The 56,811-nt window shown below is 72.3% G+C and carries 47 protein-coding genes and 2 pseudogenes (1 of these 49 only partly in view); 26 read left to right on the top strand and 23 right to left on the bottom strand.

Translation table 11 applies throughout. The annotated features are described in order from the left end of the window. The 4 genes in view from ABZ860_RS29290 to ABZ860_RS29275 are tightly spaced (each overlapping or abutting the next) and all read right to left on the bottom strand, a layout consistent with a single transcriptional unit that may run on beyond the window. Positions 1 to 313, bottom strand: partial view of an ABC transporter ATP-binding protein gene (locus ABZ860_RS29290; RefSeq protein WP_357226029.1) — the start only. It extends 752 nt beyond the left edge of the window; 313 of the gene's 1,065 nt are visible here — the first part of the coding sequence; the start codon lies at positions 311 to 313; its stop codon lies beyond the left edge, outside the window. Further along, positions 310 to 1,083, bottom strand: a complete 774-nt coding sequence (locus ABZ860_RS29285) for an ABC transporter permease (RefSeq protein WP_357226026.1) — start codon at positions 1,081 to 1,083, stop codon at positions 310 to 312. Before ABZ860_RS29285 ends, ABZ860_RS29290 begins: the two co-directional genes overlap by 4 nt. Next, positions 1,076 to 1,942 carry an ABC transporter permease gene (locus tag ABZ860_RS29280; protein ID WP_357226024.1) on the bottom strand — a complete coding sequence of 289 codons (867 nt, stop codon included), beginning with the start codon at positions 1,940 to 1,942 and terminating at the stop codon, positions 1,076 to 1,078. Before ABZ860_RS29280 ends, ABZ860_RS29285 begins: the two co-directional genes overlap by 8 nt. Then, on the bottom strand, positions 1,939 to 3,036 hold the full coding sequence (locus ABZ860_RS29275) for a spermidine/putrescine ABC transporter substrate-binding protein (protein ID WP_357226022.1): 1,098 nt from the start codon (positions 3,034 to 3,036) through the stop codon (positions 1,939 to 1,941). The genes ABZ860_RS29280 and ABZ860_RS29275 overlap by 4 nt, the downstream gene beginning before the upstream one ends. Positions 3,037 to 3,160: 124 nt before the next feature. On the opposite strand from ABZ860_RS29275, the gene ABZ860_RS29270 reads away from it, so the two are divergent. Together ABZ860_RS29270 and ABZ860_RS29265 are read left to right on the top strand one after the other, a co-directional pair. Then, the gene (locus ABZ860_RS29270) at positions 3,161 to 4,249 is read left to right on the top strand and encodes a hypothetical protein (RefSeq protein WP_357226021.1); all 1,089 of its coding nucleotides are present in this window, start codon (positions 3,161 to 3,163) and stop codon (positions 4,247 to 4,249) included. Positions 4,250 to 4,272: 23 nt separating this feature from the next. Next, positions 4,273 to 5,229: an SIS domain-containing protein gene (locus tag ABZ860_RS29265; RefSeq protein WP_357226018.1), complete on the top strand. Its 957-nt coding sequence runs from the start codon at positions 4,273 to 4,275 to the stop codon at positions 5,227 to 5,229. An 11-nt stretch (positions 5,230 to 5,240) separates the two neighbouring features. Here ABZ860_RS29265 and ABZ860_RS29260 read toward each other — a convergent pair whose 3' ends face one another. Together ABZ860_RS29260 and ABZ860_RS29255 are read right to left on the bottom strand one after the other, a co-directional pair. Then, a complete protein-coding gene (locus tag ABZ860_RS29260; protein WP_357226017.1) occupies positions 5,241 to 5,897 on the bottom strand; it encodes a ThuA domain-containing protein in 657 nt (218 codons plus the stop codon). Positions 5,898 to 5,957: 60 nt separating this feature from the next. Next, a complete protein-coding gene (locus tag ABZ860_RS29255; RefSeq protein WP_357226015.1) occupies positions 5,958 to 6,464 on the bottom strand; it encodes a MarR family transcriptional regulator in 507 nt (168 codons plus the stop codon). Between the two features lie 75 nt (positions 6,465 to 6,539). Here ABZ860_RS29255 and ABZ860_RS29250 point away from each other — a divergent pair, with 75 nt between their 5' ends. Both ABZ860_RS29250 and ABZ860_RS29245 read left to right on the top strand, forming a co-directional pair. After that, positions 6,540 to 7,838 (top strand): amidohydrolase family protein, encoded by a 1,299-nt coding sequence (locus ABZ860_RS29250; protein ID WP_357226012.1) that lies wholly within the window; start codon positions 6,540 to 6,542, stop codon positions 7,836 to 7,838. 71 nt (positions 7,839 to 7,909) lie between these two features. Continuing rightward, a complete protein-coding gene (locus tag ABZ860_RS29245) occupies positions 7,910 to 10,117 on the top strand; it encodes a protein kinase (RefSeq protein WP_357226010.1) in 2,208 nt (735 codons plus the stop codon). 33 nt (positions 10,118 to 10,150) lie between these two features. Here ABZ860_RS29245 and ABZ860_RS29240 read toward each other — a convergent pair whose 3' ends face one another. After that, positions 10,151 to 12,400 carry an MMPL family transporter gene (locus ABZ860_RS29240; RefSeq protein ID WP_357226009.1) on the bottom strand — a complete coding sequence of 750 codons (2,250 nt, stop codon included), beginning with the start codon at positions 12,398 to 12,400 and terminating at the stop codon, positions 10,151 to 10,153. A 106-nt stretch (positions 12,401 to 12,506) separates the two neighbouring features. Between ABZ860_RS29240 and ABZ860_RS29235 the strand changes: the two genes are divergently transcribed. From ABZ860_RS29235 to ABZ860_RS29210, 6 genes are all read left to right on the top strand, one after another. Beyond that, entirely contained in the window at positions 12,507 to 13,046 is a 540-nt protein-coding gene (locus ABZ860_RS29235; protein ID WP_357226006.1) for a TetR family transcriptional regulator, read from the top strand. Positions 13,047 to 13,165: 119 nt separating this feature from the next. Next, a complete protein-coding gene (locus tag ABZ860_RS29230) occupies positions 13,166 to 15,772 on the top strand; it encodes an AAA family ATPase (RefSeq protein ID WP_357226004.1) in 2,607 nt (868 codons plus the stop codon). A 233-nt stretch (positions 15,773 to 16,005) separates the two neighbouring features. Further along, a complete protein-coding gene (locus ABZ860_RS29225) occupies positions 16,006 to 18,123 on the top strand; it encodes a DUF222 domain-containing protein (RefSeq protein ID WP_357226002.1) in 2,118 nt (705 codons plus the stop codon). Positions 18,124 to 18,170: 47 nt separating this feature from the next. Continuing rightward, positions 18,171 to 19,493, top strand: a complete 1,323-nt coding sequence (locus tag ABZ860_RS29220; protein WP_357226000.1) for an alkyl sulfatase dimerization domain-containing protein — start codon at positions 18,171 to 18,173, stop codon at positions 19,491 to 19,493. Between the two features lie 112 nt (positions 19,494 to 19,605). Continuing rightward, positions 19,606 to 20,439, top strand: coding sequence for a HipA family kinase (locus tag ABZ860_RS29215; protein ID WP_357225998.1), 834 nt, complete (start codon positions 19,606 to 19,608; stop codon positions 20,437 to 20,439). Further along, positions 20,436 to 20,843, top strand: coding sequence for a DUF3037 domain-containing protein (locus ABZ860_RS29210; protein ID WP_357225996.1), 408 nt, complete (start codon positions 20,436 to 20,438; stop codon positions 20,841 to 20,843). The genes ABZ860_RS29215 and ABZ860_RS29210 overlap by 4 nt, the downstream gene beginning before the upstream one ends. 6 nt (positions 20,844 to 20,849) lie before the next feature. Here the strand turns inward: ABZ860_RS29210 and ABZ860_RS29205 are convergent, their stop codons facing one another. From ABZ860_RS29205 to ispG, 3 genes are all read right to left on the bottom strand, one after another. Next, a complete protein-coding gene (locus ABZ860_RS29205; RefSeq protein ID WP_357226230.1) occupies positions 20,850 to 21,692 on the bottom strand; it encodes a GNAT family N-acetyltransferase in 843 nt (280 codons plus the stop codon). A 56-nt stretch (positions 21,693 to 21,748) separates the two neighbouring features. Next, on the bottom strand, positions 21,749 to 23,425 hold the full coding sequence (locus ABZ860_RS29200; RefSeq protein WP_357225993.1) for an alpha/beta hydrolase: 1,677 nt from the start codon (positions 23,423 to 23,425) through the stop codon (positions 21,749 to 21,751). Between the two features lie 124 nt (positions 23,426 to 23,549). Then, positions 23,550 to 24,713 carry a flavodoxin-dependent (E)-4-hydroxy-3-methylbut-2-enyl-diphosphate synthase gene (gene ispG, locus ABZ860_RS29195; RefSeq protein WP_357225992.1) on the bottom strand — a complete coding sequence of 388 codons (1,164 nt, stop codon included), beginning with the start codon at positions 24,711 to 24,713 and terminating at the stop codon, positions 23,550 to 23,552. 361 nt (positions 24,714 to 25,074) lie between these two features. Here ispG and ABZ860_RS29190 point away from each other — a divergent pair, with 361 nt between their 5' ends. Continuing rightward, on the top strand, positions 25,075 to 26,178 hold the full coding sequence (locus ABZ860_RS29190; protein WP_357225989.1) for a lytic polysaccharide monooxygenase: 1,104 nt from the start codon (positions 25,075 to 25,077) through the stop codon (positions 26,176 to 26,178). 49 nt (positions 26,179 to 26,227) lie between these two features. Here ABZ860_RS29190 and dxr read toward each other — a convergent pair whose 3' ends face one another. After that, positions 26,228 to 27,415, bottom strand: coding sequence for a 1-deoxy-D-xylulose-5-phosphate reductoisomerase (gene dxr / locus ABZ860_RS29185; protein ID WP_357225986.1), 1,188 nt, complete (start codon positions 27,413 to 27,415; stop codon positions 26,228 to 26,230). 243 nt (positions 27,416 to 27,658) lie between these two features. On the opposite strand from dxr, the gene ABZ860_RS29180 reads away from it, so the two are divergent. Both ABZ860_RS29180 and ABZ860_RS29175 read left to right on the top strand, forming a co-directional pair. Continuing rightward, the gene (locus tag ABZ860_RS29180; protein ID WP_357225983.1) at positions 27,659 to 28,765 is read left to right on the top strand and encodes a peptidase; all 1,107 of its coding nucleotides are present in this window, start codon (positions 27,659 to 27,661) and stop codon (positions 28,763 to 28,765) included. 51 nt (positions 28,766 to 28,816) lie between these two features. Then, positions 28,817 to 29,917 carry a hypothetical protein gene (locus ABZ860_RS29175; protein ID WP_357225981.1) on the top strand — a complete coding sequence of 367 codons (1,101 nt, stop codon included), beginning with the start codon at positions 28,817 to 28,819 and terminating at the stop codon, positions 29,915 to 29,917. Between the two features lie 7 nt (positions 29,918 to 29,924). Here the strand turns inward: ABZ860_RS29175 and ppk2 are convergent, their stop codons facing one another. Both ppk2 and ABZ860_RS29165 read right to left on the bottom strand, forming a co-directional pair. After that, positions 29,925 to 30,863, bottom strand: a complete 939-nt coding sequence (gene ppk2 / locus ABZ860_RS29170; RefSeq protein WP_357225979.1) for a polyphosphate kinase 2 — start codon at positions 30,861 to 30,863, stop codon at positions 29,925 to 29,927. 103 nt (positions 30,864 to 30,966) lie between these two features. Then, positions 30,967 to 31,971: an aldo/keto reductase gene (locus ABZ860_RS29165; protein WP_357225977.1), complete on the bottom strand. Its 1,005-nt coding sequence runs from the start codon at positions 31,969 to 31,971 to the stop codon at positions 30,967 to 30,969. Positions 31,972 to 32,064: 93 nt separating this feature from the next. On the opposite strand from ABZ860_RS29165, the gene ABZ860_RS29160 reads away from it, so the two are divergent. Further along, complete coding sequence (locus tag ABZ860_RS29160; RefSeq protein ID WP_357225974.1) at positions 32,065 to 32,631, top strand: helix-turn-helix domain-containing protein; 567 nt, start codon at positions 32,065 to 32,067, stop codon at positions 32,629 to 32,631. A 30-nt stretch (positions 32,632 to 32,661) separates the two neighbouring features. Here the strand turns inward: ABZ860_RS29160 and ABZ860_RS29155 are convergent. After that, positions 32,662 to 32,949: pseudogene (locus ABZ860_RS29155) on the bottom strand (histidine kinase dimerization/phospho-acceptor domain-containing protein); the annotation flags it as partial. A gap of 95 nt (positions 32,950 to 33,044) precedes the next feature. Further along, positions 33,045 to 33,688 (bottom strand): annotated as a pseudogene (locus ABZ860_RS29150) (response regulator transcription factor). Positions 33,689 to 33,775: 87 nt separating this feature from the next. Between ABZ860_RS29150 and ABZ860_RS29145 the strand changes: the two are divergent. Then, positions 33,776 to 35,170, top strand: coding sequence for a S41 family peptidase (locus ABZ860_RS29145; RefSeq protein ID WP_357225973.1), 1,395 nt, complete (start codon positions 33,776 to 33,778; stop codon positions 35,168 to 35,170). Between the two features lie 109 nt (positions 35,171 to 35,279). Here the strand turns inward: ABZ860_RS29145 and ABZ860_RS29140 are convergent, their stop codons facing one another. After that, the gene (locus ABZ860_RS29140) at positions 35,280 to 36,725 is read right to left on the bottom strand and encodes an aldehyde dehydrogenase family protein (RefSeq protein ID WP_357225970.1); all 1,446 of its coding nucleotides are present in this window, start codon (positions 36,723 to 36,725) and stop codon (positions 35,280 to 35,282) included. 218 nt (positions 36,726 to 36,943) lie between these two features. On the opposite strand from ABZ860_RS29140, the gene ABZ860_RS29135 reads away from it, so the two are divergent. Then, positions 36,944 to 37,573 (top strand): TetR/AcrR family transcriptional regulator, encoded by a 630-nt coding sequence (locus ABZ860_RS29135; RefSeq protein ID WP_357225968.1) that lies wholly within the window; start codon positions 36,944 to 36,946, stop codon positions 37,571 to 37,573. A gap of 6 nt (positions 37,574 to 37,579) precedes the next feature. On the opposite strand, the gene ABZ860_RS29130 is transcribed toward ABZ860_RS29135, so the two are convergent. Further along, positions 37,580 to 39,340: a PucR family transcriptional regulator gene (locus ABZ860_RS29130; RefSeq protein ID WP_357225966.1), complete on the bottom strand. Its 1,761-nt coding sequence runs from the start codon at positions 39,338 to 39,340 to the stop codon at positions 37,580 to 37,582. A gap of 108 nt (positions 39,341 to 39,448) precedes the next feature. Between ABZ860_RS29130 and gabT the strand changes: the two genes are divergently transcribed. The 3 genes from gabT to ABZ860_RS29115 all read left to right on the top strand — a co-directional run bounded on the left by gabT (position 39,449) and on the right by ABZ860_RS29115 (position 42,539). Further along, the gene (gene gabT / locus ABZ860_RS29125; protein WP_357225963.1) at positions 39,449 to 40,798 is read left to right on the top strand and encodes a 4-aminobutyrate--2-oxoglutarate transaminase; all 1,350 of its coding nucleotides are present in this window, start codon (positions 39,449 to 39,451) and stop codon (positions 40,796 to 40,798) included. Positions 40,799 to 40,968: 170 nt separating this feature from the next. Next, positions 40,969 to 41,217: a hypothetical protein gene (locus tag ABZ860_RS29120; RefSeq protein WP_357225961.1), complete on the top strand. Its 249-nt coding sequence runs from the start codon at positions 40,969 to 40,971 to the stop codon at positions 41,215 to 41,217. A 197-nt stretch (positions 41,218 to 41,414) separates the two neighbouring features. After that, positions 41,415 to 42,539, top strand: a complete 1,125-nt coding sequence (locus ABZ860_RS29115) for a hypothetical protein (protein ID WP_357225960.1) — start codon at positions 41,415 to 41,417, stop codon at positions 42,537 to 42,539. 5 nt (positions 42,540 to 42,544) lie between these two features. On the opposite strand, the gene ABZ860_RS29110 is transcribed toward ABZ860_RS29115, so the two are convergent. Beyond that, the gene (locus tag ABZ860_RS29110) at positions 42,545 to 43,135 is read right to left on the bottom strand and encodes a TetR/AcrR family transcriptional regulator (RefSeq protein ID WP_357225958.1); all 591 of its coding nucleotides are present in this window, start codon (positions 43,133 to 43,135) and stop codon (positions 42,545 to 42,547) included. A gap of 88 nt (positions 43,136 to 43,223) precedes the next feature. On the opposite strand from ABZ860_RS29110, the gene ABZ860_RS29105 reads away from it, so the two are divergent. Continuing rightward, positions 43,224 to 43,835, top strand: coding sequence for a hypothetical protein (locus ABZ860_RS29105; RefSeq protein ID WP_357225956.1), 612 nt, complete (start codon positions 43,224 to 43,226; stop codon positions 43,833 to 43,835). A 73-nt stretch (positions 43,836 to 43,908) separates the two neighbouring features. Here ABZ860_RS29105 and ABZ860_RS29100 read toward each other — a convergent pair whose 3' ends face one another. The 4 genes from ABZ860_RS29100 to ABZ860_RS29085 all read right to left on the bottom strand — a co-directional run bounded on the left by ABZ860_RS29100 (position 43,909) and on the right by ABZ860_RS29085 (position 49,599). Beyond that, a complete protein-coding gene (locus tag ABZ860_RS29100; protein WP_357225953.1) occupies positions 43,909 to 45,114 on the bottom strand; it encodes an extracellular solute-binding protein in 1,206 nt (401 codons plus the stop codon). A gap of 170 nt (positions 45,115 to 45,284) precedes the next feature. Then, positions 45,285 to 46,778 (bottom strand): CoA-acylating methylmalonate-semialdehyde dehydrogenase, encoded by a 1,494-nt coding sequence (locus ABZ860_RS29095; protein WP_357225952.1) that lies wholly within the window; start codon positions 46,776 to 46,778, stop codon positions 45,285 to 45,287. Next, the gene (locus ABZ860_RS29090) at positions 46,765 to 48,060 is read right to left on the bottom strand and encodes an aspartate aminotransferase family protein (RefSeq protein ID WP_357225949.1); all 1,296 of its coding nucleotides are present in this window, start codon (positions 48,058 to 48,060) and stop codon (positions 46,765 to 46,767) included. The genes ABZ860_RS29095 and ABZ860_RS29090 overlap by 14 nt, the downstream gene beginning before the upstream one ends. A 69-nt stretch (positions 48,061 to 48,129) precedes the next feature. Beyond that, entirely contained in the window at positions 48,130 to 49,599 is a 1,470-nt protein-coding gene (locus ABZ860_RS29085; RefSeq protein WP_357225948.1) for an MFS transporter, read from the bottom strand. A gap of 83 nt (positions 49,600 to 49,682) precedes the next feature. Here ABZ860_RS29085 and ABZ860_RS29080 point away from each other — a divergent pair, with 83 nt between their 5' ends. The 5 genes from ABZ860_RS29080 to ABZ860_RS29060 all read left to right on the top strand — a co-directional run bounded on the left by ABZ860_RS29080 (position 49,683) and on the right by ABZ860_RS29060 (position 55,070). Continuing rightward, entirely contained in the window at positions 49,683 to 50,393 is a 711-nt protein-coding gene (locus tag ABZ860_RS29080) for a TetR/AcrR family transcriptional regulator C-terminal domain-containing protein (RefSeq protein WP_357225945.1), read from the top strand. A 72-nt stretch (positions 50,394 to 50,465) separates the two neighbouring features. After that, positions 50,466 to 52,076 (top strand): PucR family transcriptional regulator ligand-binding domain-containing protein, encoded by a 1,611-nt coding sequence (locus ABZ860_RS29075; protein WP_357225943.1) that lies wholly within the window; start codon positions 50,466 to 50,468, stop codon positions 52,074 to 52,076. A 17-nt stretch (positions 52,077 to 52,093) separates the two neighbouring features. Continuing rightward, positions 52,094 to 53,167, top strand: a complete 1,074-nt coding sequence (locus tag ABZ860_RS29070) for a P1 family peptidase (protein WP_357225941.1) — start codon at positions 52,094 to 52,096, stop codon at positions 53,165 to 53,167. Between the two features lie 96 nt (positions 53,168 to 53,263). Continuing rightward, the gene (locus tag ABZ860_RS29065; protein WP_357225938.1) at positions 53,264 to 53,467 is read left to right on the top strand and encodes a hypothetical protein; all 204 of its coding nucleotides are present in this window, start codon (positions 53,264 to 53,266) and stop codon (positions 53,465 to 53,467) included. Positions 53,468 to 53,600: 133 nt separating this feature from the next. Next, positions 53,601 to 55,070: a phosphodiester glycosidase family protein gene (locus ABZ860_RS29060; RefSeq protein ID WP_357225936.1), complete on the top strand. Its 1,470-nt coding sequence runs from the start codon at positions 53,601 to 53,603 to the stop codon at positions 55,068 to 55,070. 18 nt (positions 55,071 to 55,088) lie between these two features. On the opposite strand, the gene ABZ860_RS29055 is transcribed toward ABZ860_RS29060, so the two are convergent. Beyond that, positions 55,089 to 55,949, bottom strand: a complete 861-nt coding sequence (locus ABZ860_RS29055) for a phenylalanine 4-monooxygenase (RefSeq protein ID WP_357225934.1) — start codon at positions 55,947 to 55,949, stop codon at positions 55,089 to 55,091. 161 nt (positions 55,950 to 56,110) lie between these two features. Between ABZ860_RS29055 and ABZ860_RS29050 the strand changes: the two genes are divergently transcribed. Beyond that, positions 56,111 to 56,584: an Lrp/AsnC family transcriptional regulator gene (locus ABZ860_RS29050; protein ID WP_357225931.1), complete on the top strand. Its 474-nt coding sequence runs from the start codon at positions 56,111 to 56,113 to the stop codon at positions 56,582 to 56,584. Positions 56,585 to 56,811: the final 227 nt, after the last annotated feature.

Raw genomic sequence — 56,811 nt, 5'->3', positions numbered from 1 at the left:
GCCGCTCCCGTTCCAGGCCGTACGCCACGTTCTTCTCCACGCTCATGTGCGGGAACAGGGCGTACGACTGGAACATGAGGTTGACCGGGCGGCGGTGCGCGGGGATCGCGAGCAGGTCGGCGCCGTCGAGGCGCACCGAGCCGGTGTCCGGCTGCTCGAACCCGGCGAGGATCCGCAGCAGGGTGGTCTTGCCGCAGCCGGACGGTCCCAGCAGGGCGAAGAACTCGCCCTGCCGGATGCCGAGGTCGACCGAGTCGAGCGCGGTCACCTCGCCGAACCGGCGGCTGACGCCGTCGATGGATATGAGAGTCATCGCAGGGCCTCGGTCAGTCTGGTCAGGCGCTGCGCGACGATCACGACGGTGAAGCTCACCGCGAGCAGCAGCGTCGCCAGCGCGTTGATCTCGGGGGTCACGCCGAACCGCACCATCGAGTAGATGACGATCGGCAGCGTCGGCTCGGACGGAGCCGCGGTGAAGAACGCGATCACGAACTCGTCCAGGGAGAGCGTGAAGGCCAGCAGCGCGCCCGCGAGGATGCCCGGGGCGAGCGTGGGCAGGGTGACCTTGACGAACGTGGTCAGCGGGGTCGCGCCGAGGTCCCGGGACGCCTCCTCCAGCGACGTGTCCACGCCGCCCAGCCGGGCGCGGACGACGGCCGCGACGAAGGCCATGCCGAAGACGGTGTGCGCGATCAGCACGGAGTGCAGCCCGAGCGTCAGCTTGATCGCGGAGTAGAACGCCAGCAGCCCGATCGCGATGACGAGGTCGGGCAGGATCGCGGGCAGCGTCGAGAGCGCGTCGAGCAGCCGCGAGCGGGTGTGGCGGGCCAGCCCGACCGCGAGCAACGTGCCGAGCACCGTGGACAGCGCCGTCGCGCCGAGGGCGACGATCAGCGTGTTCAGCAGCCCGGTGCGGATCGAGGCGTTGCCCGCCAGCCTGCCGTACCAGTCGAGCGAGAAGCCGCCCCACGAGTAGGGCGACCTGTTCCGGTTGAACGACATCACGACGAGCACGACGATCGGCGCGTACAGGAACAGATAGGTCAGCCAGAAGGGCAGCCGGAGCCAGCCGTGTCTACGCACCGCGTCCCGCCCTCCGCGCGGCCCACGCCTGGGCGAACAGCAGCACCACGAGCACGGCGATCACGGCCAGCGCCAGCACCGACCCGAACGGCCAGTCGCGGGCCTTGAGGAACTGGTCGCGGATGAGGTTGCCGACCATGATCCGGCGTCCCCCGCCGAGCAGCTCCGGGATGACGAAGTTGCCCAGGCTCGGCACGAACACGAACACGCATCCGGTCAGCACACCGGGCAGCGACAGCGGGAGCGTCACCGACCAGAACGTCCTTGCCGGACGTGCGCCCAGGTTCGCCGAGGCCTCCCGCAGCTGCGGGTCCAGCCGCTCCACGGCGGAGTACAGCGGGAGGATCATCAGCGGGAGATAGGCGTAGAGCAGCCCGGCGACGATGGCGCCGTCCGTGTAGAGCAGCTCCACCGGCCCCAGGCCGAGCGCCTTCAACCCGGCGTTCACCGGCCCCTCGGAGTTGAGCAGCACGATCCAGGCGTACGTACGGATGAGGAAGTTCGTCCAGAACGGCAGCACGACCGCCACCAGGGCGACGACCTTCCACCGGGCGGGCAGCCTCGCGATCAGGTACGCCGTCGGATACCCGAGCAGCAGGGCGAGCAGCGTCGTGATCGCCGCGAGCCTCACCGACCCGATCACCACGTCGAGGTAGAGCGGGTCGGCGAGGCGGGTGAAGTTCTCCCCGGTCGGCTCGTAGACCACTCCCCCGAACCGGCCCCGCCTGAACACGGTGTAGCTCAGCACCAGCGCCAGCGGGACCAGCAGGAAGACGGTCAGGTAGCCGAACCCGGGCCCCATCGTCGCGAGACGGCCGGCCGCCTTGCCGAGGCCACGGGCGGGCTGTCGGGCCGTCATTGCGCCGCCGAGACCTCGGTGGACAGGCGCGTGTACGCGGCGGACGCCTCGCCCAGGTCGACCAGGCTCTCACCCTTGAGCAGCTCGGACGGCGGCTGCGCCAGTGCCGGGTAGCTCTTGAGCAGCGCCGGGTCGACCGTGTCCATGGCCGCCTTGTTGGGGATCCTGTAGAGGATGTTCGCGGGCACCCAGCCGTGGTTTTCGGGCTCGAGGATGAAGTTGACGAAGGCGTGCGCCGCCTCCTTGTTCTTCGAGCTCTTGAGGATCACCATCGTGTCCGCCCAGAGGTCGCTGCCCTCCTTCGGCACCGCGAACTCGATGTTCTTCTCTGAGGTCGGGCACCAGCCGTCCCACGCCTCGACCATCACGGCCTCGCCGGACTTGAGCCGGTCGCCGAACGTGGTGTCGTCGTAGGCCAGCAGGTCGGGCTTGACCTTCAGCAGCAGCTGCTTGGCCTTGTCGAGCGTGGCCTGGTCGGTGGTGTTGACCGAGGCTCCGAGCGACTTGAGCGCCGGAAGCGCCAGCCACCGCTCGGTGGTCATCATGGTGATCTTCTTCTTCAGCTCGGGAGCCGGGCTCAGCAGGTCGTTCCAGCTCGTCGGCGGCGTCTTCACCAGGTCGCTGCGGTAACACAGCCCGGTGGTCCCCCAGGTGTACGGGACGGAGAAGACGTTCCCCTTGTCGTAGGCGAGCTGGGACGCCTCGGGGTAGAGGTTCTTCAGGTTCGGCACCAGCTCACGGTGGATCGGCTCCAGCAGGCCCTGCGCGTTGAGCGCCTGCGCGTACTGACCGGACACGAACGCCACGTCGATGCCGCTGTCGCCTCCGGCGGTCAGCTTGGCCACGATCGTCTCGTTCGTGTCGTGGATGGCGACGTCGGTCTCGAAACCGAGCGCGGCCTTCACCCGCTGCGGAAGATCCTTCGGGCTGTAACCGTCCCAGATCGAGATCGTCAGCCTCTGCTTGGACAGGTCCGCCTTGGCGTCGAGAGTCGCGGGCGCACCCGCGGAGTCGGTCGCCGCGCCTCCGCCGCAGGCGGTCAGGGCGGACGCCAGAAAGGCAGAGGCCACGACGAGGGGCACGCGGCGCGTCATGGGGGGCTCCCTTGCGTGAGGATGGCGGCCAGTGTTGCAGGACGGATCAACATAGACAAGACTTTTCCCGTTACGTCTACCTGCCCCTTTCGTTTCCGCGTTGAATCCACGTTCAGGAGACCGAGTGCAAGGCTCCCGCTGGCCCCCGGTGACCGAGGGCCCTGACGGCGTCCTCATGCTGGAGGCGGCCGAAGGGGTCACCGAGCGCGTGCTGCGCGACCTGGCTCGGGGAGCGGCTCCGCCGCCCTTCTCGGTGCGGGCGCTGCGGCCGCTGCCGCCGGTGCCCCCGGGGGAACGGGCCATCACGGTGGACCAGACCAACCACTCGGTCGTCGCGGGCGAGACCGTGGTCGTCAAGTGGTTCCCCCGGCCGTCGCGGGCCGCGCACCCCGCACCCGGGCTGCTCGCCCATCTGGCGGGCTTCGCGCGTACGGCCACGCCGTACGCGGCGGTCTACTGGGAGGACGCGCTGGTCGCCCTGGTGACGGCGTACCTGCCCGAGGCGCGGGACGGCTGGGAGTGGTGCGTGGACGAGGCCGAGGCCGGCCGCACCGGCTTCGCCGCCGAGATCGGCGCCCTCGCCGCCGAACTGCACCTCGCGCTGGCCACCCCGTCCGCGGTCTTCCCCGACCCCGTACGGCTGTCGCCGCCCGGCGAGGAGGCGTGGCGGGTCCGGGCCGAGGAGGCGCTGCGTGAGGCCCTGGCGCTGACGGACGGCGCGGACGGCGCGTGGCTGGCGGGGCGGGCCGAGGCCCTGCGCCGCGAACTGGAGCCCCTCACGCGCACCCCCGCCACCCCGCTGATCCGCGTCCACGGCGACCTGCACGTGGGGCAGATCCTGCGCTGGCGGGACGGCTACGCGGTGGTCGACTTCGACGGCAACCCGACCGTGGCGGACGCCGACCCCTACCAGCCCGCGGCCCGCGACCTCGCGCAGCTCACGACCAGCGTGGACCACGCGGGGCAGGTGGCGGTCAGGCGCAGGTCCGCCGACCCGGACGCGACGGCCGCCTGGGCCGCCGCGGCGCGCCGGGACCTGACGGCGGCCTACGCCCGGACGCTCGCGCGGGCCGGCCGCGCCGACCTGCTCGACCGGTCGCTGCTGCGGCCGTTCGAGGTCGAGCAGGAGTGCCGCGAGCTGATCTACGCCGCCCGCCACCTGCCGCGCTGGCGGTACGCGCCGATGGGCGTGCTGCGGGCCTGGTACGCCTGAAAGACATTTCGAAGGAGATGGACGTGGACGCGGAGCTCTTCCTTGCCGACCTGGAGGCGAAGCCGGAGGCACTGGATGCGCTGGCCGGCCTCCTGGACGGCGGCGATCCGTTCGAGGGGCTGGCCACCCGGCTCAAGGAGGGACGGTTCGACCGCGTCGTGTTCCTCGGCATGGGCAGTTCGCGCTACGCGGCGGGGGTGGCGGCGCAGCGGCTGCGGGCGGCCGGGGTGGACGCCGTCGCGGAGTACGCCTCCGCCGCGCTCGGCACCCCGCCCGGCCAGCGCACCGCCGCCGTCGTGGTGTCGGCGACGGGCGGCAGCCGGGAGACGCTCGACGCCCTCGCCCGTCATGGGGGCAGGTCGTTCGTCGTGGCGCTGACCAACCGGCCCGGCTCCCCCGTGACCGAGGGCGCCGACCTGGTCGTCCCGATGCTCGCGGGCGAGGAGCGGGGCGGCGTCGCCTGCCGGACCTTCCAGCACACGCTCGCCCTCCTGCTCGCGCTCGTGGAGGGCCCCGGTGCCGTGGCGGGCCTCGTACGGCGGGCCGCGGCGGCCACCGCCGACCTGCTGGAGCGGCGGCGCGAGTGGCTGGCGGACGCCGTGAGACTGCTCGACGGGCCGCACGGCGTCTACACGATCGCGCCGGCCGAACGGCTGTCGTCGGCCGAGCAGTCGGCGCTGATGTTCCGCGAGGGACCGCGCGTCCAGGCGGACGCGTGCGAGACGGGCGACTGGGCGCACGTGGACGTCTACCTCACCAAGACCCGCGACTACCGGGCCGTGCTGTTCCCCGGTTCGCGCTACGACGAGCAGGCAATGGAGTGGATCCGCATGCGCGGGTCGCACGTGCTGGCCGTCGGCGGGGAGGTCGAGGGGCAGGCGGCTGCGGTGCGCTATCTCCACGACGACGACCCGGGCGTCGCCCTGCTCACCGAGACGCTGGTGCCCGAGCTCGTCGCCGCGACGCTCTGGGCGCGGTAGGTCCCCGGAGGTCAGCTCCCGAGGAGCCAGCGCGCCGCCCGCCGTAGCAGGGTGCGGCGCACCGGGTTCTCGTACGACCGGGTGTCGTGGCCGAGCGCGTCGTACACCACCCTGCCGCCCGCCACGGTTCTCGCCCACAACAGGGGCTGGTCGTCCGAGTACGCCAGCGGCTCCACCTCCGGGAGGAGGTCGAGGTCGGTGTAGACCTCGTCGGTCACCTCGAAACCGGCCAGGCCGTCGACGATCGGGTGATCGGCGCCGAGCCGGACCTTCGCCCGGCCGATCGGCGGGTGGTACGACGTGCCCCACCTCCAGGCGCCGCCCAGGATCTCGGCCCACTCGGGCCAGTCGTCGAAACAGAGCGAGGCGGTGTGCACGGCCAGCAGCCCGCCGCCCCTCGCGAGGTGGCCGAGCAACGCCGCCCTGACGGAGTCCGGCGTCTCGAAACGCCAGCGGTCCCGCTCCTCCGCGAAGTCGTCGCCGTCCATCCTCCATCGGAGGGCGTTGACCGTGATCAGGTCGACCGGGGCGGGCGCGGCCAGGGCTCCGGCGACGTCCTCGGTGATCTCCGACTCGATGCCGATCTCGGCGAGCACGCCCGCGAGGGCGGCCGAGGTGGCCGGGAAGTCGTGGGCCACCCCCCCGGACAGGATGAGGTTGCGCGACATGAGAGCACCTTAGGCCCCGTAAGGGGCGGTCCCGGGTGGTCAGGGCGCGGTTCGCGGCGGTTACGGCTGGGCGCGGTCGCCCAGCGCGAGCAGGACGTCCCTGAGCAGGTCGGCCAGGGCGCGCGCGGCCGCCTCGGGCACGTCCGCCAGGAGTTCCCGGTGCGCCTCGGTCGTGGCCAGCGACAGCTCCTCGGCCCTCTCGACGCCGAGCGGCGTGAGCCGGACCCACGAGCTGCGCCCGTCCGCCGGATCGGGCTCCCGCTCCACCAGCCCCGCGGCGACCAGCCGCTGCAGGATGTTGCTCGTCCCCCCGGTCGTGAGCATGAGGTGGGAGGCGAGCCTGCTCGGCTTGAGCCGATACGGCCGGCCCGCCCTGCGGAGGGTGGCGAGCACGTCGAACTCCGCGTACGTCAGGCCGTGGCGGCCGAGCACCGCCTGGGTGACCTCCTCGATGCGGGCCTTGAGCCGGCTGACGCGCTTGACGATCTCCAGCTGGACGGTGGCCGCCTCCGGCAGTTCGGCCCGCCATCCGTCGATCATCTCGTCGACCCGGTCCCGCTGTCGCATGAGGTTGAGCCTAGTCCCTCACCCTGATAGCTTTTCGGAAAGCTTTGCAGAAAGCATTCCGGAAAGAGGTAAGCGATGAGAACGATCATCGTCAACGGCACCGTCGTCGACACCGAGCCGCGTCCGCACGTCGTGCCGGACGCGGCCGTCGTCATCGAGGACGGCGTCATCGTGTCGGTCGGCCCGAGGCCGGACGATCTGACCGACGACGCCGAGACGGCAGGCACCGAGATCGTCGACGCCGCCGGCGGCATCGTGCTGCCCGGCTTCGTGGACACCCATCGCCACGTGTGGCAGAGCGTGCTGCGCGGCATGGCGGCCGACGCGACGCTCGGCGCGTACCTCGACCTGGTCCTCGGCACCCTCACCCCGGCCTTCCGCGCGGAGGACGTGTACGCCGCCAATCTCTGGGGCGCGATCGAGGCGCTCGACGCCGGCGTCACCACCGTGTACGACTGGTCGCACATCCAGCTCACGCCCGACCACACCGACGCGGCCGTCGAGGCGCTGCGCGAGTCCGGCGTGCGGGCGGTCTTCGGGTACGCCCACCGGGGAACGGGCGACGCCGACCGCGCCGAGGACGAGGTGCGGCGGGTCCGCTCGGCGCTCCTGCCGTCCGACGACGGCCTGGTCACCGCCGCCCTCGCCGTCTGGGGCCCGGTCTACGGCTCGGTCGAGGCGGCGCGGGCCGACTGGGCGCTCGCCCGCGACCTCGGCCTGCGCCTCAGCCTGCACGCCACCGGCGAGGGCCCGGTCGAACGGCTCCACGACGCCGGCCTGCTCGGCCCGGACGTGCTGTTCGTGCACTGCAACGGCATCCCGGACGAGTCGCTGAAGCTGGTCGCCGCCAGCGGCGGCACGGCCTCGGTGGCCCCGGCGGTGGAGTCGCAGATGGGGCACGGCTACCCCGAGACCGGCAGGCTGCGGTCGTTCGGGATCACGACGGGACTCGGCGTGGACACGGTCACCGACGTCCCCGGCGACATGTTCTCCGTGATGCGCGCGGCGTTCGCGGCCGGACGCGCCGGGCAGGCGGCGCCGGAGCTCACCGTGTCCGACGTGCTCGGCATGGCGACGCTCGAAGGCGCGGCCGCGATCGGGATGGACCGCAGGATCGGCTCGCTGCGCCCCGGCAAGCAGGCCGACATCGTGATCCTGGACACCGGAGCCCCCGGCCTCGCGCCCGTGCACGACCCGGTCGCCGCGGTCGTCACGGCGGCCGGCACCGCCGCCGTGGACACGGTGCTGGTCGGCGGGCGCGTCGTCAAGCGCGGGGGCCGCCTGGTGGGCGTGGACGTGGACCGCGCCCGCGACCTCGCCGTACGCGCGGGCCTCCACGTGGCCGCGCACGCCAGGACTACATCCGCAAGGTGACTTTTTTGCTCCGGTGACAACCGCCCTTTCGGGTGAGACCTTGAGTCAGGGCTATCCGAGGGGGCGGCGTCATGAACGCCTGGTCGGTACCGGGCTACCGGGAGGTGCGCGAACTCGGCGCGGGCGGCGCCGGGCGGGTCGTCCTGGCGACCTACGTCACCACCGGCGCCTACGTCGCGATCAAGTACCTGCGCGAGGAGCTGCGGCGGGATCGGCGCTTCCTCGCCGGGTTCCGGCACGAGGCCCGGGTCATGGTGGAGCTGAACGACCCCAACGTCGTGCGCCTGTACGAGTACGTCGAGGCGCGCGACGGCGCGGCGATCGTCATGGAGCTCGTCGACGGGGTCTCGCTGCGCAGGATTCTCGCCGAGCACGGCTCGACCAGCCCGGAGGCGGCGCTGGTGGTGCTGAAGGGCTCGCTGGCGGGCCTGTCGGCCGCGCACGCCGCGGGCATCGTCCACCGGGACTACAAACCGGAGAACGTGCTGATCCAGGCCGACGGCAACAGCAAGCTGTCGGACTTCGGCATCGCGACGCCGAGCGGCTCGCCGGAGACCCCTGCGGGCACGCCGCCCTACATGGCACCCGAGCAGTGGTACGGCGGGCCCGCCGGACCGGCCGCCGACGTCTACGCCGCCACCTGCGTGTTCTACGAGTGCCTCACCGGGCGCCGGCCCTACCGGGCCGACGACCTGACGGCGCTGCGCATGCTGCACCGCAGCGCTCCCATCCCGGCGGCGGACGTGCCCGGCTCGGTGCGGGCCCTCGTCACCCGCGGCATGGCCAAGAACCCGGTGGACCGGCCGCCCACGGCACGGGCGTTCATCGCCGACCTGGAGACCGCCGCGACCGCCGCGTACGGGTCCGACTGGGAGCAGCGGGGCCGCCGCCATCTGGCCGAACTGGCGACCCTGCTGGCGCTGACGTTCCCCCTGGCCACCCCGGCCGAGCCGGTGGAGGCGTCCACGTCCCTCGCCCAGACCGTGCTGTCCGAGCGGCTCGCGCGCTTCGCGCCCCGGTTCGCGATCGGCGCGGCCGTGCTGTCGGCCGTCGTGATCGCGGCGGTGGTCGCGGCCAACCGGCAGACCCCGATGGCGCAGGACACCCTGCTCACCCCGCCGCCGCACAGCGCCCCGGCGGCGCTTCCCCCGGCCCCGGACTCGCTCGAGACGGCCCCGCCGGCCGCGCCAGGCGACACAGCGCCAGGCGAGACGGCACCCGGCGAGACGGCGCCGGACGAAACGGCGCCCGGCGAAACGGCGCCGGACGAGACCGCGGGGCCGGGTGACAACGCCGGGACGACGCCGCCCGAGCTGTCCGGCACGCCGGTGTCGTCCGTGTCCACCGGACCGGCCGTGCCGCCGGGACCTGTCGGGCCGTCGGGGAGCGTCACCCCCTCCCACATGGGCGCGACCGCGTCGCCGGCGCCCGCGCGGGTCACCGATCTCGGCATCGCGGCGTTCGACGGCCAGGCGGTCACGGTCGACGTGCGGGCGAGCACGGCGGCCCGGGTCCTGCTCACCGCGCGTTTCGCCTCCGGGCCGTCGCCGGACGCGCTTGCCGCGCAGCCCTCGCAGACGGTCGGGTTGCGGGGCGCGACGTCCTACCACATCGGCCTGCAGCAGCCCTTCCCCTCCCCGGCCTGCGGGACCACCGTCTACCGGCGGGTCGAGGTGTCCACGGTCCCCGCCGCTCGGGGAGGAACCCGTACGGACACCCGGAAACTCACCGGGCCGCCCTGCCCGGCCCCCGCGGTCGAGGGCGTGGCGATCGACGATTGGGACGGCAGGACGGCGGCGGTGTCGGTGCGGACCACGGGCAAGGGCCCGGTCAGGGTCTCCAGCGTCTTCACGCGCGACGGCCGCGAGGCGGCGGCCGACACCCGCACGCTCTCGGGCCGCACGTCCTACTCGTTCACGGTGGCCGCCGGCCTCGGCGTCGTGGAATGCGGGAAGAGGGCCGTGTTCGGAGTGCGCGTCACGACCGAGCCGGCCGATCCCGGCGGCCCCCGCCAGGCCGAGGTGCGGGTCGCCGGCCCCCGATGCCCGAAACCGCAGGAGTCGCCCTCGGAGCCTGCCAAGGAGAGTCCGAGTCCGTCGAAGGACCCGGGCCCGGCGACGAGCCCCGAGCCGCCCGAGTCCCGCAGCCCGGAGCCGCGCGACCCCGAGCCGAAAAGTCCGGAGCCGAAGAGTCCCGAACCGCGCGACCCTGAGCCGAACATTCCGGGGCAGCGCAGTCCCGATCCGGAGGACGGCCCGCCCCCTCCGGTGATCTCCTGACTTCTGATCCCGGACGCCGATCGGGTGACCGTGTCAGGCGTGGGCGTGCCCGCCCGCGCCGACCAGTTCGGGCTCCGCCTCGGCGGGCTCGCCGTCCTCCTCGTGGCCCTCGATCGACAGGTTCGGCACGATCCGGTCGAGCCAGCGCGGGATCCACCAGTTGAGCCGGTCGAGCAGCACCATCGTGGCGGGCACGAGGAAGCCTCTGATCAGGGTCGCGTCGACGGTGATGGCCACGGCGAGCCCGACGCCGAACACCTTGACCAGGGGGTCGGGGTAGGCGATGAACGCGGTGAACACCGCCACCATGATCAGGGCGGCCGAGGTGATGACGCGGCCGGTGGACCCCAGTCCCTCGGCCACCGCGCTCCGGTTGTCCCCGCTGCGCGAGTAGGCCTGCCGTACGGAGGTCAGCAGGAAGACCTCGTAGTCCATCGACAGCCCGAACAGCACGGCGAACAGCATCAGCGGCACGTACGTGTCGATGGGCACCGAGAAGAACAGCGTGGCGAGGTAGGACCCCTCGGCCGAGGGCGGGGGGTCCATGCCGACCAGGCGGCTGCCCAGGCCGTGGGAGAACACCACGGCGAGGGCGCCGAAGGCGGCCCCGAGCGAGACGAGGTTCATCACCGCCGCCTTGATCGCGACCAGGGGCGCGCGGAAGGCCAGCAGCAGGAGCAGCGCGCTGAGCAGCACGACGATGCCGACGACCAGCGGTGTCCTGCCCATGATGCGGTCGCCCGCGTCCGCCAGCCCGGCCACCTGGCCGCCGACATGGACGTGCGCCCCCGGCACCTCGATGGCGCGCACCCGCTTCACCACGTCGAGGGCCCGCGGGTCGCTCGGAGCGTAGTCGGGGACGGCCTGGACGAGCACCGAGCGGCCGTCCTCGTTGACCTTCGGCGGGGCGACGAACGCGACGCCCTCGGTGTGCTCGACCCGCTGCCGCAGCACCTGCACGACCGGGTCGGGCGGGGTCGAGTCGGCGATCTTTTGGTCGAGTTCGGCCACGACGATGAGCCCGCCGTTGGCCCCCGGGCCGAAGCCCGTCTCGATCAGCTCGTACGCCCGCCGGGCCGGGGTGCCCTTGTCGCCGTACCCGTTGTCGAGCGGACCGAGCTTGATCGTGGCGGCCGGGGCGGCGAGCGCCGCCAGCACGACCGCGGTGACGGCCAGCACCCGCCAGGGGCGGCGCGCCACCCAGGCGCCCAGCTTGGCCCAGCCGGTGGCCGGGCCGTCGCGGCGGGCGGTGCGCCCGGCCAGCGGCAGCCGCAGCGCGTTGATCCGGTGCCCGAGGAGGCCGAGCAGCGCCGGCACCAGCGTGATCGAGGTGAGCACGGCGCACACGACCGAGACGCCGGTGATCCAGCCGAGCGTGCGCAGCAGCGGGAACCCCGTGAACATCAGCGCGCTCAGTGCGATCACGACCGTGCCGCCGGCGAACAGCACGGCACCGCCCGACGAGGCCGCCGTGCGCCGGACCGCCTCGTGGACCGGCACGCCCTCGGCCAGCAGCGTCCGATGCCGCGACAGCAGGAACAACGCGTAGTCGATGCCGACGCCGAGGCCGATCATCGTGGCCAGGATCGACGCGGTCGAGGGCACGTCGACGACGTGGCCGAGCAGCGCGATGAGGCCGAGCCCCACGCCGATGCTGATCAGCGCGGTGAAGATCGGCACGAGCGCGGCGACCAGTGTCCCGAAGGCGAACAGCAGCACCAGCAGCGCGAAGACGACGCCGGCGATCTCGCTGGCACCGGTCTTGATCTGCTTGTCCGCGGGCGTGGAGCTGTCGGAGGGGACGACCTCGATGCCCGCCCGCGCCGCCGGCGCGGCGGCGGCGACGAGCTGCTCGGAGGTCTGGGCGAGCTTGGTGGTGTCCTGCCCCTTCAGCCGTACGGTGATCATCCCGATCCGCAGGCTCGACGACATGCCGCCCATCCGGTACGGCGTCTCGACCTCGGCGACGTGCGGCGTACGCCGCAGGGCGTCCATCGACTGCTCGACGGCCTGTTTGCGAGACTTGTCGATCAGCGTGCCGTTCGCGGTGTAGAGAACGAGCTGCACCGTCCCGCCGGGGTCGAAACCCGGTCCGAAGCCCTCGCGCATGAGTTCGTGCGCCCGCTGCGCGTCGGTGCCGGGAATCGACACGTTGTTGTTCACCGGCCGGCCCCACACCAGGGTGCCCGCCGTCAGCAGTCCCGCCGCCAGCACCCACAGTGTCAGCACGATCCAGCCGTGGCGTGCGCACCATCCGCCGAGCCGCCCCAGAAGCCCGCTCATCGCCGTCCGTCCCGGGTAGCATGTCCTGCGACCGTCCTGTACGGCCGTACAAAACGAGGGTAAAACGAATTGTCGGCGGGCGAGCGTCGCGCCGGAAAATGAGACGATGACCACACTCGATCAGGGAAACGCGACCCGGTCCCGGATCCTTGCCGCGGCCCGCGACCTGTTCGCCGAACGGGGATACGCCGCCGTGTCGCTCGCCGACATCGCGGCGGCGGTCGGCCTGACCAAGACGGCGGTCGCCTACCACTTCCACCCCAAGGACCGGCTGGCGGCCGAAATCATCGCCCCGGCCGCCGACGACCTGCTCGCGCTGCTCGGCGGCGAGTTCTCCGGCCACCGGGAGTTCCTGCGCGCGTTCACCGCGTTCGCCGTACGGCACCGCGCCGTGATCCGGCTGCTCACCGAGGACATCGGCGGCGCCGACAGCGCCCCTCCCGGATCCCCGGGCGAGGCGATCAGGGAATTCGGCCGGGAGCTGTTCGCCCGCCTGGCCGGGCCCGACCCCTCCCCCGGCACGCGCGTACGCGCCTGGGCCGCCCTCGGCGCGGTGCAGTCCGGCGTGGTGAAGACGATGGACGTGCCGGCGGAGGTGGTCGAGGAGACGCTGACCGCTGCCGCCGTGGCCGTGTTCGAATATTGATATATCGATCCCCTTGCGATTGCTTCCTGAGCGCGTCACATTTCGTGTGAACGTTCAACCTTTCCGCCGCGTCCTAGGAGACACCAGCGGGACGGATGCGAAGGGAGTGACGGCCAGCCGTGGACTTACCGGCCGTCGGGGAGGGCCGCGCGGGCGCGCTCGGCCAGGTGGTCTCGGCCCTGTCCAAGACGCCGCGGACCGTCGTCGTCCTCGGCGAGCCCGGCATCGGAAAGACCCATCTGCTCGGTGAGGCCGCGGCGGGGCTGAAGGGCTTCCGCGTGCTGCGCGGCCAGGCCCGGGAACTGGACGGCGGACGCGCCTACGCCCCGCTCGTCGAGGCGCTCGGAGCGTTGGGCGGCGAGGCGGCCGACGTCCTGTCCGGCCTGCTCGACGCGATGGACCAGGCCGCGCTCGGACACCCTGCCGCGGCGCCCGGCGCGATGGCCGCCCGGCTGCTTGAGTCGCTTCCCGGCCCCACCCTCCTCGCCATCGACGACCTGCACCTGGCCGACGCCGACACGCTGAGCGTGCTGCGGGCCCTGCCACGCCGCCACGACGCCGTCGCGATCCTCGGCACCGCCCGGCACCCTCCCCCGCTCGACGTGGACCTGTCGATCCGGCTCCAGCCGCTGACGATGGCCGAGGTCGCCGACCTGGTCACCACGCTGCTCGGCCGTACGCCGAGCGACACCGTCCTCCGGCGGATCCACGTCGCGAGCCGGGGCAACCCCTGGTTCGTCCAGGAGGCGGTGCTGGCCCTGGTGCAGGGCGGCGCCGTCCGCTCGACGGAACCGGGGGCGCGGCGCGGCGCGATCCTCAGCCGGCTGTTCCAGCGTGGCCGGGGCGGACGCGACCTCGCCCGTGTGCTGGCCGCGCTGTCGCGGACGAGGGAGGCCGCCGATCTCCCCGCGCTCGCCGAACTCGCCGGGCTCGACTCCGAGCAGGCAGAGCGCGCCTTCGACGCGCTGGTCAGGGATGGCGTGGTCACCAGGAACGGCGACGGCTACGCGCTGGCGCACCCGCTGGTGGCCGAGGCGCTCTACGACGACCTCGGCGCCTCCGGCCGTCGCGAGGTGCACCGCCGCATCGCGGACATGCTCGAACGCGAGGGCCTGACCGGGACCAGGCGGGTCCTGGAGTGGGCCACCCACATGGCCGAGGCCGGACCGCCCGCCGAGGCCCTGCCCGCGGTGCTGCGCGCGGCCGAACTGACCCGCTGGACCGCGCCGCTGTCGGCCGCGCACTGGTACGGCAGGGCCGCCGAGCTGTCCCCCGAGCCCGGCGAACTGCTGGCCAGGCAGGCTCTCGCCTACTGGAAGGGCTCCCGGCCCGCGCTGGCGCTGAACTCGGCCCAGCGCGCGCTCGCCGCGCTGCCCTCCGGGCGCCGCCGCACCCGCGCCGCCTACACCGCGGTCGGCGCGGCCCACGCGATGGGGTGGTACGACGTGGCCCTCGACGTGGCCCGCCGCCAGATCCCCAGGGTCGACGACGCCTCGGCGCTGCTGGCCCAGCAGGCGCTGGTCAGCGCGGAGATGGGCCGCCCCAGCGGGGAAGCCGCCCGCCGGGCCTGGGAGGGCCTGGCCGACTGCCCGCCGCAGGACCGCGCGATCACGGTCGGCTATCTGGCCCTCCACGCGCTCGTACGGGGCGACTGGGCCGAGACGGTGCGGGCGGTCGACGACCTGCTCACCTTCGCCGCCGCGCTGCCGCCGGGCGCCCGGCTCGCGTCCCTGGAGTCGGCGGCGCACGTGCTGGCGATCGCCGGGCTGCGCTCCCGCGCCGTCGAGGTGCTCGACCAGGCCGAGCAGATCCACCGCGGCCTCGGCTGGCACGACATCGCCGGACAGCACGTGCGGACCATGGCCGTGATCAGGCGGATGAGCGGCGAGTGGCCGCGAGCGCTGGAGGAGATCGCGGTCGCCGGCCGCGCGCTGGCCGAGGCGGGCCTGCTGGAGAACCTCGCCCTGCTGCGCAACATGGAGCTGGACATCCTGCTCGACCAGGGCAGGCTGGACGAGGCCGCCCGGGTGCTCGCCGAGCCGCCGCCCGGCTCCGCGCTCCAGCAGGGCATGCGTTGCGTGTTCCGCGCGCGCCTGGTGCTGGGGCGGGGCGACGTCGCCGCCGCCCGGCGCGAACTCGACCACGCCCTCGCGTACGAAGTGCCCGAGGTGGTGCACCGGGCCCTCGCGGTCAAGGTGCTGGTCTCGGGTGCGGCGGGCGACGACGCGGGCTGCCGGGCGGCGGCCTCCCGGCTGGACGAGCGGTCGGCGAACGGCACCCCGCGGGCCCGGCTCGCCGCCGACCTGGCGGTGGGATGGGCGTTCCGGGACCGCGCGCGGACGGGCGCGGCGCTGGAGCAGTCCCGCGCCGACGGCCTGCCGTTCGAGGAGGCCCGCGCCCGGCTGGTCCTCGGCGCGCTCGGGGACACGACGCAACTCCCCCGCGCGCACGCGATCTTCACCCGGCTCGGCGCGGCGCCCTGGGCGGCGCTGTCCGAACGCCGCCTGCGGGAGGCCGGGCTGGTCCCCGAACCGGCGGGCCGCCTCACTCCCGGCGAACGCCGCGTCATCGAACTGGTCGCCGACGGGCTGAGCAACCCTCAGATCGCCGAGGAGCTGCACTACAGCCGCAAGACCGTGGAGGTCTATCTCACCCGCGTCTACGCGAAGACCGGCCTGCGGTCACGCGTCGAGCTCGCGCTGGCCGTCGAACGCGGCGAGCTGTGACGTGGACCGGTTGTGGCTCCATGTTTGTGCTGGTGGGAGCTTGGAATCGATAGTGAGTTCGAGATAGGGTGAGGGCAGCCGTTACAGGTGAGCAGCAGTTACAAGTGAGCCTAGTGGGCGGGCCCTCGTGGCCGTACGCCGTGTGTTGAGCCGAGTCTGCGTGAAGGAAGTCCCGGTCCGGGCGGCCGGGAGCGTTCAGTCGCCTTCGTCTCCGCTCCCGGGGGTCACACGCCGTGTCCGCGCCACAATCGCCGTCCGCTCGCGCCCGGCCGTCCTCTCATAGTGGGGGCGGGGCGCCGGAGGCGATTCCCGAGGGGCTGGCGGCGATGCCGCCCGGGGCCGGACTCGCCCAAGTGCTGGCCGGCATCGACGTGGAGCGGGTGTCGGGGTTCGACACCGTCGAGGTGCTCAAGGCCGCCTATCGCCAGTCCTGTCACGACCGGGCGCGGTTCCTGCACGCACTGCTGGAGGTCGGGCTGCGCGAGCGGTTCACGGGCGACAGCGTGGTCCGTCTGGAGGTGCCCGACGAGTTCGCTCCCGACGAGGCGCGGGCGGCGCTGGTGTGGTCCCGCCGCCGGGTGGACTCGGCGTTCGATCTGGCCTGGAACCTGCACCGCCGCCTTCCTGTTCTCGGCGAGGCCATGCTGGCGGGAGAGCTCGACGAGCCGCGGGCGGCGGCCTTCATCCGCTGGACGAGCGGTCTGACCGACGCCCAGGCTGCCTGGGTCTGCGAGCATCTCATCGATCGAGCCTTGGCCTGGACGGTCGGAGAGCTCATCGAGCACATCCAGCGTCTGGTACTGGCCATCGATCCCGATTGGGCGGAGAAGCGCTACAGGGAGGCGGTGCGCAGGCGCCGCGTGGTCGGCATGCGCAACGACGACGGCACCGCGACCGTTTCGGGTGTGGACCTGCCGCTCGACCGGGCGGTGGCCGGCTGCGAGCGCATCGACGAGCTGGCCCGCGCCTGCAAACGCGCAGGAGACGACCGCCCCGTCGACCACATTCGTGCCGACCTCTTCCTGGGCAGCCTGGACGGCAGCTTCGAGAGCCTGTCCGACGCCGAGATCATCAGTCACGTCCGCACCCACCCCTTCGTGGATGCCACCGCCTCCGACGTCCCAGCCGGATCCCCCGACATCCGCCCCACAGACCAGGCCACCGCGCCCACCGCCGAATCCACCGCCGAGCCCGATGACGCGGCCGCCGTCGAGACCCCAGACGAGGCGCACGGCACGGCACCCGACGAGGGATGCGGCGGGGTCGACTCGGAGGCGTCCGCAGAACCCGCAGAGAAGCCCGGCAAGTGGACCGGCAGCGCGACCGGCAGCGCGACCGGCGACGAGGCTTGCGACAAGACCGGGGGCGACGGCGAGAGCACCCCCGCCGACACCCGAAACGATCCTCCCGGGCGAGCGCCGGCGGCGCAGTTGTCGCCGGCACGGGCGTCATCGGCGCGGGAAACGTCGGCGCGGGCGTGGTCAGTGCCGGAGATACGGGTGGAGCTGACCACCCTGCTCGGCCTCGATGAGCACCCGGCCCATCTGCCTGGCTGGGGCATGGTCCACGCCGGTCAGGCCCGCCGGATCATCGCCTCCATGCTGGCCGGGCAATGGCGCTATGCCGTCTGTTCCGACGACGGGCACCTTCTGCTGACGGGCATCACCGGCCGGCGCCCCTGCCTGCCCGCGCAACGACCCGCACGCGATGCGCGACGCGGCGGCATCGTCGAGCTTCAAGTCACCCTCACCGAACTTCGCGAACTGGCTGCCGTACCCGCCTCCACCGGCGTCTGGGCCCCGCTGATCGCCGATCTGGCCAGCCGTGCCCAGCTCATCGGGACCGGGCAGCCGGACGTCGGCCGCCCCGGCACTCATCCACGTGACGCGGCCGATCCGGCCGAAACCGATCGGCGGCATCCCGGTGCGGCATTACGCCGATACGTCCAGATTCGGGGCCGGGTCTGCTCCTGGCCGGGCTGCCGCATGCCTGCCACCCGGACCGACCAGGACCACATCCATGCCTGGGCCGACGACGGCGCCACCACTGCCGACAACCTGCACCTGGTCTGCCGCCACGATCACCGCGCCAGGCACATCGGCGGGTGGCGGGTCACCTCGGCGGGACCCCGCCTGATCGTCTGGACCAGCCCGCTCGGACACGCCTACCCCAGCCGGCTCCCGAAGATCATCGAGTCGGCCCCCGAACCCCTGCCCCGCACCTGGCCCGACGCCCCGCCCGAACGCCTGCCCGCCGACCTCCCCGGAGCACCGGACGTCATCATGGCTCCGACCAGCCCTCCAGCCCGTCGCAGCAGCGGGGGCGAGGCGCGGGGTCGCCACGGACATTAGGGATCTCCCTACTGTGCACCGTCCGCCCGAAGGATCAGGCTCTTGACATGGAATCACCGATCCTTACGTACGCCGACAAGGTCTGGCGTGGTTCGGTGCGCCCCGAGGACGTGCCCTACGCGGAGCTGCGCCGCGACGGTGTGCAGGAGATCGCCTACGGCGTGGCGATGTGGCCGGCGTGCGGCAACGTGTACGTGGTCCGCGGCGAGGACGGGCTGGGTCTATTCGACACGGGCGACGCCTATGAGGCCGAACAGTCATACCGCGCGATCAGGAAGTGGTCGGCCGAACCGCTCAAATACGCGATCTTCTCGCGCAGCCGGGCCGACCGGCTGGCCGGGATGGAGGAGTTCGACGCCGAGCCGGGCCCCCGCCCGCTGGTAGTGGCGCAGGAGGGACTGGCCCGCAGACTCGCCCAGCAGGGCAGGACGGCCGGTTACAACGCGGTCGTCGATCTGCGCGAGCAGGGCTTCCCACGGCTCGTCTGGCCGCCGCCGCAGCGCTTCCCCGACCTGACCTACCGCGACCGGCTGTCCCTGTCGCTGGGAGACGTCACCTTCCAGCTCACCCACGCCTGCGGCGACACCGACGACGCCACCTGGGCGTTCCTGCCCGAGCGGGGCGTGTTGCTGACCGGCGACCTGTTCGCCTGGACGGTCCCCGGGGCAGGCGACCCACAGCGGATCCAGCGCTATCCGGACGACTGGGCGGTGGCGCTGCGGGCCATGGCCGCACTCGACGCCGACCTGCTGCTCCCCGGGCGGGGGCTCCCGATCCGCGGGTCCGCCCGGGTGCGCCGGGCGCTCACCGACACGGCCGACTACCTCGACAGCCTGGTGGAGCAGACACTCGACCTGATGAACGCCGGCGCCCGCCTGGACGAGATCCTGCACTCGGTCCAGCCACCGCCCGCGCTCGCCGGGCGGCCCTACCTGCGCGAACGCCACGACGAGCCCGAGTTCATCGTGCGCAACATCTGGCGGCTGCACGGCGGCTGGCACGACGGCAACCCCGCCAACCTCAAGCCCGCACCGGACGCCGTGTTCGCCCGCGCGGTCGCCGAGCTGTCGGCCGGCGCGGCGTCGGTGGCGGGACGGGCCGTCGCCGCGGCGGCCGATGGTGACCTGCGCCTGGCCTGCCAGCTCGCCGAGCTGGCCGCGCAGGCCGAGCCGGAGAACCAGAGGGTGCACGAGATCAGGGCCCTCGTCTACGCGATGCGGGTCCAGCAGGAGCGCGGCTCGATCGCGCGCGGCGTGTACGCCTGGGCCGCCGCCGAGTCACGCAGCAAGACCACCGGCATGGATCTGCTCGACGTCTACCACGACGTCGCCGAAGGCCGCATGTGGTGGATGCCGAGCAAGGCCAACTGAGCCGGCCAGACTGAGCGGCCATGAAGAATGGCCGAGCCGAGCCGAGCCGGCCAGGCGGCCGGCGGGCGCTTGGAGGGGAGCGCCCGCCGGTCCTGCCGGTAGCCTTCCTCTCGTGCTCGAACAGATCACGGCGACCCGGTACGTCGCGCCCCTGCGCGAGGGCGGGTCGCTGCCCGGAGTCGTCGAAGCCGACGACCTCGGCACGTACGTCGTGAAGTTCCGCGGTGCCGGGCAGGGCCGGCGGGTGCTCGTCGCCGAGATCGTCTGCGCCGAACTCGCCAGGCGACTCGGCTTCGCCACCCCGGAGCTCAAGGTCATCGACCTCGACCCGCAGCTCGGGGTCCGCGAGCCCGACGAGGAGATCCAGGACCTGCTCACGGCGAGCGCCGGGCACAATCTCGCGATCGACTTCCTGCCCGGAGCGCTCGGCTTCGACCCGCTCGCCTGGGAGCCCGACGCCGAGTTCGCCTCCCGGGTGCTGTGGTTCGACGCGTTCGTCCACAACGTCGACCGGAGCTGGCGCAACCCGAACCTGCTCGTCTGGCACGGCGGGGTGTGGCTGATCGACCACGGCGCGGCCCTGTGGTTCCACCACAACTGGCCGACGGCCGACCCGCGCCGCAGGTTCGACGGCCGCGACCACGTGCTCGCGCCGTTCGCGAGGAAACTGGAGCAGGCCGACGCGGACCTGGCCGGGCTCGTCACCCGCCCGCTGCTCGACGAGGTGACCGCGCTGGTGCCGGACGAGTGGCTGGAGGACGAGCCGGGCTTCGCGGACCCGCAGGCCGTACGGCGGGCCTACACCGAGCACCTGCTCGCCCGGGTGGCCGGGCCCCGCGACTGGCTGCCCGACCCCGCCACCGCCACCGCTTCCGCACCCCGCCGCGGTGAGCGGGGCGCGACGATCGGCGGTTTCTGGCGTGCGGCGCGAGGGGGCGGCCGATGAGCGACCTTGACGTCTACGAGTACGCGGTGATCCGCGTGGTGCCCAGCGTGGAGCGGGGCGAACTGGTCAACGCGGGGGTCATCCTCTACTGCCAGCCGCGCGGCTATCTGTGCGCGCGGGTGGAGCTGGACGAGGCACGGCTGCTGGCGCTGGGCGCGCAGGTGGACCTGCCCGGCGTACGGCTGGCCCTGGCCGCCTACGAGCGGGCGTGCGGCGAGGAGGCGGGGCCCCTGTGCGGGGAGCCGCTGGGCGCCCGGTTCCGCTGGCTCACCGCGCCGCGCAGCACGGTCGTGCAGACCGGGCCCGTGCACGCCGGGCTGACCGGCGACCCGGCGGCCGAGCTGGACCACCTGCTGACCCGCCTGGTGCGGCCGGCGCAGGCCGGCCTCAGCGCCAGCTGCTGACTAGAGCTAGAACAGCACGGACATGAACGTGTCGACCTCCTGGAAGCCCACCTTGCGGTAGACGGCCCTGGCCGGGAGGTTGAAGTCGTTCACGTAGAGGGTGACGACCGGGGCGAAGTACTTCAGCGCCTGCTCGACCACGGCGGCCATGCCGGCGGCGGCGTGGCCGCGCCCGCGCAGGTCGGGGTGGACCCACACGCCCTGGATCTGGCACGCCTGCGGCGTCACCGCGCCGATCTCGGCCTTGAAGACCACCTGGCCGTCGTCGATGCGCGCGTACGACCGTCCGATGCGGATGAGCTCGGCGACCCTGGACCGGTAGAGCGCTCCGCCGTCGCCGTTGTCCGGGGAGACGCCCACCTCTTCGGTGAACATCGCGACGCAGGCGGGCAGCAGGATGCCGAACTCCTCGGGACGGACCCTCCGTACGAGCGGGTCCGGCTCGACGGCGGGCGCGGAACTCGTGGCCATGACCGGCTGGGCCCACCGGATCGCCCGGGCGCCGCCCCAGTGCGGCTCCAGCCGCTCCCAGAGCTGTTCCACCGCGTCGGCCGGGCCGACGATGGACGAGCAGCGACGGCCCTGCTTGCGCGCCCGGTCGGCGAAGGCGTGTACGGCCTCGCGGGTGGCGTTCACGGGCACCAGGTTGGCGCCCGCGTAGCACAGGGACACCAGCCCTCCGCGCGGGCCGTAGCCCCACATCTGACCGCCGAGCCGTGAAGGGCTGAGGCCCACGGCCCTGACCCGGGCCGCTACGAACACATTGGCGACCGGATCGGTGTCGAGGAGCGCCAGCACCTCGTCACGATCGTTGTCGTCGAGCACGCGCGACGCCGATGTTCGCAGCATCACGGGCCCAGCCTACGCGAACGGTTCCCGTTTGGGAGGTATCGGCCCGGCCGGGCTCACCGTACGGCGGAGACGTGGGACGCCGTTCCCGGCGCACCCGCCGTGGTCTTCATCAGCGCGGCCCGCGGCTCCGGCTCGCCCGGGCAGGTCGCGTCGGCGCCCCGCCTGCCTCTGCGCTGCGGTGACAGCGCCGCGTCGCGCAGGTAGGCCGCCAGTTGCCGGTCGACGCAGGCGTTCCCGGCGAGCGACACGCCGTGGTTGCCGCCGCTCGAGGTGAGCAGGCGCGCGGTCGGGAACAGGCGGCGCATGCGCAGCGCCCCCTGGTACGGCGTGGCGGCGTCGTGCTCGGCCTGGATCAGCAGCATCGGCGGCAGGTGCGACGTGCCCACCTTGACCGGTGTGCCGCCCTTCTCCGGCCAGAAGGCGCACGGCGCGTTGTAGACGGCGTTGGGCCAGGCCATGAACGGCGCCTCGGCGTGCGCCCGGCGGGTGTCGGCCCGCCAGCGGTCCCAGGATCGGGGCCAAGCGGCGTCGCGGCACTCCACGCCCAGGTAGACCGCGTAGGAGTTCTCCTCCTCCGCGTCGATCTCGGCCTCCAAATGGAACAGTTTCACCAGGACCGAGGGGTCGCCGTTGCGGACGTAGGACGAGAAGGCGGCGCCCAGGTATGGCCAGAGCCGGTCGCTGTAGGCGCCGTTGGAGAAGACGTCGTCCAGTTCGCTCGGGCCCACGACCCCGCCCGCGGGCCTGTCGTGCAGGCGGGAGCGCATGGAGTACCACGCGAAGGACACCGCCGCCTGCGTCGCGCCCAGCTTGTAGACGTCGTCGTGTTCGGCCACCCAGGCGAGGAAGTCGCGGTGCCGCCGGTCGAAGCTGTGGTCCTGGGCGATGTTGGCCTCGTACCAGACGCCGTCGGGGTCCACCACGCTGTCGAGCACGAGGCGGCGTACCCGCTGCGGGAACAGGGTTGCGTAGACCGCCCCCAGGTAGGTGCCGTAGGAGTAGCCGAGGTAGCTGATCTTCTCCTCGCCGAGCGCCGCGCGCACCGCGTCCATGTCCCGTGCGGAGTTCTCCGTGGTCAGGTAGGGCAGGAACCAGGCCCAGCGGTTGCCGCAGCCCTCGGCGTACTGCCTGGCCCGGCCGACCAGCACCTGCTCCTCGGCGTCGTTTCTCGGCACGTTGTCGGGCCGGGGCGGCGCGTAGAAGCGGGCCGGGTCCACACACGACATGGCGGGCTGGCTGGGCGCCACCCCGCGCGGGGCGAAACCGATGATGTCGAACCGCGCCGCGACGTCCTTGGGCAGGCGTGCCGCGACGTACCTGGCCAGGCTGAGCCCCTCGCCGCCCGGTCCGCCTGGGTTCACCAGCAGCGAGCCGAGGTGGTTGCCGTCACGGGAGGCGCTGCCCTTGATCCGGTTGAGCGCCAGCGTGATCTGCTGGCCGTACGGCTCGCGGTAGTCGAGCGGCACCCGCAGCTCCGCGCACTCCTGCACCGGCTCCCGCCGGTCACCGCGGCGAGCCGGCCCTATCGGCTCGGTCGGCCGGGCCGAGCCGAGGCCGAGCAGGCCGCCGGAGGCCGACTTGGTCTCCGGCGGGCACTGCTTCCATTCGAGCGGACGCTGCGGCGGCCCCCAGTGCCCCGTCCGGTCCGACCCGGCGGCCACCCCTTCCGGCCCGACCAGCCCGGCGACCAGCGTCGCCATGCCCGCGACCACACCAACGACCCGCTTCACCGGCATTGCTCCTCTGCTTCCGTACAGCAGAGGACAGCTTCGCGACGTGATCGGCCGGGTACGGTCCGTACTACCCGTTCATTGCCATTGTGTAGTCAGAGCATTGCGAAGTGTAATGACGGGGTCAGCGGACGACGACCTCCGGCCCGGCGGCCTCGTCGTCGAGGTCCACGTCGACGCCCATCTCCTCGGCGAGGCGCAGGGCCTCCTCGATGAGGGTCTCGACGATCTGCGACTCGGGAACGGTCTTGATGACCTCGCCCTTCACGAAGATCTGGCCCTTGCCGTTGCCGGAGGCGACGCCGAGGTCGGCCTCCCTGGCCTCGCCGGGGCCGTTGACCACACAGCCCATGACGGCCACGCGCAGCGGCACCTTGAGCCCGGTCAGCCCGGCCTGCACCTCCTCGGCGAGGGTGTACACGTCCACCTGGGCACGGCCGCAGGACGGGCAGGAGACGATCTCCAGGCCGCGCTCGCGCAGGCCCAGCGACTCGAGGATCTGCGTGCCGACCTTGACCTCCTCGACCGGAGGGGCCGACAGCGACACCCGGATGGTGTCGCCGATCCCCTCGGCCAGCAGAGCGCCGAACGCCACCGCGGACTTGATCGTGCCCTGGAAGGCCGGCCCCGCCTCGGTCACGCCGAGATGCAGCGGGTAGTCGCAGCGCTGGGCGAGCAGCCGGTAGGCCTGGATCATGACGACCGGGTCGTTGTGCTTGACCGAGATCTTGATGTCGCGGAAGCCGTGCTCCTCGAACAGGGAGCACTCCCACAGCGCCGACTCGACCAGGGCCTCCGGGGTGGCCTTGCCGTACTTCTGCAGCAGGCGCGGGTCGAGCGAGCCGGCGTTGACGCCGATCCTGATCGGCACACGGGCGTCGGAGGCGGCCCGGGCGATCTCGCCGACCTTGTCATCGAACTTCTTGATGTTCCCGGGGTTCACCCGGACGGCCGCGCACCCGGCGTCGATCGCCGCGAAGACGTATTTGGGCTGGAAATGGATGTCGGCGATGACCGGGATCTTGGACTTCCTCGCGATGGCCGGCAGCGCGTCGGCGTCGTCCTGCGAGGGGACCGCGACGCGGACGATCTGACAGCCGGCGGCGGTGAGCTCGGCGATCTGCTGCAGGGTGGCGTTGACGTCGGCGGTCAGGGTGGTGGTCATGGACTGCACCGAGACCGGCGCGTCCCCGCCGACGGGGACCGAGCCGACCATGATCTGACGTGACACCCGCCGCTTGGCGATCGGCTGGGTCCGTACGGCGGGAATCCCGAGATCAACAGACATTTCTGCACCTTGTGTAATAGGCGACGCCCCGATGGAGGGCCCTCCCAGTCTAAGGAGTGCCGCGACGCCGGACGGCCCGAAACCTTTTCACGAGGAATGAAGGTTTCATGACCCGTGGCCGAAGGAAGAGCCGCCACCTGCGAGGACGGGCGCGGCGGCCCTCGCCCGGGTGGGCAGGCGGCGGAGGCCGACCTAGAGTCCGAATCGCGTGAGCGCTCTCGCACCACCTGGTCGGTAAGTCAACGGCTGTCCCCCGGGCCGACGTGCTCGCGCCGTCGGCGGTGCCGTGCTGCACCACGAGTGCGGCAGCCATGACCACGCGAAAGGGTAGCCCGTGGGTAGACCACGAAGAAATCCAACGATGGCGACGATCGGGCTGATCGTCGCCGCGCTGTCCGCCCTCGTCTCCGCCGTCGTGCTCGCCTCCCCGGCGTCCGCGCACGGCGCTCCGATGATGCCCGGCAGCCGCACCTACCTGTGCTGGAAGGACGGAACGACCTCGAGCGGAGCCATCCAGCCGAAGAACCCGGCCTGCGCGGCCGCGGTCGCCAAGGGCGGGACCAACGCGCTGTACAACTGGTTCGCCGTGCTCCGCTCGGACGGCGCGGGCCGGATGTCCGGCTTCATCCCTGACGGTCAGCTGTGCAGCGGCGGCGCGGTCGTCTACGACTTCAGCGGCTTCGACCTCGCCCGCGACGACTGGCCGGTCACCCACCTGACGTCCGGGGCGACCGTCGAGTTCAAGTACAACAAGTGGGCCGCGCACCCCGGCACGTTCCGGTCGTACATCACGAAGGACTCCTGGAGCCCGACCCGGCCGCTGGCCTGGAGCGACCTGGAGTCGACGCCGTTCGACAGCGTCACCAACCCGCCGAGCGTCGGCTCGGTGGGCACCGAGGACGGCCACTACTACTGGAACGCCCGCCTGCCGTCGGGTAAGAGCGGCCGTCACATCATCTACACCGTGTGGCAGCGCTCGGACAGCAACGAGACGTTCTACAGCTGCTCCGACGTCGTCTTCGACGGCGGCAACGGCGAGGTGACGGGCGTCGGCGTCCCCGGCACCAGCCAGTCCCCCACCCCGCCCGTCTCCCCGTCCCCCGGCACCTCGCCCAACACCTCGCCGAGCCCGAGGGTCAGCCCCTCGGCGTCCCCGACCGCCGGTCCCGGCGGCTGCTCGGCCACCTACAAGGTCGCCAGCTCGTGGGGCGGCGGATTCCAGGGTGAGGTGACGGTGAAGGCCGGCTCGTCGTCCATCGGCGGCTGGACCGTCAGATGGACCCAGCCGAGCGGCGTCACGATCACGCAGGTCTGGAACGGCACGCTCAGCCAATCCGGCAGCGACGTCAGCGTGAAGAACGTGAGCTACAACGGCAGCCTGGGCGCCGGCGCCTCGACCACGTTCGGCTTCCTGGCCAACGGGTCGAGCGGCAGCACGCCCACTCTGACCTGCTCGGCGGCCTGACCCCGCCGGCCCGTGGCGCGCCCCGCCTGACCCGGGTCGCGCCGCGGGCTCAGCTCGTCAGTTCGGCCGCCCGCGCCCTCGCCCACGCGTCCGCCGCGAGGACCTCCTCCACGGACGCCGCCGGGCCGGGGGTGTGGGCGGCCACCACGCGTTCCACCGTGTCCACGATGCCGAGGAACGGCAGGGCGCCCTTCAGGAACGCCTCCACGCACACCTCGTTCGCCGCGTTGTAGACCGCAGGCGCCGTGCCGCCCAGGGCGCCCACGTGCCGGGCCAGCGCGACCGACGGGAACGCCTCGTCGTCGAGCGGCTCGAAGGTCCAGGTGTGGGCGGTGGTCCAGTCGACGGCCCGGGCCGCGCCGGGCACCCGCTCGGGGTAGGCCAGCGCGAGCGAGATCGGCAGCCGCATGTCGGGCGGGCTCGCCTGCGCGATCGTCGAGCCGTCGGCGAACTCCACCATCGAGTGGATGATCGACTGCGGGTGGACCACCACCTCGATCCGGTCGAACCCGATGTCGAACAGCAGATGGGCCTCGATCACCTCAAGGCCCTTGTTGACGAGCGTCGCCGAGTTCACCGTGATGACCGGGCCCATGCTCCAGGTCGGGTGGTTCAGCGCCATCTCCGGGGTCACGTCCGTCAGCTCGGCACGCTTCCTGCCCCGGAACGGGCCGCCGCTCGCCGTCACCACCAGCCGCCGTACGGCCGCCGGGTCGGCCCCGCTCGGCCCAGCCGCCCACAGGCACTGGGCGAGCGCGGAGTGCTCGGAGTCGACGGGGATCATCTGTCCCGGCCCGGCCAGGCGCTTGACCAGCGGGCCGCCCACGATCAGCGACTCCTTGTTGGCCAGCGCGAGCACCCGGCCCGCCTCCAGCGCGGCGAGCGTGGAGGTCAGCCCCAGGGCCCCGGTGATGCCGTTGAGCACGATGTCGCAGGGCGAGGCCGCGACCTCCGCCACCCCCTCCGGGCCCGCCAGCACCCTCGCCCGCGCGCCCGCCGCCGCCAGGGCCTCGCGCAGCGCCGGCACGGCCGCCGGGTCGGCGACCGCCACCGCCTCGGCCCCGAAGTCGGCCGCCTGCCTCGCCAGCAGGTCGACCCTGCCGCCGCCCGCGGCGAGCGCGGTCACGCGGAACCGTCCGGGGGCGTTGGCGACGACGTCGAGAGCCTGGGTGCCGATGGAGCCGGTCGAACCCAGCACGACGACAGACCGGGGCTGCGGCAGGGATTGGGAGCTCATCCCCTCATTGTCTCCGAGACGGCCGGCGGGCCCGCAACGGCACGCGCCCGTACGGCGGAAGGCCGGTGCCGAGGAGGAAGTCGCTGCGCAGAGAGAGGCTAGGGAGAAACCAGCAAATATATGACCGAATCTGCCCATAACCGTATAGACGGATTGTGAGAAATCCGATCGAAGGCGTCGCTACTTTCCCGCGTCAGGACATCTCGACACGCCTCAGGCATCCCGACACGGAGGTAGCTAGGCATGCACCCCAGAGCACGACGTCTCGCCGTTCTCGCGGTTCCCGCCCTCGCCGCGGCGGGGGTGATGCTTCCCTCCGCACACGGCGCCGCGGCGACCGTGCAGGGAAGCGTCACCCGGTCGGCCGCCGCCGGCCCCCGGCCCGCCGTCCACGAGGCGGCCGACACGACGACGGAGCAGCGCACGATCAAGAAGTTCTGGACGGTCGCACGGATGGAGGCCGCGGAGCCTCTGGACGCCCCCCGCACCGGCGATCGGCACTTCGCGGCCGCCGGCTCCGCTGCCGGCTCAGCGCCCGCCGACACGTCCGCCGGCGCGTCCGGGGCACGGCCCGCGACCGTCGCCCCCACCCTGACCGCCTCGACCATGTCCGACTCCGGCACGTCCGCCGCGGCCCGTGCCTCGTCGCGGACCTCCGGCTCGTCCTGGACGGCGGGCGGGACGGTGGCGAAGACGACGGGAAGGGTGTTCTTCACGGTCACCGCCGGATCGGACGCCGGGCGGAACGCCTCCTGCTCGGGCACCGCCGTCACCAGCGCCAACCGGAGCGTGGTCATCACCGCCGGGCACTGTGTGAAGCTGAACGGCGCCTTCCACGCCAACTGGGTCTTCGTCCCGGGCTACGACCAGGGCAACCGGCCCAACGGCACCTGGCCGGCGACCACCCTGCTCACCACCGCGCAGTGGAACTCCGGCGAGAACATGAACTACGACGTCGCCGCCGCCGTCGTCGCGCCGCAGGGCGGCAAGAGCCTCACCGACGTCGTCGGCGGCCAGGGCGTCGCGTTCAACCAGCCGCGCGGGCGCCAGACGTACGCCTTCGGCTACCCGGCGGGCGCGCCGTACGACGGGTCGAGACTGGTCTACTGCAGCGGACGGACGTTCGACGACTTCCTCAGCTCACAGGACCAGGGGCTGAGCTGCGGCCTGACCGGCGGCGCCAGCGGCGGCCCGTGGTTCGTCGGCTTCAGCGAGAGCACCGGCAGCGGCCTGCTCAACTCGGTGAACAGCTTCAAGTACAACTTCGCGTCCTACTGGATGTTCGGCCCCTACTTCGGCCCGGAGGCCGAGGCGGTCTACAACACGGCCCAGAACACGGCCCTCACCTGATTCACCGAAAGTAACCACAAGAACACGTCTCGTGGTCCACACTCGGGAGCCATGACTCCGAGCCTCCCCTTGCTTGCCGTCACCGCCCTCGTCACCGGACTCCTGCAGGCCCCAGGCAGGGACGTCTCCCCGGTGGGAGACGTCGTGGAGCACGTGGCCGGGCACGCCTCCGAGACCTACTGGACGCCGCAGCGGATGGCACGGGCGGTCCCGATCGGACTGCTGGGGGACCTGCGGAAGATCACGACCGCCCGGCCCGGCGCCCCATCGGTGCTGCCGGCCGCTCCCCCGGGGTCGGTGCTGCCGCCCGTCGCCAGGGCCGCCCTGCCGCCGGCCGCCGGAGCGGTCCTCGCGCCCGCTCAGGCGGCGCGTCAGGCCACCGGAACAACAGGAACAACCGGAACGACCAGGACCACCGGGACGAGCAGCACGACCAGGACGCGGCAGGCGGCGGCGATGCCTCCGGCGACCACGAGCGGCACGCGCTGGGCGGCGGGCGGTTCGGTGACGAGGACGACCGGCAGGGTCTTCCTCACCCTGAACAGGGTGGACTTCTCCTGCTCCGCCAGCGCCGTGCGCAGCGCGAACAGGGACCTGGTCGTCACCGCGGGGCACTGCGTCAAGGACGGCGCCGGGGACTGGGCGGAGAACTGGACCTTCGTCCCCGGATACGACGAGGGGCGGCAGCCGTACGGCGCCTTCCCCGCACGGCGCATGTTCGTCGCCGGGCCCTGGTCGCGATCGGGCAACGACGACTACGACGTGGGCATGGTCGCCGTGGACGACCTCGACGGGCAGCACCTGACCGACCTCGTGGGCGGGCAGCCCATCTCCTTCGACCCGCCCCGGGGCCGCCGGACCTACGGCTTCGGATTCCCCGCGGATCCCCCGTACGACGGCGAGCGGCTGCTGTACTGCGCGGGCGTCCCCCACGGCGACCCGCAGGGGCAGACCCGCGACCAGGGCCTGCGCTGCGACCTCACGGCCGGGGCCAGCGGCGGGCCCTGGCTCAGCGGCTTCGACCCGGCCTCGGGCCGGGGCGCGCTGACGTCCGTCAGCAGCTTCAAGTACAGCAACGACCACCGCACGATGTACGGCCCCTACTTCGGCTCGGCCGTACGCGACCTGTTCCGCACCGCCGAGCGGGCGTGACGGGGGTTCAGAAGGGCGACAGCGGCTCGGCGTTGTCCTCGTCCACGATGTCGGCGGCGGACCGGACGATCAGGGGGTCGGGCCGGCCGACGACCGAGGCGTCCTTGTCGTCGTAGTCGTACAGGGACAGGACGTAGCGCATCGCCTCCAGCCTGCCGCGCTTCTTGTCGTTGCTCTTGATGATCGTCCAGGGGGCGTCCTCGGTGTCGGTGTTGAGGAACATGTCCTCCTTGGCCCGGGTGTACTCGTCCCACAGGTCCAGCGAGGCGATGTCCATCGGCGACAGCTTCCACTGCCGCACGGGGTCCACCTGGCGGATGACGAACCGGGTGCGCTGCTCGGCCCGCGACACCGAGAACCACAGCTTGACCAGGCGGATGCCGTCGCGCACGAGCATCCGCTCGAACAGCGGCGCCTGGTACATGAACTCCATGTACTCCTCCGGGGTGCAGAAGCCCATGACCCGCTCGACCCCGGCCCGGTTGTACCAGGACCGGTCGAACAGCACGATCTCCCCCGCGGCCGGAAGGTGCTCGACATACCGCTGGAAGTACCACTGGGTGCGCTCGCGCTCGCTGGGCTTCTCCAGCGCCACCACGGTCGCGCCGCGGGGGTTGAGGTGCTCCATGAAGCGCTTGATGGTGCCGCCCTTGCCGGCCGCGTCCCGTCCCTCGAACAGGATGACCAGGCGGCCGCCGGTGTCCTTCAGCCAGTACTGCAGCTTCAGCAGCTCGATCTGCAGCAGCCGCTTGTGCCGGTCGTACTCCTGCCGGGAGATGCGGTGGTCGTACGGGTAGTGCTCGCGCCAGGTGTCCACCGGGCCGCCGTCGGCGCGCACGAGGACGGGATCGTCGTCATCGTCGTCCAGCACCTTCAGCCCCGGTGTGCGGCGCAGCAGTTCGACCCCGTCGAGATGCTCCCCTACCTGCGGTGATGATTCCGGCATCTCAGCGTCCCGTTCACTCGGCCAGCATGTCCGCGGACGTCCCGCTGCCCCGCGCCGGGTGCCGTACACCCGGTCACCGCCGCTGTTCGCCTGATGTTCGCCTTCAGCTGTGCGTCCCGTTGACGGGCGCGAGACCGGCGGGCCGGGAGATCTCGTCGAGGTGGGCGGCGACATCGGGCGGCAGGTCGAGGCCGAGCCCGGCGAGGTTGCCGCGCAACTGGTCGAGGGTGCGGGGCCCGACGATGACCGAGGTCACCTCCGGCCTGCGCCGCACCCACGCCAGCGCCACGGCCGCCGGGGCGACGCCGAGCCCCGCGGCGGCGTCGGCGACGTGCCCGGCGATCGCGAGGTTCGGCTCGTTCAGGAAGCCCTCGGCCCAGGCCCGGGCCCGGGGCATGGGCGAGGCCATGAGCCGGCCCAGCCGGGTGTCGGCCCCGGGGGCCTCGCCCGGGCGGTAGCGCCCGGTGAGCAGGCCGCCGCCGAGAGGCGACCAGACGAGCGTGCCGAGCCCGTGCCGCCGGCAGACGGGCAGGATCTCCGCTTCGATGCTCCTGGCCACGAGCGAGTACTGCGGCTGGAGGCTGACGAACGGCGTCCCTCCCGCTCGCTGCGCGGCCCACTGGGCCTCCACGATCTGAGCGGCGGTGAAGTTCGAGCAGCCGACATACCGCACCTTGCCCGACCGTACGAATCCGTCCAGGGTCGCCATGGTCTCCTCGATCGGAGTCGAGTCGTCCCACTGGTGGCACTGGTAGAGGTCGATGTGGTCGGTCCCGAGCCGGCGCAGGCTGCCCTCCAGCGCCCTGGTGAGGTGGGCCCGGGACAGCCCGCGATCGTTGGGACCGGGTCCCTGCGGCAGGAACGCCTTGGTGGCGAGCACCACCGCGTCACGCCTGCCCCGCACGGCGCGGCCGACGATCCGCTCCGACTCGCCGCCGTTGTAGGCGTCGGCGGTGTCGATGACGTTCCCGCCCGTCTCCAGGAACGCGTCGACGATGCGGCCGGCCTCCGCCTCGTCGCAGCCTCCGGGGGCGCCGAAGTTCATCGTGCCGAGGCACGCCGTGGAGACCCGCAGTCCCGAACGGCCGAGCGTGGCGTACTCCGTCACGTGTCCTCCCGTAGTATCAGGAACACCTGTTCCGCTTGACCCGACGGACGATACGGAACACGTGTTCCGGCTGTCAACGCGACGAGGAGGCCGATGACCGGCGAAGCCAGGCCCCGGCGTGCCGACGCGCAGCGCAACCGGGAGCGAATCCTGGAGGCGGCCGAGGTCGTTCTGGCCCGTGACGGGATGTCGGCGTCGGTACGCGCGGTCGCCCAGGAGGCGGGGGTGGGGCTCGGCACGATCTATCGGCACTTCCCCACCCAGGAGGCGCTCTACCACGCGGTGATCGTCGACCGTACGCGACGGCTCCTGGCGGAGGCGGACAGGCCGTCGCCGGATCCGGGCACTGGCTTGTTCACCTTCCTCGGGCGGATCGTGGTGGACGCGGCGCAGAAGAAGACCGCGGCCGACCTGCTCGCCGGGGCCGGCGCCGACCCCAAGGCCGGGACGGCCGACGTCAGCCGCGACATGCGGCAGGCGATCGAGCGGCTGCTCACGGCCGCGCAGGAGGCGGGCGCGGTGCGGCCCGACCTCCGGATGCCCGAACTGCTGGCCCTGCTGTCCGGGGCGTGCCTGGCGGCCGAACGCGACCAGTGGAGCGACGGACTGCGCCGGCGTGCGCTCGACGTCCTCTTCGACGGCATGCGCCCCCGCCGCTGACCACGCCCCTCTTCAGGAGACGTCCGCCCCTCAGGAGACGCCCGCCGGGAACGTCACGGCGACCTCGATGCCGCCACCGATGCGATGGTTGTGGAGTAGGAGCGTGTCGCGGATCTCCCCGACGTCCTCCGGCAGGCCGATCTCGATCGCCGTCCGCTGCACGGCCAGCGGGGTCCGCAGCTCGTGGGAGGCGTTCGCGATGAAGCGGCGCTGCCCCTCGACGGAGCGCTCCAGCCGGTCGAGCATGGCGTCGAACGTGTCCGCCAGCTCCTTCAGCTCGTCCCGCGGCCCGCCGAGGGCGATCCGCGCGTGCAGCGCCATGCGCAACAGCGTGTTGACGATGACCAGCAGCACGACGGAGGTGAGCAGGAAGAGCGCCGAGTAGATCAGCGTGAGCCGTACACGGACCGTCGTCACAGCAGATATCCGGCGCCGGGGACGGTCTGGACGCACGGCGGGTCGCCCAGCTTCGCGCGCAGGCGGCTCACCACGACCCGCACCACGGTCGTGAAGGGATCGGCGTTCTCGTCCCACGCCTCCTCCAGGAGCCGCTCGGCACTCACCACCGCGCCCTCCGCCCGCATCAGCACCTCCAGGACGGCGAACTCCTTGAGCGACAGATGCAGGTGCCGGCCGTCCCTGGAGGCCTGGAGCCGGTGGGTGCCGAGCACGATCCCGTGCCTGGTCAGCACGGGAGGAACCTGCGCCGTCCCAGCGCCCGGACCCGCGCGACCAGCTCGGTGAAGTCGAAGGGCTTGGGCAGGTAGTCGTCGGCTCCCATGCCGAGGCCGGCGACCCGCTCCGGCACCGACGCCGCCGCCGTCATCATCAGGATCCGCGTACGGCTCCCGCGCGCCACCAGCTCGCGGCACACGAGGTCGCCGTGCAGCTCGGGCAGGTCCCGATCGAGCACGAGGACGTCGTAGTCGCTCACCGCCAGCCGCTCGGCCGCGGCGGCCCCGTCGTACACGACGTCGATCGCCATGGCCTGGCGGCGCAGTCCCATCGCGACGAGGTCGGCCAGATCGCGCTCGTCTTCGGCCACGAGAACCCGCATGCCTCGTTCGTACTGCAGGCGGGCTAACAGCGGCGTTAACGGTGTCGTTCACGGCCGTGCAACCCGCCGGCGGCCACGCTGACGCACGTGATCAGAAACATCTGCGCCGCCGTCCTGCTGACCGCCGGCACTTTGTCCGCTTCCCTCCCTGCCCCTGCCGCGCAGGCCGCGACCGTACGGGCCACCGCCCTGGAGGCCGCCACCGTACGGAACACCACTGTGCGGGCCACCACGGGCGGCGCGTGTGCCCGGATCACCGCGTCGCCGCCCGAGTCCGCGCCGCCGACGTCGGTGAACACGCTCCGGCAGGCGTACGAGTGCGTGCTGGACAACTACTACAGCGGGCCCGCGCTGGACTCGAAGGTCCTGCTGCGGGACGCCCTCGCCGCGTACACGCAGGAGCTGATGCGTCGCGGGGCCGACGAGGCCGGCCTCCGCCTGCCCGCGCTGACGGGGGACCGCGAAGCCGACTGGGCCGCGTTCGCCGGCATGATCGGCACCGGCGACCCGGACGCGCTGCACGCCGCGATCACCGGCATGGTCGCGGGGCTCCACGACGACCACGCCCGGGTGGAGAAGATCACTCCCCCATCGGAGGACGGACCGGTGGGGACGGGCATCGCCGGTCTGTCGGCCGCGCAGGGCGGGCGACTCGACCCGGCCGCCCGGCCGCCCCTGTTCATCACCCGCGTCCTGCCCCGCAGCCCGGCGGACCAGGCCGGCATCCGGCCCGGCGACATCATCGAGAAGGTCGACGGCGTGCCGGCCTTCATCAGGGACAAGGTGAACCAGAGCCTCGTCGACACGTTCGCCTCCGGCACCGTACGGCTCACGCTGAAGCGGCCCACGACGGGACGCGTGTGGACCGTGAAGCTCACGGAGGGTCCCCTCGAAGAGCCGGAACGGGCGGTGACGTCGAAGACCCTCCCGGGCGGCGTCACCCTTGTCACGGTGCCCGGGTTCTTCCAGGGTGCGGCCGACCAGGTCATCGCCAAACTGAAGGACACCACGAAGGCCGCGGTCATCGACGTGCGCGGCAACGGCGGCGGGTCGCCGCGCGAGGTGACGCGGCTGCTCGGCGCGTTCGCGCACGGCAAGGTCACGAGCTACTTCTGCCCGCTGAAGGGCGACTGCACGGCCAACCGCACCGACGACTCGGTCCCGCTGCTCGGGCTGCGCCTGATCGTGCTCACCGACCGCGCGTGCGCCTCGGCCTGTGAGGACTTCAGCGGGGCGGTGAAGGACAACGGTCTGGGCACTCTCGTGGGGACCCGCACCGCGGGGGCCGTCTCCGGCCCGGCAGAGGCCTACCTCCTCGACGACAACAGTGTGCTGCTGCTGCCCAAGGTCCGGCACCTCGGGCCGGCCCGGGAGATCATCGACACCGTCGGCGTCCCCGTCGACCACTACGCCCCCATGACGGCCCTCGACCTGGCCAAGGGCCGCGACCCCGGCCTCGCCAAGGCGCTGGGTCTCCTCTGACGGCCCTGGATCTCCTCTGAAGTCACCGGGACTCCCACGACGAGGGGCCCGGGGGACGGTGGTCCCCCGGGCCCCTCGGACGCGTGGTTCTGCAGCGCGACGCGTGGTTCTACAGCGTGAGGCCGGTGAGCACCATGACCTTCTCGTAGGTGTAGTCCTCCATGGCCGAGCGCAGCCCCTCGCGGCCCACGCCCGACTCCTTGACCCCGCCGTACGGCATCTGGTCGGCCCGGTAGGACGGCACGTCGCCGATGATGACGCCGCCGACCTCGAGCTCGCGGTTGGCCCGGAAGGCGACGTCCAGGCTGCGGGTGAAGACTCCGGCCTGCAGGCCGTAGCGGGAGTCGTTGACCGCGGCGAACGCCTCGTCGACCGAGGCGACCCGCTGCACGATCATGACGGGCCCGAAGACCTCCTCGCAGGCCACCTTGGCGTCGGCGGGCACGTCGGCGAGCACGGTGGGGGCGATGGTCGCGCCGTCCCTGGTGCCGCCCGCAAGCAGGCGCGCCCCGGCCGAGACGGCCTCGTTGACCCAGCTCTCGACGCGGACCGCGGCGTCCTCGGAGACGAGGGGGCCGACCTGCGTCTTGTCGTCCTCGGGATCGCCGGTCACGAGCGCGCCGACGGCGGCGACGAGCTTGTCGGTGAACGCGTCGGCGACCGCGTCCTCCACGATCACTCGCTGCACCGCGATGCAGCTCTGGCCCGCCTGGTAGTTGGAGAACAGCGCCACGCGGCCGGCCGCCCAGTCGAGGTCGGCGTCGGCCAGCACGACCGCGGCGGCGTTGCCGCCGAGTTCGAGCGTGACGTGCTTGCGCGGCACGCTCTCCATGATCGAGTAGCCGACCGGGCCGGAGCCGGTGAAGGAGATCACCGGCAGCCGCGGGTCCTGCACGAGGGAGGAGGCACGGTCGTTGGGCACCGGCAGCACGGAGAACATGCCCTCCGGCAGGTCGGTCTCGGCCAGGATCTCGCCGAGGACAAGCGCCGACAGCGGGGTCGCGGGCGCGGGCTTGACCACGATGGGCGCGCCCACGGCGATGGCGGGAGCGACCTTGTGGGCCACCAGGTTGAGCGGGAAGTTGAACGGCGTGATCGCCAGCACCGGGCCGTACGGCACACGCGAGACGTAGGCGAGCCGTCCCTGCGCCGCGGGCTCGGTGTCGAGCCGCTGCACCTCGCCGCTGAAGCGGCGGGCCTCCTCGGCGCCGAAGCGGAACGTCGAGATCGCGCGGCCCACCTCACCGCGCGCCCAGAAGATCGGCTTGCCGTTCTCGGCGCTGATCAGGCGGGCGATCTCCTCGGCGCGCTCGGTCAGCCGCCGGGCCACGTGGGCCAGCGCCTCGGCGCGTACGTGGATGGGCAGCGCGGCGGCCTGCTTGCGCACGGCGTCCGCGGCGGCAACGGCCTGCTCGACCTGCTCGGGGGTCGGCACCGAATGGACGCCGACGACCCGGCCGTCGTGGGAATTGGTCACGGCCTGCTCGGCGTCCCCCGTCGCGGGGCGCCCGGCGAGCCAGAAGGGGCGGGGTTCGGAAGTGCGGCCTACGTCCATGTCTTCACGCTATGCCACCTGGTGGGAGCCGGTCGCTACTCCGGACGGGCCAATCACCGTCCCCCGCCGCGCCAGGATGGACAACTTCCCACATGTCACAGATGCGCGGCAATTTCATGATGTTTTCTGTTTCACTGCGGTTTGAAAGCCGAGCGGCATGGTTAAGTCATCATCCGGGTCTGTCGCGGGACCCCCAATATGAGAAGGGCTCGTCGCTGATGGGTACGCCGGCGCCGCTCGGTCTTCAGGGTGCCTACGCACGCGGCCATCGCAGCAACTACGACGAGCTGCGCACCCGTCTCCTCGACGTCGCCAACGACCTGCTCGCCAAGGCCGGGCCGGAGAGCCTCACCGTACGCAGGATCGCCGCCGAGGCCGGCTGCTCCACGCAGGTCATCTACACGATGTTCGGCAGCAAGGAGGGCCTGGCCGAGGCGCTCTATCTGGAGGGCTTCGAGCGGTTCCGGCGCAGGCTGGAGGCCGTGCCGCAGCGCAGCGACCCGCTGGAGCACCTGAGCCTGCTCGGTCCCGCGTACCGGGAGGCGGCGCTGGCCGAGCCCGGCTACTACAGCCTCATGTTCGAGCGGGCCATCCCCGGCTTCGTGCCGAGCGAGCGCGCCCGCACGCTCGCGAGGGCCGCGCTCAACATCGTGGACCGGGTGATCGCCGACTGCATCTCCGCCGGTCACCTCGTGCCCACCCAGCCCCGGAAGATCGCCGACGCGCTGTGGGCCGCGGCTCAGGGCGCGCTCAGCCTGGAACGTGCCGGGCATCTGCCCGACGGCAAGACGTACGAGATCGTCACCGAAGCCGCCATCCGCGCTTTCCTCGCGCACCCCTCGGCCTGACCGACGTCACAGGCACAGCGCGATCCACAGCTCCGCCCGGACCGCGGGGTCGTCCAGATCGCGCCCGAGCAGCTCGCTCACCCGCTTCATCCGGTATCGCAGCGTGTGCCGGTGCACGCCCAGGCGCTGCGCCGCCGCGTCCCAGTGGCCGTTGCTGGCCAGGTAGGCGCGCAGCGACTCGACCAGATCGGCACGCGAGCCGTACTCGCGGAGCGGCGCGAGGATCGCCGCCGCGAACGACGCGGCGGCGGCGGGATCGAGCAGCGACAGCAGCCCGCGCCCGGCGAGTTCACTGAAGCGCGCCACCGGCGAGGCCGAGACGAGTGCCCGCCGCGCCTGGTCGAGGGCCCGGTCGAGTGCGGTGGCGAGGGCTCGGTCGGGGACACGGTCGGCGACCCGGTCCGCGGCCCGATCGGAGATACGGTCGGAGGTGCGGTCGAGCCCCGGGGCGAGATCCCGGCGGGACGCGCCCAGGTCCGCAGCTCCGGCCGCAGGGGGGTCCGCGCGGCTTTCCGTGCGCCTTTCCGTGCGACCGTCCATGCGGCCGTCCGCACGGCTCTCGGAACGGGCGATCTCCACACCGGGCGCGCTGACGCCCACCCGGCCGTGCCGCGCGGCCAGCGCGACGACCTCGTCGGCGTGCGGGTCGGGGGCCAGCACGACGAGCAGCCCCTCCCAGGGCGCGGTGAACGTCCCCCTGCCTGCGAAGTCGCCGCGCGGGCCGGGGGCCGCTCCGGCCAGGGCCTCGGTCAGCGCCTCCGGATCGGGGGTGTCGCAGGCGAGGACCGTGACCGGTTCCCCCGGCAGCCGCATGCCCAGGGCCGCCAGCGCCTCCGCGGCCGCCCACGCCTCACCGGCGAGCAGCAGCCGGAGCACCGCCGACCGCACCTGCGCCGCCGCCGACCGCTGCTCCCTGCCCTGCTCCAGCGCCAGCGTCAGCAGGGATCCGGCCGCGTTGACGATCGTGTGCGCGATGGGCGAGAACGGCCGCGGCGACCCCACCGCGAAGAACCCCCTCCGGCCGAGCGGCTGGACCACGACGTGCTCGTCCGGGGTGGACAGGGCGAGGCTCGCCAGGGACGGCGCGCCGCGCAGCCGGGCGATCTCGGGCTCCAGCGACCGGGCCGTCTCCCGCGCCCAGTCCCCCGCCGCGCCGCGCTTGTCGCCTGGAGCGGCCTGCTTGTCACCCGGAGCGGCCTGCTTGCCGGCGGCGCGGCGGCCGGTCGCGTCGGCGGCGTGCCGCACGGCGCCCGCGGGGTCGAGCAGCAGCGCCCAGCCGCCGATCTCCCGGGCCAGCCGGTCCACCACGGCCACCGGCCCCTCCCGCTGGAGTGCGGCGCGGGTGAGCCTGCCCTGCGCGGCGAAGGCCCGGCTGATCTCCTCGTACTGCTCCCCCGCGAGCAGGTCGCTGACGGCCTTGCCGATCGCGATGAAGGGCGTGTCCCTCGGCACCTCGACCAGCGGCAGCCCGGCGGCCTCGGCCGCCTCGCGGAAGGCGGGCGGCACCGCCTCGTGGCTCAGCCCCACCCCGAACCCCAGCCCGGTGACGCCCCGGGCCACGAGCCGGGAGACGTACGGCACGGCGTCGCCGGCGGACAGCCGCATGCCGGTCGTGAGCACCAGCTCGCCGCCCTCGAGGAACGGCGTGGGGTCCTCCAGCTCGCTCACCGCGACCCAGCGGACGGGGCGGTCGAGCCCGTGCCGCCCGGCGAGAACCTCCAGGTGGAGCGGTACGATCGCGGTGATCCGGCGCAGCGTGGGTGCCACTGCTCTTCCCCCCGAACAGCCGGCTTGTCCTTACCGGCCAAAAGTACGCCTACATTCTGACATAGCGGCATATCGGCTGGTGGAGGCGGCGGCCGTACCGTCGGAGATATGAGCACTGCCACCACGCACGGCGGCCCGCAGCTCCCGCAGGAGCGCCGCCTCGTCACCGAGATCCCCGGCCCGCGGTCGCGCGAGCTGTTCGCGCGCAAGCAGTCCGCCGTGCCTCCGGGCATCGGCACCACGCTGCCCGTCTTCGTGACTCACGCGGGCGGCGGTGTGATCGTCGACGCGGACGGCAACTCCCTGATCGACTTCGGCTCCGGCATCGCCGTGACCAACGTCGGCAACGCCGCCCCCCGGGTCGTCGAGCGCGTACAGAAGCAGGTCGCCGACTTCACCCACACCTGTTTCATGGTCGCCCCGTACGAGTCGTACGTCGCGGTGTGCGAGAAGCTCAACGAGCTCACGCCCGGCGACCACGAGAAGCGGACGTTCCTGGTCAACAGCGGCGCGGAGGCCGTCGAGAACGCGGTGAAGGTCGCCCGGCACGCCACCGGGCGGCAGGCGGTCGTCGTCTTCGACCACGGCTACCACGGCCGGACGCTGCTGACGATGACGCTGACGGCCAAGAGCATGCCGTACAAGCACGGGTTCGGGCCGTTCGCGCCCGAGGTCTACCGGGTGCCGCTCGCCTATCCGTTCCGCTGGCCGACCGGCCCGGACAACTGCGCCGAGGAGGCCGCGGCCCAGGCGATCGACATGATCAACAAGCAGATCGGCGCGGAGAACGTCGCGGCGGTGCTCATCGAGCCGATCGCGGGCGAGGGCGGCTTCATCGAGCCGGCCCGCGGCTTCCTGCCGAAGATCGTCGAGTTCTGCCGCGCCAACGGCATCGTCTTCATCGCCGACGAGGTGCAGACGGGCTTCGCCCGCACCGGCCACATGTTCGCCTGCGAGGACGAGGGCATCGTCCCGGACATCATCACCACCGCCAAGGGCATCGCCGGCGGCCTTCCGCTGGCGGCCGTGACCGGCAGGGCCGACCTGCTCGACCACGTCCACAGCGGCGGCCTCGGCGGCACGTACGGCGGCAACCCGCTCGCCTGTGAGGCGGCCCTGGGCGTGCTGGAGACCATCGAGCAGGACAAGCTCGTCGAGCGCGCCCGGCACATCGGCGAGATCATGCTGCCCCGGCTGCGCGCCATCCAGGAGCACAACCCTATCGTCGGGGACGTGCGCGGGCGCGGCGCGATGATCGCCGTCGAGCTCGTGGTCCCGGGGACCAAGGAGCCCTACCCGGCCGCCGAGATCGCGCGCAGGTGCCACGAGCAGGGCCTGCTCGTGCTCACCGCCGGAACGTACGGCAACGTGCTGCGCTTCCTGCCGCCACTGGTGATTCCGGACCACCTGCTCGAGGAGGGTCTCTCGATTCTGCAGAAGGCGCTCAACGCGGGCTAGACCGTTTGAACAACACCAAAAGGGGCACCCGGTCTGTTCCGAGGTGTCCCTTTTGTTGTTGTACGGCTTGCGTTATGCCTCGATTTAACCATCGCTTGGCCCGACTCGCGCCGATCACGAAGGGTAACCGCGTTATAACGGTTCCGATAGGCGATCGAGGGGGGACTTTGATGGGCTGGAACCCGAACGGCGCCGAGCGGCTCATGCTGACGTTCGACCCTGCCGGCCTCACCAGCACGCAGCGCGACGGCGACGCCTGCGTCGTCTGCCACAAGAAGTGGCCCCGCCCCCGGGTCAAGGTCGGCATGCTGCCCGACAACGCCCCCGTCCACGCCTGCGACGACTGCGCCGAGGCCCTGCTGCCCGCCCCCGAGGGCAAGGTGCCGCTGCCCCGCCGGTCCCGGGCGGCCATGTCCTGACGACCCGTTTCCCCCCGACCCACCTCTGCGCGGTCGACGCCGCGCCACCTCGGCGCGGTCGACGCCGCGCCACCTCCGCCGTTCCGCCCCGGTCCACCTCGGCGCCATGGGCGCCGCCCCCATCCAAGCGCGCCTGTCGGGTTGCTCCCGTTTTCGGGCCTTCCCTACCGAGATCACCGCGCCCAATAATGCGCAATGTGGACAAACTGCGCGGCGCGCCGCCGCTGACTCTGGCCGCGCTTGCCGCGGGATCGGCCGCGATCCACTTCGGCGTGATGCCCGATCACTTCGCCACCTCCGCCGGGCACGGCGTGCTGTTCGCCGTCGCGGGATGCCTGCAACTGGCCTGGGCGGCGGCCCTGCTCCTCCGTCCCACGCAGGCGGTGCTGCTGACCGGAGGGTTCGCCGACCTCGCCCTCGTCGTGATCTGGCTGGTCGGCAGGACGGCCGGGCTCCCTCTCGGCCCTGACGCGTGGACCCCCGACCCCGGAGGCGCCCCCGAGGCGCTGGCGGCGCTCCTGGAGACGGTGCTCGCGGCGGCCGCGCCGGTCCTCGTCGCATACGCGTCGGTCACGGACGACGAGGGCGCCGGCACCCGCCGACGCATGCGCACCGGCGGGAGTCCGTCGGCCGGACGGGCGGGCGCGGCCCTGGTCGCCGGCCCGGTCGCCTGCCTGGTCGCCGCCGCGGTCTGCGCCAGCTTCACCTCCTGGGGCACCGCGGCCTTCGACGGCATCCTGGTCGCGCGACCCGCCACGACCTCGCCGGGGCCGCTCGCGGGACATCACCACCACGGCCCGGCGCAGCCCCCGGCCCCAGCGGCGGCCACAGCGGCGGCCCCAGCGGCGGCCGCGGGGCCGCTCGCCCCGGGCACGGGCGTGGTGGCTGCCGACACCGCGACGAGCGCGGCGGATGCGCTGGCGGCGGCGGTGCGGCGGGAGACCGCCGGCCGCCTGCCGACGGCGGCGGACGCGGAGCGGGCGGGCTACCGGGTCTGGACCGACGACGGCGGCGTCCAGCAGCTCGCCAACCCCGCACTGCTTCAGGACGGCCTGGTCCTCGACCCGGCGCAGCCCGAGGTGCTGGTCTACCACGGCGGGAAGACCCTGCTGGGTGCGGTGTTCGTCATGCCGCCGGGCGCCCGGGGCCCGGCGATCGGCCCGCTCACGCCGTGGCACTCCCACACCTGCCCCCTCTGCGACCCGCCCAGGGAGACCGACATGCTGCACGTGTGGCTGGTCGACTATCCGGGCGGCGGGTTCGCCGACATCTCGGGACCGGCCCTCCAGGCCGCGGTCGCGAAGCTTCCCCCGGCCTCGTGACGTCCTCAGGTCGCCAGATCCTCCAGATGGGCGGCGAGCACGGCGCTCATGCGCTCGGGCGGCATGGACTCCGGCCGGGCCAGGACGTGGACGGTCAGACCGTCGATGAGGGCGTGTAGCCGCGCCGCCTCGAACGCGGCGTCCCGACGGGCGGCGAGCTCCCCCTCCTCGGCGAGCGCACGGACGGCCAGGGTCGCCGCCTCCCCCACGCCGTCGTCCGCGCGGCGCAACCAGTCGGTGGCGGCGGGGTCACCCTGGGCGCGCGCGGTCAGCTGCAGCCAGACCTCGGCCTCCGCGCGCCGCTCCGCGTCCATGGGCAGCAGCTCCTCCAGCAGGCGGCGTACGGCGACGCGGACGGGGCCCTGGAAGTCGGTGGTCTCGATACGCGCGCGCACCCGCGTGATGACGTGCTCCATCGCGAAGGCGAGCAGCTCCGCCTGGGTCGAGAAGTAGTGCCGCAACGCGCTCGGTGACCAGCCGGCCTCCGCCGCGATGCTGCGCACGGTGGCGGCGCCCACGCCGTCGCGGCGCACGACCCGCCACAACGCCTCGGCGATCTCCTCCCGCCGCACCCGATGGTCCACGATCTTCGGCACAGCGCTCCTCCAACCACGCATCCGCCCGATTTTTATAGCACGATGTATGAGAAAGGTTTGTAGCACGCCGTGCGAAAAAGGAGCCGGGATGCTGTTCGGACTGATCGTCGCCTGCGAGGTCGCGTTCTGGGTGCTGCTGGGCGCGGGGCTCGCCGTGCGTTACCTTCTGCGCAGGCGACGGCTCGGCGGCCTGCTGCTGCTCGCCGTCCCCCTGGTGGACCTGGTCCTCCTCGTGGCGAGCGTGGCCGACCTCCGCGGCGGAGGCAGGGCGGAGTTCACCCACGGGCTGGCCGCGGCCTACCTGGGGTTCACCGTCGCCTTCGGGCACGACATGGTGCGGTGGGCCGACGTCAGGTTCGCCCACCGCTACGCCGGGGGGCCACCGCCGGACCGGCGCAAGCGTTACGGCAGGGAACGGGCCCGGTACGAGTGGCGCGCCTGGGGCAAGGGGATGATCGGCTGGGCGGTCGCCTGCGGCCTGCTGCTGGCGGGCGTCGTGGTCATCGGCGACCTCGAACGCGGGGCGGCGCTCCTGGCGTGGGCCGGTCGCCTGACGTTCGCCATGGTGGTCTGGCTGGTGTTCTGGCCGCTCGCCTGCACCCTCTTCCCCACCCGCCCGCCGGTGGATGCCCGCCCACCCCGCGATGCCCGCGACCCCCACCACGACCGGGTGCCGCACGGCGCCCGCGAACAGAACTGAGCGCCGACCCGCTCCCCGCGCGGCAGGACACGGCGCGGCTCAGGACAGGATGCGGCTCAGGACACGGCGCGGCTCAGGACACGATGCGGGACCAGCGCTCCACCCACTTGTCGTACTCCTTGGGACGCACCGCGAAGTAGACGCCCCGGAACGCCCGGGAGGTGCCGGCGCCGTAGTCCGCGCAGATCCGGCGGGCCGCGCCGGTGCACCCCTCGGGGTTGGCCGGGGCGAGACCCATCCAGGCGGACACCTTGCGCTGCACCTCGGCCGACGTCGTGAAGTCGAGCCACTTGTACGCGCACGAGGGGTGGGGGGCCTGGGCCGACATCATCCACGCGTCGGCCCATCCGGTCACCGGCCGGTCCGGCAGCGCCCTGACCGGCTTGTGCCCCCGCCTGAGCACGTCCAAGTGGTACGGCGTGGCCTGCGCGAGCCGTACGGACCCGGTCGCGAAGCCCTGGACGACCTCGACAGGGTCACGCCAGAAGACACGGCGGCCGTCCTCGCGGGACGTGAACAGCTCGGCGGCGGCGTCGAGCTGGGCGTCGGTGAGGTCGAACGGGTCCTTGATGTCCGCGCCGGCGTCCGTGCCCTGGGCCTTGAGCACCAGCGCGGCGTCGGCCAGCGACAGCGGACGGTCCCGGAGCATCACGGGCCCCTTGTCCCTGAACAGCGACTCCGGGCCGTCGGGGCTGACCTTGCCGGCGTCGTAGAGGATCTCGTTGGTCGCCCACACGTACGGCACGCCGTACACCCGCTCGTCCCGGGTCACCGACGGCAGCGTGCGCAGCCGCTTGGGAATCTTGTCGTAGCCGTCCAGCAGAGCGGTGTTGAGCGGCGCGGCCTTGCCCTCGTCCATCAGCCGGCCGCCCACCTCGGGCGTCGCGGAGACGACGTCGAACGACGACGGCGGGAAGTCGCCCGGCTTCTCCTCCTGGCGCGGGTCGTAGTAGCGCAGGCTGACCTTGCAGCCCGTCTCCTTCTCGAACGTGCCGACCCACTTGACCTTGGGATCGACGCCGCCCCACTCGGCGTACCCGTCGATCGCGACCACGGTGAGCGTTCCCTCGCCCGGCCCGAGGGACGCGACGGGAGTGGGTGTGGGGCCGGCCGAGGAGGGGGAGGACGGGCTGTGGCCGGCGCCGCCGGAGGCCGTCGCCGCCGCGGCCGCCGAGGCGCCCGGCGTGGCCACCTCCGTCGCGGGCGCGGGCCGGCCGGCGCAGGCGGCGGCGAGCAGTCCCACGGCGGCGACCGTCGCGACCAGGTGTGTACGGCGCACGCACGACCCCCATGACAAAAGACGGACGCCCCGAGCCTACTGGCCCGTCCCCGTTCCCCGGGAACGGCTCGCACGCCCGGCAAGGGCGGCCCAAGGCGCCGCCGGACCCGCGGCCGGGGAAGACGCCGGACCGCGCCCAGGGCGATCCGGGCGCGGTCCGGGGTGCGATCTCAGGCGTTGGTCGGGAAGCCCAGGTTCACGCCGCCGTGGGAGGGATCGAGCCACCGCGAGGTGACGACCTTGCCCCGGGTGTAGAAGTGGACTCCCTCGGTGCCGTGCACGTGGGTGTCGCCGAACAGCGAGGCCTTCCAGCCGCCGAAGCTGTAGAAGGCCATCGGCACCGGGATCGGCACGTTGACGCCGATCATGCCGACCTCGACCTCGTTCTGGAAGCGCCGGGCCGCGCCGCCGTCGTTGGTGAAGATCGCCGTGCCGTTGCCGTACTCGCCGGTGTTGATGAGCTCCAGGCCCTCCTCGTATGAGCGGACGCGCACGATCGACAGCACCGGGCCGAAGATCTCCTCGCGGTGGACGCGGGAGTTCGGCGGCACGTGGTCGAGGACGGTCGGGCCGAGCCAGAAGCCGTTCCCCCGGCCGCCGCGCACCGGGGTCTCCCGGCCGTCGACCACGAGCTTGGCCCCCTCCTCGACGCCGAGGTCGAGGTAGGACGCCACCTTGTCGCGGTGGGCGGCGGTCACCAGCGGACCCATCTGCGATTCGGGGTCCGTTCCGGGGCCGATCTGGAGGTCGCGCACCCGCGACACGATCTTCTCGACCAGCTCGTCGCCGATCGGGTCGACCGCGAGCACCACGGAGATCGCCATGCACCGCTCCCCCGCCGAGCCGAAGCCCGCCGAGACGGCCGAGTCGGCGACGAGGTCGAGGTCGGCGTCGGGCAGCACGAGCATGTGGTTCTTGGCCCCGCCGAGCGCCTGCACCCGCTTGCCGTGGGCCGTGCCGGTCTCGTACACATACCGGGCGATCGGCGTGGAGCCGACGAACGACACGGCCCGTACGGCCGGGTGCTCGAGCAGCCGGTCCACCGCCGTCTTGTCGCCCTGGACCACGTTGAACACGCCGTCCGGAAGCCCGGCCCGCTGCCACAGCTCGGCGAGCAGCAGGGACGCGGAGGGGTCGCGCTCGGAGGGCTTGAGCACGAACGTGTTCCCGCAGGCGATCGCCACCGGGAACATCCACATCGGGACCATCGCCGGGAAGTTGAACGGGGTGATGCCCGCCACCACGCCGAGCGGCTGGCGGATGGAGTAGGAGTCGACCCGGGTCGAGACGTTCTCCGAGTAGCCGCCCTTGAGCAGGTGGGGGATGCCGCAGGCGAACTCCACGACCTCCAGGCCGCGGGCCACCTCGCCCAGCGCGTCGGAGTGCACCTTGCCGTGCTCGGCCGTGATCAGCGCGGCCACGTCGTCGCGGTGCGCGTCGAGCAGCTCGCGGAACCGGAACAGGATCTGGGTGCGCTTGGTGAGCGAGGCGTCGCGCCAGGCGGGGAAGGCCCGGGCAGCCGCCTCCACCGCGGCGTCGACCTCCTCGACCGAGGCCAGCGACACCCGACCGCTCACCTCGCCGGTCGCCGGGTCGAACAGGTCGGCCGTGCGGCCGTCCTCGCCCGTCCGGGCGCCGCCGATCCAGTGGTTAACGTGCTTCATCGTTGACGGCCTCCAGAGCGGTGACGAGGATGCCCAGGCCCTCACGGGCCTCGTCCTCGGTGAGCGTGAGCGGCGGAGCCATGCGCAGCGTGCTGCCGTACAGGCCGCCCTTGCCGGCGAGCAGGCCGAGCCTCTTGGTCTCCTCCATGAAGCGGGCGGCCAGCGCGGGAGCGGGCGCGCCGGTGGCGGGGTCGACCAGCTCGATCGCGAACATCAGGCCCTTGCCCCGCACGTCGCCCACGACGGGCAGCCGCTCGGCGGCCTCGCGCAGCCCGGAGACGATGATCTCGCCGGTGCGCGCCGCGTTGGCCTGCAGGTCGTGGTCGAGCACGTAGTCGAGCGTCGCGTTGGCCGCCGCCATCGAGATCGGGTTGCCGCCGAAGGTGGACAGCCCCACGGCGTGCGGGCCGTCCATGAGGTCGCCGCGCGCCACGATGCCGCCGACCGCGAAGCCGTTGCCGAGCCCCTTGGCGAAGGTCATCATGTCGGGCGTCACGCCGTGGTTCTGGATCCCGAAGAACGCCGAGCCCGTACGGCCCCAGCCGGTCTGCACCTCGTCGGAGATAAGCAGGATGCCCTCCTCGTCGAGGACCTCCTTGTACGCCGCGAACAGCCCGTCGGGGGCCATGGTGAAGCCGCCCACGCCCTGGATCGGCTCGGCGATCAGCGCGGCGACGTCCTTGGAGACGGCCGTGGCGAGCACATGGCGCAGGTCGTCCACGCAGGCGGCGATGTAGTCGGCGTCCGACATGCCGCGGAACTGCGCGAGGTGGCGGTCGGCGCCGTGCAGGAAGTGCACGTTGAGCGGCGACAGCGAGTTGTTCTTCCACGACCGGTTGGAGGTCACGCTGATCGCGCCGAACGACCGGCCGTGGTAGCTCTGCCGCATGGCGAGCACCTGGTCGGACCCCCGCGCGTAGGTGGCCAGCAGCAGGGCCGTCTCGTTGGCCTCGGTGCCGGAGTTGGTGAAGAAGACCTTGGCGTCCGGGATGCCCGACAGGCGGGCGATCTTCTCGGCCAGCTCGACCTGGCTGCGGATCAGATACAGCGTCGAGGTGTGGACGACGCCGGTGGCGAGCTGGCGCTCGACGGCCTCCCGCACCTCGGGCACGTCGTACCCGATCATGTTGGTCAGGATCCCGGCGAAGAAGTCCAGATAGCTCTTCCCGTTCGCGTCGACGACGCGGTTCCCCTTGCCGCCGACGATTTCGATGGGCTCGTTGTAATAGAGGGCCATCCAGTTCGGCATGACCGCGCGATGGCGTGCGAGAAGGTCCGACATGCTCCGAGTATCCCGGCTGGCGGGTGACCGACTCACCCGTCAGCCTGTCTGGGATACCGCGAATTTGGCTTACACAGTGCTGGGCGCCGCGGGCTCCTGGGCGGGAGCGGTCCCGGCGGCCTTCCGGCGCAGGACCAGCAGCGCGACCAGGGCCGCCGCGAGCGAGCAGCCCGCACCCACCCACGAGCCGACGGACATCGCCGACACGAACGCGTCGCGTCCGGCGGCGGCCACGGCGGGGTCGCCCAGGCTCACCGCGACGCCGATCGACTCGCGCGCCGCCGGCGGCGCCGACTCCGGCATCGCCGCGGTGTACGCCCCCGCGAGCACGCTGCCGAGGACGGCCACGCTCAGCGCCATGCCGACCTGCTGCACGGTGTCGTTGAGCGCGGAGCCGACCCCGGCGCGCTCGGGCGGCACCGCGCCCATCAGCGTGGCGTACGCCGCGGGACCGGCCAGGCCGCCGCCCACCCCCATGACCATCAGGCCGGCGATCAGCGTGCCGTACCCGCCGGTGAGCGTGGACAGCAGCACGAACCCGGCGGCCATGACGACCAGGCCCGAGACGATGAGCACCCGGTTGCTCACCTTCTTGCCCAGCGCGGCTCCCAGACCGTTGAAGACCATCGCCGCCACCACATACGGCAGCAGGGCGAAGCCGGCCTTCAGAGGGTCGTAGCCCAGGACGAACTGCAGATACTGCGTGAGGGCCAGCATCAGCGCCCCCGCGCCGAACGACAGCAGCACGATGGAGAAGCACGCGCCGCTGAACGAACGGTCCCTGAACAGGCCGAGCGGCAGCATCGGGTGGGGGTTGCGGCGCTCCCACAGCACGAACGCCACCAGGGCGGCCGCCGAGACCGCCACCGCCAGGGGGTTGAAGTGCCCGCCGGGCGCCGAGATGACAGCCCAGACCAGTCCGCCCATTCCGGCCGTGGACAGAATCACCCCGAGCGGGTCGGCGCGCCGCGTCTCGCCGTACGTCTCCGGCATGAGCGCGAAGGCCGCGACGATCGCCAGCACCGCGATCGGCACGTTGAGCAGGAAGACCGAGCCCCAGTAGTAGTGCTGGAGCAGGAACCCGCCGAGCGTCGGACCGGCGATGACGCCGACCATGGCGACCGAGCTCCACGCGGCGATCGCCTTGCGCCGCTCGCTCTCGTCGAACACGGTGATCAGGATCGACAGGGTCGACGGCATCACGCAGGAGCCGCCGACGCCCATCAGCGCGCGGGCCGCGATGAGCTGCCAGGGCTCGGTGGCGAGCGTGGCCGCCAGCGACGCCCCTCCGAAGAAGGCCAGGCCGATCACGAGCATCCGCCGCCTGCCGAACCGGTCCGACAGGCTGCCCGCCGTGAGCAGCAGGCCCGCGAAGACCAGGACGTACGCGTCGATGACCCACTGCACGTCGGACGGCGTGGCGCCGAGGTCGCGCATGAGCGACGGGATCGCCAGGTTGAGGACGGTGTTGTCCACGACCAGGGTCAACAGGCTCAGACAGAGGACGCCGAGGATCCACCAGCGTCGGGGATGGGACATGAAGGTCACCTCGAACAGTGTGCGAGTAGTATCGGACACTGTACGACTCAATCGAACACTGTGCGAGCGAATATTGTGAGGCCGTGTCAGCGAAGCCGTTCTCCTCGGTCTGGACCCGCGAGCGCAAGGGAGGGCGCGAGCAGGGCCTCAGCCGCGACCAGATCGTCCGGGCGGCCGTGGAGCTGCTCGACGCCGAGGGCCTCGACGCGCTCAGCATGCGCAAGCTGGGCGCCCGGCTCGGCGCCGGGGCGACCAGCCTCTACTGGCACGTCGCCAACAAGGACGAGCTGATCGAGCTCGTGATGGACGAGGTCTACGCGACCGTCGTGCTGCCCGAGGCCGCCGACTGGCGGGAGGCGGCGAGGGTCTTCGCCTACGCCATGCGCCAGGCGGTCTTCGACCACCCGTGGAGCGCGAGCCTCATCGGCGTGGTCCCCGCGCTCGGGCCGAACGCGCTCACCGCGTCCGACCGGCTGATGGGCGCCTTCGTCCGCGCGGGGTTCGAGGGCATCGACGTGGACTACGCCATGACGGCCGTCGTGTCGTACACGCTGGGAGCCACGATCCCCGAGGTCGCCTTCCTCAGCTCGCTGGAGGCGACGGGCAAGAGCATGACGGAGCTGCAGGCCGCGGTGGACCCGGTCGTGATGAAGCTGGCGGCCGACCGGCCCAACCTGCTGGAGCGCTACCGGTCCTACGCGGGCCAGGACTACGACCCCCTCGTGGCCCGCCGGCTCGCCTTCGAGTTCGGGCTGACGGCCCTCCTCGACGGTCTCGGCACGCGACTGCGCTGAGGCCGCCATACCCCCTCACACTGTTAGCTACTGGGGGGTCATCCTTACATTATGATCAGGTAGCCTCTGAGCATGCTCCCCACGGTCGCCGACGTGCTCGCGCTGGACACCGTCCGGCGTGGCAGCCCCCGGGTGGTGGCGGGCGGCGACCGGCTGGACACCCGGGTCCGGTGGGTCCACGTGGGCGAGGTCCACGACATCGCCCACCTGTTACGCGGCGGCGAGCTGGTCCTCACGACCGGGGTGGCGCTGCCGAGCGAGCCCGACAAGCTGGCCGACTACATCTGCGAACTCGCCGCCGTCGGCGCCTCGGGGCTGATCGTGGAGCTCGGCCGGCGGTTCGTCCGCGAGCTGCCGAGGGCGGTGGTCAAGGCGGCGGAGGAGCACGGGCTGCCGCTGATCACGCTCGCCCGCGAGACGCCCTTCGTCCAGATCACCGAGTCGGTCCACGCGCGCATCATCGACATCCAGCTCCAGGAGCTGCGGGCCTCGGAGCAGCTGCACGAGGTGTTCACCGAGCTGTCGGTCGAGGGCGCGTCCCCGGCCGAGGTGCTCAACCAGGTCGCCCGCTTCTCCGGCCGCCCGGTGCTGCTGGAGAACCTGGCCCACCAGGTCCTGGCGTGCGACCCGGCGGGGGGCGACACCGGGAGCCTGCTGGCCAACTGGGAGGCGAGGTCGCGCGCGGTCATGCCGGCCGAGCGGACCGCCTACGACGCCGCCGCCGGGTGGCTGGTGACCATGGTCGGCGCCCGCGGCCAGGACTGGGGCCGGCTCATCCTGCTGTGCGACGGCCAGCCCAGCCCCCGCGACACCGTGCTCGCCGAGCGCGCGGCGACCACGCTCGCGCTGAGCCGCCTGCTGGAGCGGCACCAGGAGTCCCTGGAGCGGCAGGCGCACGGGACCATACTGACCGGCATCCTCACCCACGCGTACGCCGACCCCGACGAGGCGGCCGCCCGCGCCCGCGCCGTCGGTGTCCCGCTCACCGGCCGCAGGCTCGTCAGCGCCGTCATCCGGCTGACCGCATCCGTGGGCACCGCGCTCGGCGAGCAGGCCAGGCTGGGCGAGCTCGCCGAGGCCGGCGCCGCCGCCTGCCGCGAGGCCAAGCTGCCCGCCCTGGTCGGGGCGCTGGACCAGAGCCGCGTAGGAGTGCTGCTGCCGCTGCCGCCCCGCATGGCCGCCGAGACCGCACTCGGCGCGCTGGCCGAGCGCCTGCGGGCCGGCTTCGCCACGCCGTTCGTGCTCGCGGCCGGATCGGTCGTGGAGTCCATCAAGGACGTACGGCGCAGCTTTCTCGAGGCCGAGCAGGTGGCGGAGGTCGCGGTGCGCCAGCCCGACGGGCGGCCCTTCTATCGCCTGCCCGACCTGCGGCTGCGCGGTCTGCTGCACCTGCTGCGCGACGACGCCCGGCTGCAGACCTTCGCGGAGCGCGAGCTGGGGGCCCTGCTGGCCTACGACGCCCAGCGGCACGGCGACCTGACCAGGATCCTGCGCATCTATCTCGACGCGGGACGCAACAAGGCGGTGGCCGCGCAGAAGGCCCACCTGTCCCGGCCCGCGTTCTACGACCGCCTGCGGCGACTGGAGCGGGTCCTCGACACCGACCTCGACGACGTCGAGTCGTGCCTGTCGCTGCACGTCGCGCTGCTGGCTCTGGAGACCTTCCGCCGCGAGACCACCTGATCGAGAAGGGACTGTCGTTGAGAGCACGGGATTTCGGCATCGTCATCGGCACCGGAACGCCCGGCGGGCACAACGCGATCACCGACGTCCCGGGGGTGAGGGTCGGGCACACCACGCTGATCAGCGGGAGCGGCCCGCGAGTGGTCGGCGAGGGCCCGGTGCGCACCGGCGTCACCGTGGTCGTCCCGCACGACGGCTCGGCCTTCGACGAGCCCCTCTACGCGGGGCTGCACTGGCTCAACGGCAACGGCGAGATCACCGGGATGGCGTTCCTCCAGGACTTCGGGCTGCTCGCCTCGCCGATCGGGCTGACGAACACGGGCTCGGTGGGCGTGGTCCGCGACGCGCTCGTCGAGATCGAGGTCGGCTCGCTCGGCAAGGGCCGGCAGGCGTGGTCGCTGCCCGTCGTCGCCGAGACCTGGGACGGCATGCTCAACGACATCGACGGACAGCATGTGAAGGCCGCCCACGTCCGGGAGGCGTACGAGAAGGCCGCGGGCGGGCCGGTCGCGGAGGGCGCGGTCGGCGGCGGCACCGGCATGATCTGCCACGGTTTCAAGGGCGGCATCGGCACGGCCTCCCGTGTGGTGGACGGCTACACGGTGGGCGTGCTCGTCCAGGCCAACCACGGACGGCGGGACCGGCTGACGGTCAACGGCGTGAACGTGGGCAGGAGCCTGCCGGCCTCGGCGCTGTCCAACGAGGAGGCGGGGTCGATCATCGGGATCGTCGCCACCGACGCTCCCCTGCTGCCGCACCAGTGCCGCAGGGTGGCGCAGCGCGCCGGACTCGGCGTGGCGCGCACGGGAGGCGCCGGGGAGAACTCCAGCGGCGACGGTTTCCTGTGTTTCTCGACGGGCAACAGGAACCTGCCGGCCAACGCCCTCGACGCGGCTCCTCCGCGGACGTTCCAGGTCACGGTGCTCGCGGACGAATACCTCGATCCGATCTTCTACGCGGTCATCGAGGCGACCGAGGAGGCCGTCGTCAACGCGCTCGTCGCGGCCGAGACGATGACCGGAGCAGATGATTTGACCGTTACAGGGCTCGATGGGCGGCTTCTCGCGGAGATGCTGACACCCGGAACGTAGGTATGTCGTCCCGGGTGTAAGTCCTATCGCACCTGACTACTTTTCGTATACTCGCGCTCACGGGGTGAATCGTGCTTACCTCGAAACGTGCCCACGATGAGCGAACCCCAAATCAGCCCGACTGTCGTGGTACGGGCCCTGTCCGCACGTTTCCCCAAATGGACCATCTGGTGGGGCCAGGCCACCGCGCACTACTGGGGCATGTCCCGGCGACGCGACGGGTTGCTCGTCCACATCGAGGCCCGGTCCGCACAGGAGTTCGTCCAGCGGGCCCGGGAGATCGACGCTAGGACTTCCTGAGATTTATGCGCTTATGTCCCCAACGCCCGATTTCTCGTTGGGGAATTTCATGCTCTTTGGCGCGTTTCCGTCGTCTCCGTACGTGATTGTCGCCACGATGGTCCCGCAAGGATCACCAATGGGGAGTAATCGCATGAGACGCCGCCTTGTCGTCGGGGCCGCCGTACTGGCCCTGACGACGACCATCCCTTCGGCCCCGGCCGCCGCAGAGTCCGTCGCCGGGCTGCCGACGACGAACTTCCCCCTCGGCGAGCCCGGGATCCCGAAGTCGGCGGCCAAGAGCCTGGCCCCCGGAGTCAGCTACTTCACCCTGCGCCACGGCACGCCCCAGGACGGGTACACGGTCAGCGTCGTCGTCAAGGGCAAGGACTTCATGTCCGAGGGCAACGCGCAGGCCCAGGCGACGGCCGTGCAGATGGCCGGCCTCGAGCCCGTCATCGTGAAGTTCACCCGGCCCGCCGTAGCGGACCACCCCGCCGGCGACTACTTCATGGTCCGGGTGGGCAGCTGGCCGCTCGACCGGAAGGCCGAGGCCGCCGAGGTCGTCAAGCAGCTCAAGGACGCCGGGGTGAGCGCGAAGGTCGACTTCCAGGGCGACGACGGCTTCGTCACCACCGGCCCGTGGAGCGTGCGCGTCATCGTCGTCGACCCGCGTACGTTCCGCGGCTCCTACCAGGCCTCGCTGGGCACGAGCGTCGCCAAGCGGGAGAAGGTCTCGGCCATGGCCTCCGCGGCCAAGGCGCTCGTCGCCGTGAACGGCGGCTTCTTCGACATCCACACGCTGCCCGCCTTCCGCGGCGACCCCACCGGCATCTCCGTGGTCGGCGGCAAGCTGCTCAGCGAGGCCGTCGCCGGCCGTGTTGGCCTGGTCCTCCGGGGCCGTACGGCCCGCGTCACCGAGTTGTCGTCCTCGGTCGCCGCCCTTGCGGCCGACGGGACCACGGCCGAGGTGACCGGCCTCAACCGGGTGCCGAAGCCGGACGAGCTGGTCATGTACACCGAGGAGCTGGGGCGGGACACCCCGCAGGACGACGGGACCGAGGTGGTCCTCGACGCCTCCGGCAGGGTGACCGGCGTCCGCGCGTCCGGCGGTCCCGTGACGCCCGGCACGCGTGTGCTGCACGGCGTCGGAGCCGCCGCCGACTGGCTGGCACAGCACGCGGGCGAGGGCACGACCGTCACGGTCACGACCCGGGTCACCGACCTGCGGACGAACAAGGCGATCCCGCTGACCCCGGAGACCAACATCATCGGCGGCGCGATCGGCCTGGTCCGGAACGGCAGGACCTCCATCACCGCGGCGCGGGACGGCATGGCCAACACCAACATGATCCTGCGGCGCCACCCGCGCACGCTCGCCGGCGTCACCCGCAACGGCAAGCTGGTCATCGCGGTCGTCGACGGCCGTGCGCCGGGCAGCACGATCGGCGCGTCGTTCTTCGAGGCGGCCGAGCTCATGCGCTGGCTCGGCGCGCGCGACGCGATCAACCTCGACGGCGGCGGGTCGACCACCATGGTCATCGGGAGGAAGGTGGTCAACCGTCCGTCCGACGGCACCGAGCGGGGAGTCGGCGACGCCCTGTTGATCGTCGGCGCGCGCTGAGCCTGCTCACGCGCCGCCTCACGCCGAAGACGCCGCCAGCAGACGAGCGATCGTCTCGTCGTCGCAGGTGTCCCAGAACGTCCCGACCGTGTCTTCGAGGTGGTCGAACGAGGCCGCCTCGAAGAGCACCTCCTGATACTTCGTGATGTCGTAGTGGGTGGTCCCCATCGCGGCGAGGTCGAGCGGGCGGACGTCCATCCCGCGGAACTCCTCGATCTCGCCGTACGAGCTGAGGATCCCCGCACCGTACGCCCTGAGTTCGCCGTCCTCCCGCATGACGCCGAACTCCAGGGTGAACCAGAACACCTTGGACACGAACTCCAGCGCCTCGTCGGTCTCCACGCGGCGCGCCGCCCGGCCCGCGGCCCGGTACAGCGCGGCGAAGCGGGGCGAGGCCAAGGTGTTCGCGTGCCCGATCACCTCGTGGATGACGTCGGGCTCGGGGGTGTAGAAGGGCACGGAATGGTGCCGGATGTACTGGGTGGAGTGGAACAGGCCGTCCGCCAGGACGCCGTAGAACTCACGGAGCGGGACCAGCCCCGCCGCCGGCAGGTAGCGGAACCCGGTCAGCGGTTCGAGAAGGTCGCCGACCTCCTGGAGCTGGGGAATGCGGTCCTCGGGCAGGCCGAGCCGCTTGGTCGCGTCGAGGAACTCCCGCACGGCGTACTTCTGGTGCTTGACCGCCAGTTCCTTGGTGACGAGCGCCCACACGTGGTGCTCCTCGTCGCTGTACTCGGCCGTCGGAATGGGGTCACCGGGGGTGTGACCGAGCGCCAGCGCCGCGATCGCATTGCGCCGCCGGCGGTAGACGGCGTCCGCGAAACCGGGGTGGCTCGTGGCCAACTCGACGACGACGGATCCGTCATCCTTCGTCGCCACCGGAGCGAAATACTGCGCTTCTTCGAACATACTCCCATATGACAGCAAGTAACCGTTCCGCTGGCAAGAGTGACCAGTTGAGATGTGCAAAACGCTCAAATCAGCGCGATTGTGGGTGGTTGCACTGGTCGATTCGCTCACTCGAGGCGTACCCTCGGCGCATGCTCGACGCGCTCGACAGCCGCCTGCTGACCACCATGCGGGCCAATCCCCGGATCGGGCTCACCGAACTGGCCCGCCTGCTCGGCGTGGCCCGGGGCACCGTCCAGGCACGACTCGACAAGCTCACCGCGCGCGGCGTCATCAGCGACTTCGGCCCGACGGTCACGGCAGAGCAGATCGGCTATCCCATCCTCGCCTTCGCGTCCCTGCAGATCGCCCAGGGACGGCTGACCGAGGCCGTGCAGTGGCTGGCCGACGTGCCGGAGATCCTCGAGGTGTACGGCACCAGCGGCCAGGCCGACCTGCTGTGCCGCGTGGTCGCGCGCAGCACCCCGCACCTCCAGGAGATCATCGCCCGGATCCTCGCCTCGCCCGCCATCCAGCGGACCGACACGACGATCGCCCTTTCGACCCAGATCTCCTTCCGTATCGAACCCCTGCTGCAGGCCGCGGTCACACCGCCCACGCCGTGACGACCGTGGTCAGCCGGCCCCTGGACATGCGAAAGCCCCGGCCAACCACAACCGGGGCACACCCCACCAACAACACACCCGGGAAAACCCCCCGGGAAAACCCCCCGGAAACGCGGAAGGGCCACCCCAAACCGGGGTGGCCCTCCCAACAAAGATTGTCCGGCGGCGTCCTACTCTCCCACACCGTCCCCGGTGCAGTACCATCGGCGCTGACAGGCTTAACTTCC

Source organism: Microbispora sp. NPDC046973 (assembly GCF_040644495.1).
GTDB lineage: Bacteria > Actinomycetota > Actinomycetes > Streptosporangiales > Streptosporangiaceae > Microbispora.
The sequence above is the reverse complement of the archived record's forward strand: the minus strand, read 5'-3'. Positions and strand labels throughout refer to the sequence as shown.

What these genes read in the sequence shown, in the direction of transcription:
- ABZ860_RS29280 (WP_357226024.1), bottom strand. Translation starts at nt 1,942, where the DNA reads ATGACGGCCCGACAGCCCGCCCGTGGCCTCGGCAAGGCGGCCGGCCGT.
- ABZ860_RS29275 (WP_357226022.1), bottom strand. Translation starts at nt 3,036, where the DNA reads ATGACGCGCCGCGTGCCCCTCGTCGTGGCCTCTGCCTTTCTGGCGTCC.
- ABZ860_RS29260 (WP_357226017.1), bottom strand. Translation starts at nt 5,897, where the DNA reads ATGTCGCGCAACCTCATCCTGTCCGGGGGGGTGGCCCACGACTTCCCG.
- ABZ860_RS29255 (WP_357226015.1), bottom strand. Translation starts at nt 6,464, where the DNA reads ATGCGACAGCGGGACCGGGTCGACGAGATGATCGACGGATGGCGGGCC.
- ABZ860_RS29250 (WP_357226012.1), top strand. Translation starts at nt 6,540, where the DNA reads ATGAGAACGATCATCGTCAACGGCACCGTCGTCGACACCGAGCCGCGT.
- ABZ860_RS29245 (WP_357226010.1), top strand. Translation starts at nt 7,910, where the DNA reads ATGAACGCCTGGTCGGTACCGGGCTACCGGGAGGTGCGCGAACTCGGC.
- ABZ860_RS29240 (WP_357226009.1), bottom strand. Translation starts at nt 12,400, where the DNA reads ATGAGCGGGCTTCTGGGGCGGCTCGGCGGATGGTGCGCACGCCACGGC.
- ABZ860_RS29235 (WP_357226006.1), top strand. Translation starts at nt 12,507, where the DNA reads ATGACCACACTCGATCAGGGAAACGCGACCCGGTCCCGGATCCTTGCC.
- ABZ860_RS29220 (WP_357226000.1), top strand. Translation starts at nt 18,171, where the DNA reads ATGGAATCACCGATCCTTACGTACGCCGACAAGGTCTGGCGTGGTTCG.
- ABZ860_RS29210 (WP_357225996.1), top strand. Translation starts at nt 20,436, where the DNA reads ATGAGCGACCTTGACGTCTACGAGTACGCGGTGATCCGCGTGGTGCCC.
- ABZ860_RS29205 (WP_357226230.1), bottom strand. Translation starts at nt 21,692, where the DNA reads ATGCTGCGAACATCGGCGTCGCGCGTGCTCGACGACAACGATCGTGAC.
- ispG (WP_357225992.1), bottom strand. Translation starts at nt 24,713, where the DNA reads ATGTCTGTTGATCTCGGGATTCCCGCCGTACGGACCCAGCCGATCGCC.
- ABZ860_RS29190 (WP_357225989.1), top strand. Translation starts at nt 25,075, where the DNA reads ATGGCGACGATCGGGCTGATCGTCGCCGCGCTGTCCGCCCTCGTCTCC.
- dxr (WP_357225986.1), bottom strand. Translation starts at nt 27,415, where the DNA reads ATGAGCTCCCAATCCCTGCCGCAGCCCCGGTCTGTCGTCGTGCTGGGT.
- ABZ860_RS29180 (WP_357225983.1), top strand. Translation starts at nt 27,659, where the DNA reads ATGCACCCCAGAGCACGACGTCTCGCCGTTCTCGCGGTTCCCGCCCTC.
- ABZ860_RS29175 (WP_357225981.1), top strand. Translation starts at nt 28,817, where the DNA reads ATGACTCCGAGCCTCCCCTTGCTTGCCGTCACCGCCCTCGTCACCGGA.
- ppk2 (WP_357225979.1), bottom strand. Translation starts at nt 30,863, where the DNA reads ATGCCGGAATCATCACCGCAGGTAGGGGAGCATCTCGACGGGGTCGAA.
- ABZ860_RS29160 (WP_357225974.1), top strand. Translation starts at nt 32,065, where the DNA reads ATGACCGGCGAAGCCAGGCCCCGGCGTGCCGACGCGCAGCGCAACCGG.
- ABZ860_RS29140 (WP_357225970.1), bottom strand. Translation starts at nt 36,725, where the DNA reads ATGGACGTAGGCCGCACTTCCGAACCCCGCCCCTTCTGGCTCGCCGGG.
- ABZ860_RS29135 (WP_357225968.1), top strand. Translation starts at nt 36,944, where the DNA reads ATGGGTACGCCGGCGCCGCTCGGTCTTCAGGGTGCCTACGCACGCGGC.
- gabT (WP_357225963.1), top strand. Translation starts at nt 39,449, where the DNA reads ATGAGCACTGCCACCACGCACGGCGGCCCGCAGCTCCCGCAGGAGCGC.
- ABZ860_RS29120 (WP_357225961.1), top strand. Translation starts at nt 40,969, where the DNA reads ATGGGCTGGAACCCGAACGGCGCCGAGCGGCTCATGCTGACGTTCGAC.
- ABZ860_RS29105 (WP_357225956.1), top strand. Translation starts at nt 43,224, where the DNA reads ATGCTGTTCGGACTGATCGTCGCCTGCGAGGTCGCGTTCTGGGTGCTG.
- ABZ860_RS29095 (WP_357225952.1), bottom strand. Translation starts at nt 46,778, where the DNA reads ATGAAGCACGTTAACCACTGGATCGGCGGCGCCCGGACGGGCGAGGAC.
- ABZ860_RS29090 (WP_357225949.1), bottom strand. Translation starts at nt 48,060, where the DNA reads ATGTCGGACCTTCTCGCACGCCATCGCGCGGTCATGCCGAACTGGATG.
- ABZ860_RS29085 (WP_357225948.1), bottom strand. Translation starts at nt 49,599, where the DNA reads ATGTCCCATCCCCGACGCTGGTGGATCCTCGGCGTCCTCTGTCTGAGC.
- ABZ860_RS29075 (WP_357225943.1), top strand. Translation starts at nt 50,466, where the DNA reads ATGCTCCCCACGGTCGCCGACGTGCTCGCGCTGGACACCGTCCGGCGT.
- ABZ860_RS29065 (WP_357225938.1), top strand. Translation starts at nt 53,264, where the DNA reads ATGAGCGAACCCCAAATCAGCCCGACTGTCGTGGTACGGGCCCTGTCC.
- ABZ860_RS29060 (WP_357225936.1), top strand. Translation starts at nt 53,601, where the DNA reads ATGAGACGCCGCCTTGTCGTCGGGGCCGCCGTACTGGCCCTGACGACG.
- ABZ860_RS29050 (WP_357225931.1), top strand. Translation starts at nt 56,111, where the DNA reads ATGCTCGACGCGCTCGACAGCCGCCTGCTGACCACCATGCGGGCCAAT.